Raw genomic sequence first — 44,767 nt, forward strand, 5'->3', positions numbered from 1 at the left:
CTCTTCTTGTTCTTGACATAATTCTGCTAATTTAAGGTTTTTAATCCTATCTTAATTTAAAGCAAAAAATTGTACGTTTTTTGGGGAGCAGCATATTCCTCAACTATACTCGAAATAGTTACATCATTATTTTGAAGTAATATTTTTATTTCTAAAATAATGGCCTCCTCAATAAATTGCTTTGCCGTTTTATTAGTGACCGCTTTAATTGTTTTTGTAAGGTACCCAGACGTTATACATAATACATCTGCATAAAATTTTACATCATGCTGCTTCCGGAAATTAATTTCTAAAATTTTAAAAAACTGCAAGACAAGTTTTTCTCTTCCGGTATGTCTTAGCGAGATTTGTTCATAACGTTTGTTATAAATTCCTGCTAGTTCATAAAGCAATAAATTAAAACTAAATAGCAGCGCCTCTTTTCTAAAAAGGTGTTTATTTGAACTTCTAGCAGTACTATCCATCAATTTGAACAAATCAATTATGCGCAAAGCCTCTTTATTTTTGAGAGAGATTTTTGGAGGGTATTGGGTAACAAAAAATTCAAAATATCCGATATGGGGTCTTTTTATACTATTTTCAAAAATAAACTCTGTAGTAAATGATAGTTGGCAAATTCGCAATTGCTCACTCATCATCAAAATTTTATATGTCGCCTTTTTTGGAATCACTATAAGATCATTTAAATACATACTAATGTTTCTACTATTTATCTCAACGTATAAATAACCCGAATTTACAATAAGGATAGAAAAACGGTCTACTATAAATAGCCCACTAAAAGCATTTTTAGAGGTGAAAATTTCAAATAAGTGCACTTGTAAACCTAAATGATGATATTTATAATTTTTGCTTACCAAAACAATTTTTTTTTACAGAGATATTATTACAATCCTTTATATAACCTTTGCTTATTATGTTTCACCACATTTGCATGGGCATTTAGAAAATACTCTAGCTATCAATGAAATTGAAACAAATAGTAAATTTGAAGTACAGCCAACAAAAAGTAGAAATGCCAGGTTTCGTGGATTATCACTTTTTATCTCGCCATTATTGAAATAGCCAATTATTTCATCATAGGATAATAGATCTACAATGAAATAAAGGCTAACTAGATTGAAGAGGATTGAAAACACATAAAAAACGTAAATTATTTCCTTTTCGATCAGGTGAATTCGGTGCATTATTAGTCTGCTACAATGTTATTAATCATAATCCCCATTACAAGTGACCTGCCTACCGCAGCAGGTGTATTATCTATAGCACCACTAACTCCACCAACACGGTTGCCGACAGAAGAGTCCCAATCTTTATCTTTACGCTCCTTTGCATAATAGAGTGAAAACCTAACTATAGAAGATGAAGTTAGAATAATTCTTTTATCCTCGTTGCTAAATTGTGTACTAGTCAGTACAGATGATTCATATGAAACTATGGATTGATAGATTGTTCCATAGTCATCATCCTCCCATAAAAGTACTGCGTTCATAAAACTGGCAAGGCTCAATTTTGCTATAGCTGTCATAGGAGAGTTTGCAATAACTTCATTTAGTTTTGCCTGAGGATTATCTAAAATCTCTTGTAACTTGTCAAGATTATTGGGCAGATTCATTTCTAAAGTTAAAACCCCCATATCGCTATTTACAGCTGCAATGGCTTCAACCTGTTGGCTTATTTGCACAATCGTATTGTACTGATAGTTACCTGACATATAAATATCGAGTAGATCATTATGTAACTTACCAGCAAGATCATAAACATTTGCCGAATTTTCAGGACCCAAGTTATGAACTTTTTGAGCCAATTTTTCTAATTTCTTATTACCAACTGTACTATCAAGACCTTTCGTATCATCAATAGTGTCAGTGGTACAAGAAACAATTAGTAATGGTAAAATTACTAACCACAATGAAGTATTTTTCATGATTAAAATGTGTTAAATGTGTCCGACTACTTTTTTAGTCAGTTCATTTCACCCGGGTCAGCAGAACTTTAATCTGGCACGATGCCAAATATTTTTGCTTTTGAATTCAAAGCAAATCTAGAGGTAGAATTTAGTCTTTCCAACTCGGTATGTATGGATTTCCGAGAATAACGGTATGGATTTTCTGGAAATCTATACCTCTTTTTTTTCATAAATACTCACTGATTAACAATTGTTTATTTTATATTTGATATAGTTTTTCATAAAATAATCCTAACGAATTCTTTTTAGACAGTAATCTGGTCAAATACTAATTTTACTGTGAAATTTGTGCTTCATTTTTAATTTAACTTATGATTAAAAAGTGTCTATTACAGTATCTCTTTGCTTAGTAAGTAAAGTTTTTGCACAGGAAAATGCATATAAATTTCCTGATACGCTCCGAAGTAAAAATTATGATTATCTGTTTGAACGGATAGAAGATTTAGAAAAAAACAGTAATAAACAGTCGCTGTATCTTCGGTATTTTTTATTTAAAGCCAAATCAGAAAAAAATCCGGAGGAGATTATAAACGGCTATAAAAATTATGTCTATTACTCCTCAGATAATTTGAAATTAATCTATGCTGACAGTATGGTTAATACTGCAAAAAAAACGAAGAATAATGCGTTGATTGGTTCCGCATATCTTTCTAAGGGAATTTTATGTTATTCTCAGAAAAAACATAATTATGCTTTAGATAATTATCTCCTAGCTAATACTTTTATTTCCAAAACCAATGACAAGTATTTAATTTACAAAGTGAAATACAATATTGCCAATATAAAATACTATCTAGGGTTTTATAATGAGGCGATTTCCTTATTTAGGGAATGCATTTCCTATTTTAAAGAAAACAATACAAGAGGATATTTAAATTCACTCCATTCGCTTGGGTTGTGCTACAACCACATTGGCAATTATGGTTTGTGCACCGAAACAAACGAGAAGGGCATTCTAGAGGGGGAAAAATTAGCCAATGCCGAAATGACTGCCTATTTTAATCATTCGGAAGGAATTAATCAGTTTTTTAAAAATAATTATGCTTCAGCCATTGAAAATATTACAAACGCACTCCCAGCTATACGTCGAAACAAGGACTTCGCAAATGAAGCCGTTGCCTACTTCTATATTGGAAAAAGCTATTGGAATCTAAAGAAACCTGAGATTGCTCTATCCTATTTCAAAAAAGTAGACACTATTTTTAATAATACAGGATACATTCGCCATGATCTTCTTGAGAATTATCAATTATTGGTCAATTATTATAAATCTAAAGATAATCTAAGAAGTCAGCTACATTATATTGAGAAATTGCTTATTGCAGATCGTGTGTTAGACAGCAAGTACTATTATCTTTCTGGTAAAATTCACAAAGATTTTGACACAAAAAAAATAGTACTTGAGAAGAGAAATATTCAAAAGTTGTTTGATAAAAGAAAGCATAATGATATCATTTTTACCAGTATAATTGCTCTTTTATTTTTATCTTTACTACTCATTGCTTATCTACATATTAGGAATAAGAAGATCTATCGAAAAAAGTTTGAGGAACTCATGAAGAAAAGTGAGGCGCCCTTTAAGAATGAAACTATACACATAACTAAGGGAATAGAAGATATTAATCAAGAAACTGTAGGCATTCTCTTGAAACAACTAGAGCGGTTTGAAAAAGATAAGAAGTTTCTAGAAAAAGATTTGACTGCTGCAAAACTTACAGTCGCTTTTGGTTCAAATGCAAAATATCTCTCCAAAATAATCTACCACGCCAGAGGCAAAAAATTTGTGGAATATATTAATGATCTCAAAATTGATTATTTGATTCAATTATTAAATGAAGATAAAATGTTGAGAAATTATAAGAATAAGGCATTGGCGGAAGAGGTGGGTTTTAGTAGTACGCAACGATTTGCCAATGCCTTTTTTGCCAGAACTGGGATGCCACCCACCTATTTTATTGAAGAACTCAAAAAAGGGCATTCGTAAAGTATTTATAGTTTGTAAAGATAATAATAGTATATTTGTTCAATTAATTATTATTGTTCACGTTTTCGTGAACAATGAAAATAAGTGAACAGATGAATGAAAAAGAAATCATACAGTATGCTATAAATAATATCCAAAAAGGTGGTGCGATCCATGTGGAGTGGAAAGAACTTAACGATGACAGTACTATTGATGGAGAACTTCTACTACACTTGAATAAGCATACTATAACATTATATGCAGAAATTAAAAAAGAACTTAGGAACATACATCTTGCTAAAATAGAAGAATTGGCTAATACAAAAAATCCTTTTATTATTGTTGCGCAACGCATATTTCCGAAGATAAAGGAAGAGCTACGCAAGCGAAATATTGCCTACTTAGAAGCTAATGGTAATATATTCCTGAATAAAGATGCAATCTATCTCTACATTGATGGTAATACCCCTATTGAATTAAAACATAAAACAACCAATAGAGCCTTTACTAAAACAGGATTAAAAGTAATTTATCAATTTCTCATTAAGGATTGTATCAACAGTACCTACCGCGAGATTGCTGAAGTAACAGATACCGGAATTGGTACTTTAAACACCATATTTAATGGCTTAAAAGAGGAAGGTTTTATACTTCAGTTAACCAAGAATGAACTCCAGATCGAGAACAAGAAAAAATTGTTAGATAAATGGGTACTGGAATATGAAAAGCGCCTCAAGCCAACCTTGGCGATAGGAACATTTCGCTTCCTCAATAGAGATGATTTTTATAACTGGAAAGATATTCCTCTCAAAAAAGGAAAAACAATGTGGGGCGGGGAACCAGCAGGTGATCTTCTCACCAATTATTTACGTCCGGAGGAACTTACATTATATACCAACGAAGAAACAAGCGAATTAATGAAAAATTACCGTCTCGTTCCGGACTTAGAAGGCAATATCAAAGTATTTAAACCATTTTGGGGAGACGAGCAAGAAAACACAAACACCGTACATCCGCTCCTAGCCTATGCCGATTTAATGAATAAAGGAGACCGCAGATGTACAGAAACCGCACAAAAGATATACGATGAGTATTTACAAGATCAGTTTTAAGCAATTGCAACAACAGCCTGTTATTTCAGAAATGCTTACCGCATTAGAAAATGGGTTGCACAAATACAATATAGACTTTTATCTAGTAGGTGCCGTGGCACGCGATGTTTGGATGACTGCCATAAACGATATACCACCCAGCAGAGTTACTGGAGATATCGATTTTGCCGTTTTTATAAATGACAAAAACACCTATGCGGATCTCAGAGAATATCTCATCAATGTGGAAGGATTTATCCCTTACAAAGGCAATGGTTTTGTCCTTAAATGGAAAAACTTCGTACAAATAGATTTAATGCCTTTTGGAGAAATAGAAGCCAAACCCTCAAATATAACGGTTGAAGGTACCGGCCTTACCAGCCTCAATATGCCAGGCTTCAAAGAAATATATGATTCCGGCTTTCCGGAAGCTGAGCTAGAAGAAAAACACCGCTTTAAATTTTGCACCTTACCCGGCATTGTACTGCTCAAATTAATTGCTTTTCAAGAACGTCCCGAAATAAGACGCGACGATATCAAAGACATCAGTAAAATCCTTAAACATTTTCTTGATATGTATGCCGATGAAATATATGAAAACCATAATGATCTTTTTGGAGATAAGGATATCAACTTAAATTGGATTGCTGCAAGAGTCTTAGGGAGAGACATGGGTAAAATTGCTCTTTTAAACGAAGCCCTTTTTCTAAGAATAAAAAAGTTATTAAAGAAAAATACAGCTGATATTCATTCCAGTGATGTCGCCAAAATTATGGCAGAGTTTTTTCAGAATACGATTGCAGAAAATGTAAAACTGCTGGAACAGGTAAAAATAGGATATTTAGAAAATGATGCCTTATAAAATTAAAATCGAGCAATCACACTTACATCACTTGTAATCAATCACCATCTGTCTTTATTGCCTTATATCTCACAATCAGGGTATAAATTTAACATCAAATTATTTCTGTCTCAGGAGCAAAATTCTATTTTTGCGCCCTAATTTAATATATACTACAATGAAAGATTTAATCGAACAAATTAACGCAGAATTCGAAACATTTAAAACAGAATCTGAATCACTAATTGAGAAAGGTGTCAAAGCAGCCGGACCAAGAGCTCGTAAATCAACTTTGGAACTAGAGAAACTTTTAAAAGAGTTTAGAAAAGTTTCTGTAGAAGAATCAAAAAAATAAAATTCATTTTCAATTCTCAGCCCTTTGGAATTTCCGAAGGGCTTTTTTTTTTATCCTTATCCTGGTCCAAAATTTGAAACAAATTTTAAAATGAGACGCCTCCTTTTTTCAAATATTTCATATCATTACAAAACAGATTTATTTTGAGAAACTAGAATAACCCTCTATTAAAAATGGTGTGTAATTCCGGAATTGAATACTTTAATTTCAACGATACTAATTCTTACATCTACTGCTTTTCCTACCATTTATCTTTTTTTCTAAAAAGCAAATTGCAATGTGTGTAATTCGCGAATTGAATACTTAAAATTCATGGAAACTGCACCTTAAATCCTTTACTGTTCCTAGCATTTATCTTTTTTTGTAAAAAACAAATTTCAGAGTGTGTAATTCGCGAATTGAGCACTTTAAATTCACAGTAATTACACCCTAAATCCATTGCTGTCCCTAAAACAAACATATATCACTTTTTATAAAAATTAAATAATGAAGTGTGTAATTCTCGAATTGAATACTTAAAATTCACCGAACTGCATCTTAAATCTACTGCTATTCCTACTATTTATCTTTTTTTTCTAAAAAGCAAATAGCAATGTGTGTAATTCGGGAATTGAATACATAAAATTTACGGTAATTATACCTTAAATCCTTTACTGTTCCTAGCATTTATCTTTTTTTGTAAAAAACAAATTTCAGAGTGTGTAATTCGCGAATTGAATACTTAAAATTCATGGAAAATGCAGCTTAAATCCTGTGCTGTTCCTAGCATTTATCTTTTTTTATAAAAAACAGATAGCAAAGTATGTAATTCGCGAATTACACACTTTGCTATCTAAACAAACTTAAATCAATTGAAAAAAATATGAATAATACGACTGTCGTGCTACGATATGGTTTCTTTTCTGTACTTGACTCAAATGAATAACTCTTATGAGCTTCTGGAACTACTCCCACTTACTTTTTCTTGTCTTCGTTAACAATTAATTTCAAAGAATTGATGTAATCTGTATCAAATTCTATCACTCTTATTTTGTTTGGCTTAAAACTCATTTCACCTTCAAATTTCCCTTCGGTTCCCAAAAAATCTATTATCAATTCTTCTTCATTCAACTCTAAAAGTTTACCGAGATAAACCGCTTTATCTGATTTAGTTGCAATTTGAAAAATTTCATATTTACTTGCTAAAAAATGTATAATGGTCGACACATCTTTAAGCGGAATTATTTCGGCGGCGCCTGTTTTTAAACCTTTCAGTTTAATTACTCTTTCTGTGAATTCGTGATCCTTGTCTTGGATAATTACCTTTACATTTTTATTTTTTAATATCGTATAGCCTTCCATAATAAAATCAAATGGATTATTTTTAAGTAAAATCCAATCTTCAATCCAATCAATAAGAAAACCACTAAAGATTTCTTTTTTGTCGTCAAATTTTATTGTAATTAATTGTCGTACTTATTTTTCCATTATGTTTTTTTTTTTTAAGTTTCGAGCGCACTTTTTCTCTACTATCCGTTTTTCGAAGCTTCCTAATAAAAAACTTCACACAGCCTGTGTTTAATTATTTTAAAGTAAATATAGGGATTTAAATTTCTATTTTTTATTTAAGAAACCGCAACTGGATTCACTCAACATCCAAAGATTTCAAAATGATAATGGTGTAAAATAGATCATATACCATTTCATTTTTTGATCAACTCATGCACCCGTTAGTTTCTTTTCTATGTCTGATTCTAGGGCTTGTTCGTTGGTTTGACTACTCATCTTATTCTATTTTTGTTTTTAATAGCTGCCCTTTTTGAGTTAGGCGGTATTTTTGGTTGGTGCTATTCGGTTTGTCAGGTATAGTCATTTCAATAAAACCTTCTTCCATTGCTGGATTTAAATAATTATCTCTGAAATTTGGATTGTGTTTTAGTTGCAAGATATTCATTAATTCCTGTCGTGAATAGGCTTCATCTGTAATCAAAATCAATCTTTTTATCAGCTCATTAACTTGGTCGGTGACTTGGTCGGTGACTTGATCGGTAGCTTGTCCAGTGGTCGCAATTGGGCGCCAAATGGTAACTTTGAATCCTTCTTCTAAATTAAATATAGGTTCTAGTAAACCATTTTCTTTTCCCCTACTCCAACTAAAATAATAATATTCTTTTTGCCAGTCCTGAAATTTAGCCATCAAATAACACTATATTAACCAGTTATAGCCCAATTAAAATAAGGATTAAAAATCCTCTTGATACACCCTAAATTATTTTAGAAACTCCATATGTTAGGAAGTATAACGGTTACGTCCAACCTTAGTTCGTTGTTGGCTTTTCAAATGTTCTTCGAAGCATTAGAAAGCTGGAAAAAGAGTGTGTTAGTACTATAGAGTTACAGTTGATTTCGTAGAGAATTGTCCCGAATTACCGTAGTCTAGCAGTTCTGATGAAAATAGTAATGAAATCGAAATATTAGATTTTATTGTTTTACAATTAAAAACTAACACACAACGACGGTAAAAACCAACACTACTTGCTCTTTTAAACAATTAAGACGGTATTTACCAACAAAAAAACACACCTTAATTGAACTTCAATCATTATTTTTTAATATATTTGTTGGTAAGTACCAACACTGAGCGTAATTTAAACCATTAAAAATGGGAAATACCAACACTAATTGGGTAGGAATGAGCGACACCGCGATCGTGAGTACCATTGGAGAATTCATTAAACAGCAGCGATTAAAGATTAATAAAACGCAAGCACAATTGTCTAATGAGGCAGGAATCAACCGATGGACGTTAGGCCAAATTGAAAACGGTGAAGCTATTACGATGATTTCACTAATTCAAATTATGAGAGCTTTAGATGTTTTGTACCTGTTCGAAGGATTTTCCATTAAACAGGAAATCAGCCCTATAGAACTCGCAAAACAAGACCAACAAAAAAGAAAACGTGCTAGAAATAGTGGTACTGATAACACAAAACAATCCGACTGGTAATGATAACAACAGCTTTTGTAAAAATATGGGGAGAAACAGTCGGTGCCGTAGTATGGAACACCGAAACAGGTGTGGCTAGTTTTGAATACGATCCAAAGTTTATAAGTACTAAATCGGATTTGGCACCACTAAAAATGCCTATAGTCAATAGTAACAAGCGTATTTTTTCTTTTCCAGAATTACGGGATGTAAAAACATTTAAAGGCTTGCCGGGTTTATTAGCTGATGTACTGCCCGATGACTACGGAAACCAATTAATTAACAGTTGGTTAGCACAAAACGGTCGCCCCGAAAACAGCATGAACCCCGTCGAACTCCTATGTTTCATTGGAACACGTGGTATGGGAGCTTTGGAGTTTGAACCTTCACAACTTAAAACAAATAAAAAAGCTTTTGATATTGAAATAGATAATTTGATTAGCCTTTCTCAAAAAATGCTTTCCAAAAGAGAAGGTTTTGAAACTAATTTGAGCGAGGACGAACAAAAAGCCATGTTAGATATTCTTAAGATCGGAACCTCAGCAGGTGGTGCTCGTCCAAAAGCTATTATCGCCTACAATGAAAAAACAGGGCAGGTAAAATCCGGACAAACAACAGCTCCAAAAGGATTTGAACACTGGTTAATCAAATTAGATACAGTAAGTGATGTACAATTTGGCGAAAGCACCGGCTATGGCAGAATTGAAATGGCCTACTATCTCATGGCAAAAGCTTGTGCTATTGACATGATGGAATGCCGATTAATGGAGGAGAATGGCAGAGCACATTTCATGACCAAGCGCTTTGACCGTGAAGGTGGAGAACAAAAACACCACATACAAAGCTTGTGTGCCATGCAGCATTATGATTTTAGTCAAATCACAAGTTTTAGCTACGAACAGCTCTTTCAAACCATGCGTTTGTTACGCCTTCCCTACCCTCAAGCAGAACAACTATTTAGAAGAATGGTATTTAATGTAATCGCTAGAAATTGTGATGACCATACCAAAAACTTTGCTTTTCGACTAAAAAAAGATGGAGAATGGGAATTAGCACCAGCCTACGATATTTGCTTTGCCTACCGTCCTGAGAGCGATTGGGTGAGCCAACACAATCTTAGTATCAATGGTAAAAGAAAAGACATTACAAAAACCGATCTTCTAGTTATTGCCAAGACAATGAATATAAAAAAGGCAAATGCTATTGTACAGCAAATTAGTAGCACCGTTACAAATTGGTATGAATTTGCCGAAAAGGCCAATGTAGAAGAGCGTTTTAAAACGATAATTGGCAACTCACATTTAATTTTATAAAAAGATTTGCAGACAAATTAATACAGACTCTTGCAAATAGCGATAAATCATAATATTCTTCGCTGATATCAATGGTTCAAACAAAGCAGAGTTGGCGCTAAGAATACAAAATTGTAAGCATGACGTTTGCAGCAGTGTGGGGTCGTTATTTTATTCGAGAGATTCGTGTTTAGCAATTGCACTACTAAATTGGGAATCACATTCATCAATAAATGATTTTTTATTATTTACAAAATCTAAGAATTTTTCATAAATACTTTTGTATACAATTTGATGAGCTTTATGTCCAATTTTCTCTTCTATATATTCATCCATCTCGAAATCAGTTGAAATAGCAGATTCTAGCAAACTCATTAAGTCTTCCTTTAAAATCTTATCAACTTCAATCCATTTGTCAACTTGTTCTTTTTCTTGTTTTAGAAAATACCCTTTGTTATTTTCAATTTTTAAGTATGTCATATGTTTCTTCTCTTCTTTTATTATATTCATCATTTCCTGCTTCTAAACAATTTAGCATAACATCATAATTATTGATAATTTCTCCAGTTACTGATTTTAAATGTATGTCAGCTGGATGTCCAGAAAAAGTTTTATAAATAATTTTACCATCATTAATTTCTCTTTTAGTACAAGCAATATAATTTGGTTTTATGGACGCACCAACTGTACTGTTATGTGTTACAATAATTACTGGTATTGATTTCGAAATATCTCGCAATAGTGCATTAACTTCGTTTTTTAGAAAAATATTATCGAAAGATGATTCAGGTTCATCTATTAATAGCATTTCATGTTTTAAAGCGTCATTAATTTCATGTAGCAAATTAAATTCAGAGCGTTCGCCACCTGAAACTTCAAAACCAAGTTTATTTAAGGTTTTATATTCAATGTCGATAAAGAATTTGTACAACTCTGTTTCCTCAATATCAAGACTTTGTAATGATTTTAAAAATTTAAAAGGCAAATTATAGTTTAAAAAAGCTCCAGTTAAAGAAATTTGTCTTTTACATACTTTTTTCAAGTGCGTAGCGCTTGTGAAATTTTTCGTAAAAGCAACAATTTTAAAACCTCTTATTTCTTTTCTGTCTATTTCGCTTTCTTTTTTTAAATCATTTACAATTTTAATAAATTTATTTACTTTATCTTTTTCAACCATCATCCTATAAAAATCAACATCTTCTGGAACAGTTGATGAAGTTCTAAAACGTAGTTCATCTTTAACTTTTGAAATTAGATTATTAACCCAGTCTTTTTTCAAGTTAATTACTTCAAGTCGAAGATATTCTTTCATTAGATCGATTTCCAACGCTTCTAATGATTGGTTAGTTATATGGTTATTGATTATACTTTTATAGTCTGAATTTTCTTTTAAAAGCTTAGTTGCTGAAATTAGATTTTTTAAACTAAATAAATCTTTTTTTGTAAATAAATTTTCACTAAATAGTTTTGTATTTGAAAAAGCGTCAGCTTTTTCGTTATCTGAAGCATACTTTAACAACGAGTCTAAATATTTTTCAATTTCAAGTTCGTTTTGTTTTTCATCAATATTCTTTACAGAATCAATAACTTGTTTAAATTCACTTAAAAATTCTTCAGAAACAGAGCTATGCCTTCTTGAAAGTAGTTCTTCAAATTTTTGTTTATCATTTTGTAATAAAGAAAATTGCTCTATATACTTAACATTGTCATGATTATGAAATATTTTTTCTAATGTTACTGTTTTTCCTGTTGAACGCTCTCCTAAGATAACATTTAAACCTGTTGATAACATAAGTCCATCATCTGTAGCTTGAAAAAAATTATTTCCTTCTTCTTTAGTTAGAAATACTTTTTGTTTATCTGTAAGACAAGATTTAATTCCATTTAATGTAATTTCTTCTAAATCAACAAAAGTTTGTTGAGTTGAAAAGTTTTTCATTGTAGAAAAATATCGCGTATCACTAAAAATTACAGGGACTAAACTCTCTTTATCCTTTATACAAGTTTTAAATTTTTTATAACTTGATACTTCGCCAGCACTTATTAAAGAATTAATTTGAGATATTATATCATTATTTATTATTGGATTTTTTTGATAATGAGGAATCAGTAAATATTTATCTAATACAGTGAAAATCTGATTAAATTCTTGCAGCGTTATATAATCATCTTTTGTATTAATCAAAGAAGTAACTCTTTCGCATTTTTTTGCAAAATCGTTAATTTCTGACAAATCTTTATTATCAGCTATTAATAATAAATGCCCTCTTTCTAAATCAATTTCAATTCCTGGGAAAATAATTATGTCAAGTTCTTTAACAATTTCATTGTATTGTTTAAAATCAAATACATTATGATTTGTAATAGCTATTGCATCAATATCAAGTTTTTCAGTGTACTCTTTTAATTTCGATAAGTCGAATTCAAAAGCTTTATCACTAACTGTAGCAATTGTATGAATATGTAGGTCGATTTTCTTCATATGAACTCGATTATATTGGGATAATTACCGCCAACGGAAGGCCGCTTATCTTAGTTGGGAAATTACATGTGTAGGATCTTTCTTTAAAGCTTTACCATAACTCATGCAATATTTCTAGGACTGTAAATAAAAGCTATTAAAATTATTAATACAATACCCACTTTTAGTGATTTCGTGATAAATTCATCAATGCTTAAAAGTAATCCCAGATAAGTTTTTCCCTTTCCCTATTTATTTGCAAAAGAACATCTCTTTCAATAGGATTCGGTATGATATTTAAAGACATTTGTGGTAGAGCACTGCTTGTTGTATCTACTAATATGAATTTAAGAATAGAACTCCACAACGACTTAAACTTTTGGAACTACTAAATGTTTATATTCTTTACCGGTATACTTATTCTAAAGACTCTATCTTCACCACCTCTGAACTTAAAGCCTTAGTACCACTTTCGTTCATAGTTTGTTTTACAGTAACTTTAATTTTATCATATTGAGGAGTAGGGAACTTCATCAGGTCTGAAATGTTTTTAAAACCAAAAGCCTTTGCCAATAAAGCAATGTGACGCGTAGAATATTTGTGTCGTTGAGTAAATGATTCTACATTACTTACAAAACTTCTAGCTACTCCCATCTTTAGACTTAGCTCATCTTTAGTAAAATCCTTCTCCTTACGTATTGCTTTTATATGATTTATAAAGTCCAAATCATATTGTGTTGTCTCAAAGCAAATTAATTTTTCCATAAATGATAAAATATTTACCCTATATGTTGGGTATTTAATTAATTTTATTATATTTGTTCTAGCGAATTGACAATTAGCCTTTTTGGCATAATTAAAACGATGTTATCTCGACTCAAAACGACCAAGTTTACCTTCGAGAGTATCGTGAAGTCGCTCCATGTCATAAAGTTTCTTACTTTTGCAAAGGCATGCGAGCGGTTCTCACGTAAGCTTTAGGTGGTAACTTTATAATCGAAAGATTTTAAAGATGGGTTTGGTCGCCCTTGAGTCTAAAGTGTGAGGCCGCTCCTTGCTTTTTCTGCAAGCACTCTTCATACCCGAAATACATCGTTCCATAACCATAAACCTATAAATTATGAGAACGAATTTTTTATGTATTACTCGTAGTAAACCACCTTAATTAACTACTAATTATAGGTTCCTTTTGTCGCCCTCTACTGAAACAAACAATGAGTTAGGTTAGGAAACGCTGTGAAGCACTCTTACAAGAGCAACTTCTACCATCAGTATAATTACATACTGATGTGTGAAACCCTATCCTGATATATAAAATGAGATTTATTACAAACAACATTTGTATAGTTATATCCCACCGCAAACCTAAGCTGCTTTTGGCACTTAGATTTCAGCCTTTCTATTTTAAACTCGCACTTTAAAAGTATTGTCTTTATTTCTATTTTCCAAATGGTATGCTTAAGTTTTTAGAATATGTTTTGCGAGGGGGAGCAAAAGGAGTTTTTGAACCAAAATAAAAAATGGATATTCATCTAAAAAATATTGGTGGAATTCATGCTATTATACTTAAAGTCAACTATAAAATTGACAAAACCATTTATGGCTTTATAATCTATTAAACCTAAATACCTGCACCAAAAAACCTTTTGAATAAAATGGACATAATTTAATTTGAGTTAGTTATCACAAGGTGCAGGTTATTTAGTAATCCTATAAAACCAAAAAAAATAGCTTGCTAATGATAGAATGGTAATAATGAATCAAAGAGATCAAAGAGAACCTATCCCCTGTCGTCGTACAGATTAGAGAGTCATAACAAAACATATGTTTAATCTAACCAACAACCAATATTATGAAATACTACAAACAAATACAAGCTGCTTTAATAGTGGCATTAATAGCACTTATATGCTTTTGGCTTTATGGTTGTAGCAGAATTTCCTAAACGAGTCGTCCAGATCTAAAACGGATCTAAAATGCCGTTTTTAAAGATACTAAGTTCAATTAATAAACGGTGCAGCTTATTGAGAAGCTACAGTAACTAATAACCTTTAACGCACAACCATCAAACTTTTAAAGCCTATGACTAAATAAAATTAACCTTAATGCCTTAGCGCCTTTGTGGCTCATCACATAAAAAAAGACTCTCTACCCCTGTCGTCAAACAAAATAGAGAGTCACAGTAAAACAAAACGCATGTTTCATCTAACCAATAACCAAAATTATGAAAAATAGTTCATTAATCAACGGGAGTAGGACAATAGTGTATTTCCTTATTTTAGGGTTGTACTTGTTCCTTAACCCTGTCCTAGCTTACAATGGTAGCAATTTTATAAAGCTCAACCTTCAAACCCATCAAGTAAGCGGTACCGTTACAGATTTTAATGGCCCATTACCAGGCGTAACGGTTACTATTAAAGGAACAAATACGGCTGTCATTACAGACTTTGATGGGAAATATCAAATAGCGGCTTCCCCTAGCGCTACGCTCGTCTATTCCTTTATGGGGTATAAGACGGTCTCTATGCCAATCAATGCGCTTAAAACGATTGATATCGTTTTGCAAGAAGATGCCACAACGCTTCAAGAAGTACGCGTCAATGCGGGATACTATTCCGTCAAGGAAAGCGAACGTACTGGTAGCATTGCTAGAATTACAGCAAAAGACATAGAAAAACAACCCGTCACCAATGTGCTGGCAGCTATGCAGGGAAGAATGGCTGGGGTCAATATTACACAAAACACTGGAGTGTCTGGCGGTAGTTTTGATATCCAGATTAGAGGACAAAATAGTTTGCGCTCTGATGGAAACAAGCCTCTTTACATCATTGACGGTGTTCCTTATGCTTCAGAAGCGCTAGGTTCTGATTTAACTGGCACTGTCCTGCCTGGCGGAATCAGTCCACTAAACAGTATCAACCCCGGAGATATCGAGAGCATTGAAGTACTTAAAGATGCTGATGCAACAGCCATTTATGGATCCCGTGGTGCTAATGGTGTGGTACTCATAACTACTAAAAAAGGCAAAGAAGGCAAAACAAAATTCACTACGAATGTTTCTACTGGTTTTGGGAAAGTCACCCGACTGATGGATTTGATGAATACCTCGCAATACTTGCAAATGCGAAAAGAAGCATTTGTTAATGATGGTATTCCTTATGGTTTTTCTGATTATGATGTTAACGGTACTTGGGATCAAAACCGATATACGAACTGGCAAAAGGAATTTATAGGAGGAACTGCTGAGTTTACTGATTTGCAATCATCCGTCTCAGGCGGATCGTCACAAACGCAATTCATAGTCAATGGAAACTTTCACAAAGAAACAACCGTTTTCCCTGGTGCTTCTAATTATAAAAAAGGAAATATACACTCTCAACTGAATCACGAATCAGAAAATAAAAAATTTAGACTCAATTTTTCGATGGGTTATACCGCACAGGAAAACAACCAACCAGGGATTGATATTACGCAACAAGCCATTCTTCTTCCGCCTAATGCACCAGCTTTGTATGATGCGCAGGGAAATTTAAACTGGGAAAACAGTACCTGGAATAATCCTCTTGCTAACCTAAATGGAAAATATATATCCCGAACCAATGACTTATTCGTCAACAGCTTGTTGTCTTACAACATCCTCCCCCATTTAATTGCTAAAACAAGTATTGGTTTTACAGATACTCGGTTTGATGATAGCCGCACACAACCTTCTACTTTGTATGATCCTGCCTATGAAGTAGGAAGTGAATATTCCTCTATTTATGTCAATACCACGAACAGAAAATCATGGATCATCGAACCCCAAATATCATGGACAAAAGAATTTGGCAAAGGGAAAACAGAAGTGCTATTGGGAAGTACTTTCCAACAGCAGAAAACCCTTCAACTAGTGCAAGAGGCAAACGGATTTAGTAGTAATAGTCTGCTTTATAATCTTTCCTCCGCCTTTAACGTATATGATCTTTTGCATGAGGAATCCGTGTATAAATACCAAGCGTTTTTTGGGCGGGTTAACTTCTCTTGGGTGAACCAATACATCCTCAATTTTACAGCTAGAAGGGACGGTTCAAGTAGATTTGGTGCACAGAAACAGTTTTCCACCTTTGGAGCGATTGGAAGTGCCTGGTTGTTTTCCAATGCCAATTTTATAAAAGATAATCTTCCTTTTTTAAGTTTTGGAAAACTTAGGGCTAGTTATGGTACTACAGGAAATGACCAAATTGGGGATTATCAGTTTTTAGATGCTTACGGCTCTTCTGGAAACAATTATGGGGGAGTTGTCGGACTGGAACCAACACGCTTGTTTAATCCCAATTTTGGATGGGAGACCAATAAAAAATTAGAATTCGCATTAGAAACCGGTTTTATACAAGACCGAATTTTTTTAACAGCAGGCTGGTATAACAATCAATCTTCAAATCAATTAGTGGGAATTCCACTCCCTGCCACAACTGGGTTCAATTCCTTACAAGCAAACTTAGATGCAACAGTACAAAACAGAGGAATCGAGTTAACATTACGAACAATAAATTTTCAAAAACAGTCCTTTAACTGGACCAGCAGTTTTAATTTGACAATCTCGCGTAATAAACTGTTGTCTTTCCCTAATCTTAAAGGGTCAACATACGAAAATCAGTTCGTAATTGGTCAGCCTTTAAATATTAAGAAAGTGTACCATTATACGGGTATTGATCCGGCAACGGGTATCTATCAATTTGAGGATTTTAATAACGATGGGGTACTTACGGCGGCAGAGGACAAACAGTCCATCCGTGATTTGAATCCAAAATATTTTGGAGGATTTCAAAATACAATTACCTATAAAAACTGGCAATTGGATTTTTTGTTTCAGGGGGTAAAGCAACTAAATTATAGTGGATCTTATACTACGGGAATTCCAGGAACAATGACAAATCAGCCAGCAACAGTTGTTGATCGTTGGCAAAATTCAGGAGACAGTGCGCTTTATCAACAATATACTACAGGAGTAAATGGTGCAGCAGTGTCCGCATTTTACAATTTTTACTCCAGTGACGCCATGATTGTGGACGCATCCTATATTCGTCTCAAAAATTTGTCCTTGTCCTATACTGTTTCGCAACAATGGCTCAAAGGTATCAATTGCCGATTCGTATTTCAAGGTCAAAACTTGCTTACCATTACCTCGTATCGCGGAGCAGACCCCGAGTCCAGATTTAGTTCAAGTCTCCCGCCTTTAAAAGTATTTACGACGGGAATCCAGCTTACTTTTTAACCCTTTAATTTCAAACATTATGAAACAAATATCATTTTTCCGATTTATCCAGCAAGGTAAATCTGGAATAGTAACCAATAGATTGCTTATCCCATTCCTTGCATTTAGTCTGCTTCTGAGTAGCTGTGATAATTTTGTCGATGTTGATCTCCCGACATCGCAACTTACGGCAAGCGCCGTTTTTCAGGACAAGGCTACAGCCAATGCGGCTATGGTGAGTATTTATGCCAAAATGAGAGACACGGGCATTTTAAGCGGGAATGTTTCAGGACTATCCAATGAACTTGGGAACTATGCAGATGAACTTGATTATTACGGCGGAATTTCTGGAACGACCCGAAATTTTTACAACAACAGCATCCTTGCTTCTAATACCGAAATTTTTAGTTGGTGGAGCAGCAGCTACAGCCAAATTTATGCTGCGAATGCAATTATCGAAGGGGTTAGCGCTTCTACTGTATTGGCTAAAGTGGACAAAGATGAACTTACAGGCGAAGCATTATTTGTAAGATCCTTACTTACTTTTTATCTTTTAAATCTATACGGTGACGTGCCCTACATTACGACAACTAATTATCAGCAAAATAAAGTGGCACACAGAATGCCTTCTTCGGAGCTGTATTCCCATATCATCAGTGATTTACAACTTTCTGCTTCATTGCTATCGGACAACTATATTTCTAGCGATCGGGTACGTCCTAATAAGTCTGTGGCCATGGCACTATTAGCAAGGGTCTATCTTTATAATAGCTCATGGGCAGAAGCAGCCGATACCGCTTCGTACCTCATCAATAATACCGGAGTATATCCTTGGGAAAATAATCTGGAGGCCATCTTCTTAAAAGAAAGTAGTACCACTATTTGGCAATTTATGCCTCGTACCGATGGGCAAAATACGCAGGAAGGAGAAACTTTCATCTTTACCTCAGGACCACCACCCACTGTTGCTTTGAGTAATCAACTCCTAAATGATTTTGAAATTGGGGATCAACGGAAGATTCATTGGGTAAAAACAATAACAGACGGAAGTGATAGCTGGTATCACGTCAATAAGTATCGTCAAAAATCAAATACTTTGGGAGCAATGGAATACTCTGTCGTATTTCGTTTAGCAGAGCAATACTTGATTCGTGGTGAAGCACGAGCGCAGCAAGGGGATCTTATTGGAGCGAAAGAAGATTTGAACAAAATTAGAAATACTGCAGGCCTAGTGAACACTACAGCTCTGAGTAAATCGGATATTCTTACTGCTTTATTGCAGGAGAGAAAGGTGGAACTTTTTACCGAAATGGGGCATCGCTTTTTTGACCTTAAAAGAACAAACCAACTCGATGCGGCATTAACAGTCGTAAAACCTGGTTGGAATACTACGGATAGGTTGTTCCCCTTACCTGAATCTGAGATTTCATTAAATCCCAATCTGAATCCACAAAATAATGGGTACTAAAAATAGTGCCTGAGCAGTAAAGACATGAAAAATAAAAAAAACAGAACCTCTTTGGTAAGCAAAAGGATATTGGTATACCTAAGTATAATGGCTTCTCTACTAATCTCGTTGAACGGTTTTAGCCAAAATAAGGATAAAAAAGAGCTGACAGCTAATGATTACCATTTGTGGAGTTCCCCTAGAGCTGGGCAACTGTCTGAAAGTGGAAAATGGATGAGCTTTGCTCTCTACTACGATAGTGGAAATGATACCTTGTTTGTCAAAAGCACTATTGCCACTACCCTTTATAATTTTCCTGGGGCAAGTAAAGGGGCATTTATTGGTGACAAATGGTTTTCTGCAATGTCCCGCAAGGGGGAGCTTCTAATTACAGATTTAGCAACGTCAAAACAACAGACTGTTGAGCAGGTAGTCAGCTACGATTTGAGAGTGGGCACCACAGATATCATCTTTATGAAAAAGCAGTACGATGGAAAAAAACTGCTGGAGATAAAAAACGTAGAAAGCGGCAATTCTCTTGTTTTAGATAATGTTGAAAATTATTGGTACAACTCCAACGTAGATGCGTTAGTCTATACCACAAAATCTGAAAAAAGTACTACCATCGCTCTACTTAATTTATGCAATAAAACGACAACTTTAATAGCAAGTACGACGGAAGAGTTTAACTATTTGGATACGGTATGGCAAGAAAACGGAAATTCCATAGCATTTTTACAGCAGCCTCTGGATGATGAGAAAAAGACAGCCCGTACTTCAGTGGCATACTATAGTATAGACGGACATAAATTGTATACTTTTAATCCAGAACAGTACGATGATTTTCCGACTGATATGGAAGTTATCTCGTCCTCTTTTGCAAATCTTAGCATTTCAAAAGATGGTAAGCGACTGTTCTTTGGATTACAGAAAACTACTGTTCCTATTGATCCCACAAAGGTGCAAGTTTGGAATACATCAGATCCGTTTATTTATCCATCTAAAGTGCAAATTGACCACTGGGATAGATTAGCAAAAGTAGCCGTCTGGTGGCCTAAAGAACACTTTTTTAAACGTATAACGGACAATGAATTTCCGAAAATGATGTTGAATGGAGACCAAAAAAAAGCGCTCCTCTTTAATCCGCAACGCTATGAACCACAAGCCAACTTAGCCCCTGCTGTGGATCTTTATTTAATGGATTTGGCGACTGGCGATCGAAAATTAGTTCTGCAAAATCAAATAGGTATTGATGGAGGAACTGCTGTCTCTATCTATAAGAATCATGTTGTTTACTTTAAAAACAGCCATTGGTGGGTTTATGACATTTTAAGTGGACTTCATAAAAATCTCACCAAAGAGTTGGGCGTATCCTTTTCTGATACGAATTCCGACTGGCCTGAGGAAGCCTCCCCTTATGGCAATCCAGGATGGATCGGAGAAGATAAAACACTTTTTGTTTATGACCAATATGATATCTGGAGTATTGCAATAGATGGATCAAGTGCGCTTCGATTGACTAATGGGCGAGAAAATCAAACAACCTATAGAATCGTTACCCAATCTAAAGAGCAGTCCCTAAAAATGAATTACGACAGTACTTATAAAGGACTATTTGCTCCCAAAGACAGATTGCTAATTAAGACCGAAGCACTCGAACATACTGGCTATTGTTTTTGGGATTCGAAAAACGGGCTGCAACCCTTGCTGGACAAGAAAATGCAAACGAGTCAATTCATAGCTTCTAAAAAAAATGATAGCTATGTTTATCTTGAAGAAAATTATGACACACCACCAAGAATAATTAGTAAAGAAAACCCAAGCTCGAAAGAAAAAATATTTTTTCAAAGTAACCCGCAGCATAACAAATACAACTGGGGACAATCTAAATTGATTCGATACACCAATTCCAAAGGCATAGTATTAAATGGTGTTTTATTCTATCCTTCCAATTATAATGCTGATTTAAAATACCCTATGGTGGTACATGTTTATGAAAAGCAATTTAAAGAACTGTATAAATATGTCAACCCATCTGACAACAATCCGACAGGATTTAATATTAGCAATTTTACTTCAAAAGGATACTTCGTTTTCTTGCCTGATATCATTTATGAGATTGGAAACCCAGGACCATCCGCAGTAGATTGCGTTGTTTCTGGCACAGAAAAAGCAGTTGACCTCGCGGCGATTGACAGCACTAAAATAGGGCTTATTGGTCACTCTTACGGTGGATATGAAACAGACTATATAATTACCCAAAGTAATCTGTTTGCAGCAGCGGTGGCTGGTGCAGCTATTACCGATTATATAAGTGGTTATTTGTATGTAGCATGGGATATGCAAAAACCTAATTTTTGGCACTATGAATTTGGGCAATTGAGAATAGGTAAATCATTGTACGAAGACTATGCGGCATACCTACAAAATTCTCCGATATATTATGCGGACAAAGTGAACACGCCACTACTATCATGGGCTGGTGAAGAGGACTATCATGTGCATTATTATCAGAGTATTGAATTTCATTTGGCGCTCCGACGTCTTGGCAAAATTAATACGATGCTACTCTATCCCGGAGAAGGTCATGTACTAATGCAAAAAAAATACCAGAAGGACTTGACTCAGCGGATTGAACAGTGGTTCGATTATTATTTAAAGGACAAAAATGAGTCTGTGTCGTCCTTGAAAAGAGGTAACATTACCTATTAAAAAAACAATGCAGTTCCTTTGCTGGAACTGCATTGCCCTTTTCTACTAACAATAAACACTAGGGTCTATAAACCGTTACTGTACATTGATTTGCCGAATTTTTAGCAAACAATGGCGTACCACCTGGTATTAATCCTACGGTACAAATGTTTCCATTGTTGATAGTTGAACACATATCACGTTGTTCACATGACGTTCCTTGTGGATTCAGTTTAACATAACCTTGAACTGTTGCTACTGTTTTAGAACGCACATTCATAGCATTGGTTGTAAATGCCCCTGCTATCGCAAGAGCAAATACGGCAACAGGAATAACCTGTTTGATAAAATTTGCTTTCATAATTAATAAAATTAAAATTATTTTTGATCTACTCTTTGACAGGTTTTCGATCGTTCCCCCGACACTGGCCAGTATATTTTAAAGACATTATTCTTTTCTACTTTTGATCGTTATTTACATTAGTTGATAGTAATCCTTTGTTTAACTTATATTGAACTAAATGACTTCCTATAAATCCATAAAAATTATCATCCAGCACAAAAAAGTTCTTCAACTTTTCATCATCATAATCATAAATGTAAAAGCTCCCTACATAGGTATTCGTGTTTAGATTGTATACATCAATGATACTTGCTTCCTCCCACATTTCTAGAGGTTCATATTGTCCAATTAATGCTGAATTGACAAACAGTAAATTGTTAGAAACCGCACTAGACTTATTAACCAATAAAGGGGGCGCTGCCAGTTTGCGCTCTTTTCTACTTGTTACATCAACAACTTTAATCTGAGACTTACTAATAGTGTCTATTGTCTTACCTCGATAGTTAATATTCAGTGCCTGATCTGCAACAATGAATTGGTTGCGATACAAATAGATGTACACTAACCGATTAAGGGCTTTGTCAAAATGAAGATAGCCGTCTACATCAAAAATTCCATCAATCTGTTTCTGTAAAAGATTGGCATTAAAATTCGTTTTTGGAGAACTTCCAAAATATAAGGTTCCAAGAATACTTTCCCCTTTTATATTGTAGTTGGATCGAAATACTAAATTAAGGGAATCAATAAGCTGATAGTGAGAAAAAGTAATTGCTCCGTTCCATTGTAAATTAGCATTCCAATCTGCTATTTTTCCTTTAAAGATTACTGGTACAGTTCCATCTACTAGGTAAAAATTTGGAGGTAGAATGCGAACTTGAACAGATTGAAATTTAAAATCAGTTCGATTAGGATGAATCTTAAATTCATTCTTTTTAAGTAAAGACTTATCCATCGTGGTCACTAGAAGAGGAGCTGTAAAATTCCCCAAATATATTTTGCCCTCACCAGCCCCTGCAAAATAATAAGAATTAAAATCGAGATCAATTTCTCCAACTTTTGTAGCATCACCTGGGAAGCGACGAACAAAATTATTTCGATGATGCATAATATCTTCTGATACAATAAAAAATAAGACCACGATACCGGTACTTAAAACTGCCGTGCTAATCAGTGAGAGATAAATCGCATATGGCTTTGCACTAAATTGGGATATTTTTTTTTTGGAAAGAATACAGATTCCTACAACGGATAAAGCGACAAAGAAAACATTAAATATTAAGTGAGTTGACCAACCCATTTTTTCAAGAATTCCTCCGCATGAACAAGGTACAAAAGAACTAAAATTTAAAATAACTACTATATAAGTGGTAAACATAATCATAAGACTAAAGGCAGCAAAAAGACCTATGATTCTCCATCTATTAAAAATAATCAGTAGAGAAATAAGTAATTCCAAAACAGGAACAGTCCATGCCACCCAACCTGCAAAACTACTTAATAAGGGAGACTGTCCCAGTTGCACTTGGAAGTTCTCGAAATCCAGCAATTTGCTAACTGCTGCATAGACAAATAGAAGAACAAATAGCAGGCAAATTGTCTCTAGAACTATATTCTTAATTCTTTCATTAAATTTCATGTTTTCTGTAGTTTTAGTTTAAACCATTGCATTTATGAAATAGTATAATTCAATCCTTTGCAATTAGAACGAAAACAAAATTACAATACGCTATTTAATAGGCTGTTATCGAAAACGTGCCAACATTTTTCAAAAACAGGCTTTTTTTAGTTAAAATTTTAAAATGTTGGTAATACTCAGAAATTAGCCAATTAAAAACTTTTCAAGACATGTAATACTAAAAATTACTTATCCTTATCTTAATTTCTGCTTTTCAAAAGTGAATGTTAAAAAATATTTATTTAATTCTTATCAAAACTCATCTATCTTTTCAAAGAAAAATGCCCTTTCAAAATCCGACCGTCTTCTAATTGTATAGAATACCAGTAATCACTAGCAGGCATCTGTTGCCCGTTGAATGTCCCATCCCAGCCCTGATTTAATGGACTAATTTGTTTTATTAATTTTCCATATCGATCAAAAATATGAATTATAATTTTTGTGTTAAAAGCAGTATTGGTTCCTTTAATATTCCAATAATCATTGAAACCATCCTCATTTGGCGTGAAGTAATTCGGAATTCCTAATACCGCTACTTCTTTTGCAACGATACCACAACCATTCAAATCCTTGACAAAAACAGTGTGGATTCCAGCACTAACATTGTTAAAAACATTTTCTTCCTGGTAGTTTCCAAATTCGTCATCAAGTCCATACACATAATCGCCGGCACCTGTTACCGAAATGGTAATACTATTGAACGAGGCCAAATCCACTATGTTTACATCCGTGATTTTAGCAATATCTGAAGCGGAAACGATAATGGTTCGCGTGCTTGAACAGCCTTGCATATTAATTACATCAACAGTATAAAGACCCGCTTTATTTACGGTTAAAGCATAATTTGTTTCTCCTGGAATAACTATTTTATTAAAAGCCCATACGTAGTTGTAGTTCCCCATTAATGAAACGTCTAGTAAACCTGTATTGATAATTTTGGTAAAAGTGCTTAAGTTACTGCACACCAGTTCGTCCCCTGTTAAATTAATAATAGGCACAGGATTTATTACAAAAGGAAGTGTCACTGTTACAGCACAAGCAAGATTATCTGGATTAATAACTTCCACTCGTACATTTTGAGTAGCTGTAACAAACGGATTGGGTAAGGGACTTGGAAGCAAATTATTATTTTGATCAAAATACTTAACAATCATAGCTGTTTGTCCTCCTAAAATAATGTTTTGAAAAGTTGAAGTATCAAAAGCAAATTTTCCATCCTGTGTACTTGTTTCCGCCTCGTCATCACAAACTGTAGTTAACGTCATTGGCACCGAAAATGCTTCTGGCAAATCTGAAACGATAAACTCGACCGTAGTGTCATAAGAACAGGCTGTTGGCGTATTGTTTGTTACTCTCACTTTTAAAACTTGTGAAGCGGTTGTAAATGGATTAGGTAATGGACTTGACAAAGCATTGTTATTTTGATCGAAATAAGTCACGCTAACATTGCTCAATCCATTTAGTAAACGGGAGTGAATTGTAGCAGTATCAAAAGAAAACATGCCGTCTTGATCATCATCACAATGCGTTTCTGTAATCGGGATTGCAATGGGAACTGTTTCTACATTTAAGGTAATATGACTTCCTAAACCCAAACAATCGTTATTGAGTTTACTATCTACACGAATGTATATTTTTTGTGAGTTTGGATACCCAATGTTTCTATAATTAGAAATATTAGCAATTGTATTTTTTTCAGCTAAGGCATCATTTAGATTTCTGTAATACGTGATATCAAGTAATTGTCCAGCAGGAAAGATTGATTGAATTTGATTGGTGACTGTGCTGAAGTCAAATGAAGCAATCCCATCACTATTTGTACCTAAAAGGGTATCATCACATTGAGTAAAAGTTTTACTAAAATTTAGAGGAATTTGTGTGGTGGAAACAATAAGATTCAATTTTGCGATTCTAAAACAATTATTCATATTTTCAACACGCACATAAACCACATCATTACTGACCGTTTGATTGGTATGTGCGGTAGTATTGGTTATTGGATTGACGTTGATTTGCGCATCGGCTATTGTTTTAAAAAAAGAAATAGTTTCGGTTGAGGCATTATTGGATATTTTAGGAATTGCTTCCTCCAAATTAAAAATACTAAAGCCATCGATATCGTCGTCACATTGTTTTAAATCGACAACAGCAGTAATCACAGGCAAAGCAAACACTTGTAGCACAAAAGAAGTAATAGCGAAACAAGCAATATTGTCAATATTCACCATTTTTACATAAATCGTTTCGGTGGGATTTGTGTTTTGATAGGCTGTTGGCGATGTAATAACCTGTGCTAAAGCTGCATCCCTATAATAGGATAGAAAAAATTGAGTAGCCAACTGACCGTTTAAAACTAAATTTGCTCTTTGTGTCAAATCGAAAACTACCTTCCCATCAGTTTCTGTCCCCACGCTGGTATTGTCACAACTACTAAGATTAGGAATGTTAGTAGGAAGATTAGGCAATGGACTATCAAAAACATCAATAGTAAAGGAAGTGGTGGTTTTGCATGCAGGATTTGCATTATTAGAAATTTCTGCTAGTATGGTTTCTTGTTGGTATGCTGTAACATTAGTATAACTAGTAGGTGTAGGAATTGCTAAATTATTGGTATAATCAACTGCGTTGGCAAAATATTTTATGGTGCATAAACTCGGAGCTTGCCCGTTGAGAATAGCTACATTTTGAGCAGTCAAATCAAAATTGTAGAAACCATCATTATTATCATCGCAAATCAACAAGTTTTGTGGGGTAGTTGCGGTGGGAACTTTCGATATGACAATCTCTTTGGTTTTTGTAGTAGAACCTGTTAAACCTGCAGCAGTAACAGTTACTATAAATGTACCTGCGGTCGCATAGCTATGTGATGGATTAATTGCATTTGATATCGTACCGTCTCCAAAATCCCAAACCGCAGAAGTTACCGTTTGTGCTGAATTTAAGGCGAATTGAGTGGTTGAACCTAAACATAGATTATTAGCGTCAAAAAAAGCATCAAAAAAAGAAGTGATAAAAGGTGGTAAACCTAAAATACGTTTTGTATTTGGAGCGAGTTGCTGCCCCTCTTTATCATAATTACATCCTAAACCTAAAACATCGGGATTATTTATAACTGCCAAAGAATTAAGCCCATAAGTGCAAAAATAAATTTTATTATTTGGTGCTAATTGCAGTGCTCCAATACCATAATTCCCACCAAAAATTCGAATTTTTGAATTAGGAATGTTGGCACTCATTAAATCAAATTGAACCAACTGATAGGAACCCACGGCAGCATCGAAACTTGCATAAAGAATTTTTGAATTACTTGAAAATTCTACACCATAAGCAACAACATCTTTGATTAATAATTGAGAGTTACTGATAACGCCCGTTAAATTGTCAAAATCAAATGTATAAACCGCTCCTTTATAATTGTTAAACGGGCTAGTCGCTGTATCAATCTGATCATAAGCAGCTGCTAATTTTTTTCCATCGGGAGATGCCTTTAGATATCCTATTGCATTTCTACGAAACCCAAAAGTAGGAACACTTGGCACAAATGCTGACTTTACTGGGGTGGTTACTACTCCAGTTGCTGTTACTTTGAATGCGTAAACATTATCTGTAAACTGTGTAATAACCCAAAAACCATTTCCTGAGGCATCTTTTACAGCGGTTAACTTTTCTGAGCATTTATATTTAATTTCTTCACCAGCAGGATTAGTATCATAAGTGATCAGGTGGTTGTTCCTGCTTATTATATCTCCTACACTACCATTAGTTCCCACAATACTTAAATCTACAATTGAATAGTTCAAACCATTGTTTAAACCATCATCATCATCAGGGGTTTTACCGCTATCCATCTCATTATAATTTCCGGAAAAAGCATTGGGATATTTGGCGGCATTTTCATGATGAGGCTCATCCAAGGTGAAAATATAATAAATATTTACATTTCCTGGCTTAGGTACTATTATGGCAGACTGCGTACTGGACATATCTCCCAACAAACCTGTTCCTCCAGCATAATCACCATTCGGCATAATGACATGATTTTTATCCCAAACTGTTCTACCATCAGTATAAAATAATAAATCTCCATTGCTGTTTGCTATTGAAGCACATCCTTCATTCGTTTTAAGCTTACCATCACTCAAAGCGGTAACAGAACCATCAGGCAAAAATTTGAGTCCTGCATTCATCCCAAAGTACCATACACTGGCTTCTTGTTGAGCGAAAGATGCTAACGTAAAAAAGTAAAATAATAGTAGTAATTTAAGTCTCACAGAATGTTTTTAGGAAAAATAACTAATTAGACCATTCCACCGACAGAATAAATTGCAAATTTATTTCTGGGAAAGAATAGGTTATGGTTTTGGGTTTAGAAACAAGATAATCAGCAAATGAAATATCTCTAAAATCTGGCGGACCATTTAGTAAATCTTGACCTAAAGGAGGAGCATCTTGATCTACCAAACCAAATCTTAGAATGCCATTTGGTTTAATATATAATTCGTTAGTAGTTAGATTCCATGTTAGGTCCCCTTGATTTTCTTTAACGCTTGAAACAAACCATTTACGAATACTGTATTTACTGTCAAAATAATTATTTAGACTTGACTTACTATAGCCGAAATAAACATCTGCAAGGCGATTTGGATCTGTAGCCACATATTCAGGATCCCAGGTTTGATTGATGTTATAAAACGATAGTACTTTCATACCAGTAATTTTAATGGCATTGCCCCGGGTTACATTAACAACAACTTTCTTCTCTGATAGCTCATTTCGACTGTTTTGTGCTCTCACAAGGATCGTTTTTTGTCCTAGAGTATCAAAATTAAAATGCAGTACATAAGAATTTCCAAAACCCAAATCAGCTAAACCTCCTGTTGCAAAGTTGTCTAATGATGCGCCCATAAATGCCATTTTTTCGTTTGCATTTACGGTAATGGTAAAGGGTTCATCAACGGTTACATTGACTGTAGAGGGAGCAAGCTCAATATTAAAAGTGCTAATCTTAGCTGTTGGGTTGTCAGTACTACAGCCCAACATACAAAGGCATGCAAATGTGATGATTACTAGTTTATTCATTATTGTTTATATGTTAATACAGTTATTATTTTTATCGAATACAAACTAAATATTTTCTTCTGCTTTTTCTTTAGAAAGGACAAAATTTTCATTTTTACTATTTAAAATTTTCAATTTCAAAGTCACAGACTTTTGCTCGTTGCAACTTTACTACTTTAAGAACACTTCAGAGAGCGGGATTTATAGCTTTTTTTTAATCATATTTAAAATTTCTTTTTCAAATTTTTCCTTCTCTTCTTTATTTTCTGACCAACTAAAATCTTTGTTGATCTCTTTATAATTACTTAAATCCATCCCATCTCCAATACCCACAAATGCTATTTTATTATCCCTTATCCAAGATTTTACAATCTTATTTTCATCAGGATAATAAAACCAAATATGATACCAATGGTCATTTTTATTCCTTCTGCCATCTATAAATCTTTCTTGATTTGATAATACATATTTAGGATTATTACTTTTAAAGTCTTCAACTGCTTTTATCAAAACTTTTTCGGAAACATCAAATTCATATACTTCTGCATACGGATAACTTCCAGGAGCAAAATCACAAGAAGTAAAAACAAACAATATAAATAGAGAAATCATTTTTTTCATAAGGCAAATATTTATTTTCCAGGCTTATTAGTAACACCAACACTACTATAGTAATACCACATCATTATTTCAGCAAAGCCGGTTGGTTTTGTTATTTGATATATTGTTTTTGGTATTGCAAATGCCCCAAGTCCTACACCAAGTATTAAAGCGTTTGATTTGGTAACTTGATCTGGCATAATAACAGCAAGTTGAAATTGTTCTGATACAAATTTCCAATCCGCACCTATAGCCCTTGTATCAAAGAATAAACCTCTTTTTCCTGTAATTCCTAAATTATCATAACGTCTATCGTGACCTATTGCAGGATAATCAGTTATCATTGTTGGAACATAAGAATAAGTATAATCTTTATTATAAGTCTTAGGGTTATCTCCTCCAGCATAGGTAGAGCGTCCACCCAAAAGAGGCAAATTTTGTCCAACTGTTGAAGGGTTTAGTTCCTCTCCTTTATGTCCTTTAACTTCCTCTACCGTTTTAGGTTTTACAACTGATTCATTTTGAATAACTCCATTTTTACTAGGTTTGCTATCTCCCCAACCTGTTTTAATATTTATTGTAGGCGATTGTATACCTATATAATTCGAAGCAGCATCCCAGTTTTTATACCCATTGTTAGCATACATAGCAAATGTACCTAAAAAATGTGCGGCTCCAGCTCCAATAAGGTACTGCGCCACAGGTGTCAAAGTACCAGCTGAAGCAATTACCACAATAACACCTGCAACAATTGCAGCAGCTGCAAATAAATCACTCCAAGTAAACTCTCCGCTAGGATCCGAATATTTCAAGGGATTATTCCAACAATACCCATAGCGATTATAGTTCTGCGTATTGCTAGGATCCTGTATATAATTATCAGGTTGCAGGAATCGATGCAACTTAGGATCGTATAAACGCCCATTCATGTGTATGAGTCCCACACTTTGCAAATGCTCGTGTCCAGTGTACCCTCTATCCAGTATAGTAAGACCGTTTAACGTGTTACCGGCTCCGTCTTGCACTTTAGCAATATTTCCCCAAGCATCAAACAATCGTTTTTCTACTACTTGCCCTAAGGAATTCGTTATTGCTAGAATACTTCCTTGATAATCGCGATGTAAATATAAATAATTTTGGGTTGTGCCGTCACTTTTTACTACTAAAGGTGCGGTGTAGCCATCGCCACCTATATAGGTAACAAATTCTACAGCCCCTGTTACCATATTCTGTTTTATCTCCATACTGCCATCGGCACTGTAATATTTTCGGTATTGACGGGTTTCTTTAAGTCCGGTTCCACCATAAAACATGGTGCTACGACTGTTATCGTCATTATAAGTAAAACTAATTATATCGACTCCTGTCTCTTCTATTTCTGACGGACTCTTAAATGTGTTATAGGTTACTCTTAGCTCTCTATCAGCAGTAACGGGATTATCCGTTTTTCGTATTTTTACATCATCAAACCATACATTACCTAAACCGTTATTATCTAAACGAAGGTTTAGTTTTTTAATATTGGCTGGAACTAAAAAGTTGTTTTCAATAAGTACCCAATCGTTTATTACATCAGTTACCTTTTGACTAACTAAAGTGTAATACCCTGCTTCTGTGTTCGTTTTCATAAATAGAAACAACTCTGCTTGTGGGCCGCTACTTTTTACCCAAGCCGAATACGTATATTCTGTAGCTACAGCATTGTCAATTGGTATCCAAACACTTGAGTGAACCACTTTTTCGCCCGAAGTATTATTATTTATTTTTAAAGATACAGTTCCTGTTTTACTTGCTGTACTATCATAAGTGAATACTGACGGTTCATATATATCCCAATTCTTTTGTTGTTCAAAATCATCATTAAAAATTCCTTCCCTATTTTTATAAAATGCATTAGATTGAGGACTTAGCGCTACCGAAGTGTTTTGATACGCTTTGGCATTATTGGTGTAAGCGTAAGTTCCTACTGCATTTTCTGTTATTCGACCTCTATCATCATAGGTTTGTGTTTCTTGTAACCCCTGCGCGTTAGTATAGGTGGTTAACCTATCTAAACTGTCATATTGAAAATTTTCGTTCCAATTGAACAAACTATTGGTACGACTACTTAGATTCCCTTTGAGTGGGTCAAATACCGTATTGAGAGTCATCACATTTCCAGGCGTAATTCCAACTCTATCATGCTTAAATTGTGTTCCAAAACCATACTGGTCGTACGTATTTGTAATCGCAATATTTCCGTTACCCATCGTGGCAGCTGTAAGTTGCCCTCTCGCATTCGTCGTATTAGTTTGCCATAATACTTGAGAATTAGCCGTATCAATAATTTGCCAAGCTTGCCCATTTTTATAAGTGTGTTGCACCGTTTTAGCACTAGATTTACCAGTTGCACTTGCTATTGACGTTACAGTATTCAACCTTCCAAAAGCATCGTACGTAAGTTGTTTTGTAAATGTTGCATAAGGTGTTGTTTCAGTACTGCTCACTACCCTTTTAGTACTGTCGTAAGTGTACACTGTCGTTGTTGTTGCATTATTTTCCCGAGCATCTACAAAACTACTGGAATTTAGTAGCTTACTAGCACTATCATAGTTATAGGTTGTGGCGGTATTTGTATTTGTACCTACTATTGTTTTGTTTATCAATTTTCCTGTAGCTGGATCCAGTGTATAGGTTGTAGAACCGTTTGGAGTCGTTTCACTTAGGGTTTCGCCAAATATATTATAAGCATAAGTATATGGGCCTGCCGAAGGATCAGTAAGTTTGGTTTTTCGTCCCCAACCATTTTGTTCAATCGTGGTTACAACTCCATCATAATCTGAGGATTTAAGATTCCCATTGGCAAAATAGGTGTAATTAATTGTGCCGCCTGGCGTGTCTTTCATAGTGACCACATTACCAATGGTATTTTTAGTTGACTCCTTGATCTTGGTTCCATCATCTACTTTAGTCACAAGTCCTGTGTAGGTCATGTTTACAGTTTTTCCTGTAAAAGCGATGCTTTTAAGTAACCTACCGTAAGTGTCATACTGAGTTTCGTTCCATTGTGTAGGGCTAGTGCCAAAATAAGGTTCGCTAACCTTAGTATTTCTATCGTAATTATCATAGCCATAAGACACATAGGAGAAATTTCCGGAGATATCTTTTGCTCCTGATTTTATTTTTCTACCCAAATCGTCAAAAAATTCTTCGGTAGCACTGCCGTCATCGCTTGTAGTTACAATACTGCTATCACCCCCATTTTTAGAATAAGTAACAATAACACTTTTACCAAGATAATCAGTTGCTTTTGTCTTCTTAAATAAGAAATCATAGGTATAACTTGTTGTTAAACCATAAGGATTGGTCTCTGAGTTGAGTAATCCGTTAGCCGTATTATAGACGAATGTTGTTGATAATCCTTCTATATCAGTACTTTTTGTCAGGAACCGTCCTGATCCTTCATACTCATAATTTGTGACCCTAGAAGAGAGTCCAGGTGCTGATATTGTTTTCTTGGTTATATTACCAAAAGTGTCATACACATTATCCTCAGTAATAAAGTTAGTATTATGCCCTTGCTTCATTATTTTAGTCAATAAACCACCCGTATTGTAAGTATATTGCTCTTCAGAAGTCATTGTGTCTCCGGTTACTACTGCGCTTTGGGTTTTATTTGTTGGTCTACCTACTACGTAATAGGGCGTAGTTGTTGGGGTAGCATAAGTAAGGTTAGTAGTGGTAGTTTGTTGGGTCACTCCTGCTTGTTTTAAAAGTGTAGTTGACTGCGTTAGGTTATTATATTCATCATATATCGCACTATTCTCATTACTAGTGTTATCCAACCCATTGAACTGTTGTGAAAAAGTGTTCTTAATTTTATAAACTTTATTTGGCAACAGTTCACTTTCATAGGTCACTAACGATTTTGTAATAAAATTAGAAGGCGTTGTACTACTAGAAGGCGACGCCAAATAAAGAACTGAATAATTCTCAATATTTGCACCTCTTAAACTAATGTCATTTTTAGATATGCTAGAGGTAGGAGTTGTTGCGTCATCATGCCAATTAGTTCGCATAGTTCCACGAAAACCAAGAAAACCAATACCTTCTACATTAGAGACCGCCCCATAATACGAAAACAACTGTTTTTTGTAAACGTTACTACTTTGTTTTTCTAGTTTAGTCACCACTTGAAAAGTTGGTGCCACTACAATATCCACATTAGGATATACTTCTGTATAGCCGCTATGAGTATAGATGGAGTTATAGCCTTCATTAGAATGGGAGTCTAATGGCTGATAAGTTATAGATTCGGTAACACCATTACCAGTAGTGATTGTACGAAGTAGGCGCTCTTTATTAAAGTCCTTCTGTGATTGGAAATAATGAATTTTCTTATCCGAGATAAATGCAATTTCAAGATTTCTATTAGGTTTATCTGCAGTAAGAACAATAGGTAATGGATAAGCTAAGATATTACTTTGAAGCCCTGTATCAGTATAAATATCTGAAACAAAATTACTATCCATATTCCTGAATAAGCGCATACTTACAAAGCCTTTTTGGTACGAATTTACACCTCCAATTGTAGCTGTTTGACCGGTATTGTTTCTGTAAGTTCTAGATAAAATCAAATCAGTTTTACCATCATTATTTAAGTCTTGAGGAATAATTTGAAAGGTATCAGCCGAATTATTTTGTTGATAAGGTATGCTGTATGATACATCTGATTTTATGTATGAATTACCCGTTGATGTATATTTTGCATAATTATTACCATATGCTTTAGGAATTATAAAATCTATCTTACCATCACCATTGTAATCGCCCATCAAAATAGGTTTATCGAGAACTATATGGGCGTCAGATGTTGGTTTCTGATAAAGCAAAACAAAATAATTGTTATCATTTAGAGTATATACATTTACATAGCCTGCATCAAAAACTAGTATGTCCGATTTCCCGTCTCCATTAAAATCCGCGACCTTAAACACACTATTATCTTTAGATGTAATGTAACCAGCTTGATTGACAAAATTATCATTCATTCTACGATCAAGATTAACAAAATAGGCTGTTCCTCCCGGTCGTGTTCTATTATAACCATAGCAACCTGCATTGTTATAATAGGATATTGATTTTTCAATTATTACTACATCTGTTAAACCGTCTCCGTTAAAATCACCGTCATAGGACGATTTAGGTACAATAATTTCCACAGGAACTGGCTGTGGTGGCGCTTCTTCCATTGTATCATATGGACTTCCAGAACCACTTGAAATATATGGCTGAGGATCATTCGGATTACCACCACAGTTATAATCGTCATAGTAGGTGAATTTTGGAAACTGATACGATTTTTCATTCTGAAAATAAATAGGATTTGCCGTTCCTGTAGAATAGGTTGTAAATGTGGTAGCATCAGTTGAAAGTCCTTTAAGAACAGTCCATCCCTGTATCGGCATTAATTTATTGTTGAAATTTAACCATGAAACAGTAAAAATATCATCAAATTTACCCACTGGGTGCTCATAGCCTAAGTTAAGGCTCGTCTGAGAGCTGATATCTGTAAAAAGCCAATATTTTGCTTTGCTAGCGGTGCCCGTGGTAGGATATAGTAAAAAATCCATTTTACCATCACCGTCGAAATCTCCAGTCAAAGTTGCTGAATTTTGACTATTAATATTTCCCGCTGATAAATCAGCACCAACTCCACCGTAACTAATCGTTTCTGCCGTATTTTCATAACTAAATACAGTAGGATTATAGCTTTTAGTATTATCGCCACTTTTTTCAGTTATACTAGTTAAACGTTCATAGCCAAGAGAAGTTACGTCATAAGCTAAAGTATAATTCCTGAAACCAATTCCATTCCCAATAACTTTTACATCATTCAATATTGAATTTGTTAAAAAACTCTGTCCTCCAATGTAGGACTGTTCAGGTCGTTGTCTGCTTTTATATGTAAATTGAATTTTATTTATCGCCGTGGCACCCAGCAATGAACCATAATTTATACTGGCAATACTTAAACTATTGTTTGCGTTGTTATAGGCATAACTAATCCTTACCCCTTGTGGATTTTCCCAATACGTAATTGCCCAATCATTAATAGAAAGAGAATCACTCGAATTACCGTAATAGGCTTTCGATCCATCTGGATACTCTACTATAAAATAGGCAGGGCCATAATTAGCTCCATTAGGATGCACTCCGTAAGAGGTAATTTTAACCGTGGAAAAACTTTCGGTTTCATATACCGTTGCGGTAGCACCATAACTTCCACTTGTTCCGGTTTTTACAACCAATCGTTGCCCATCAAATGCAAAACGATCTAAATCATTAAAATCTACCCCGTCAATAATCCCATCATGAAATTTAGTAGAAGGAATACGAGTTATAACCGAAACTCCTGCAATATTCCACCCATAACCAGCCAGTCCATTGCCTCCTTGACTATTATAAACTAAACCAATTTGTGGTACGACTCCATTAATTCCAGGGGGAACAGCAATAGGAATAGCATAACTTGCGCCACCAGTAAGTGAAACAGCTAATTCACCTTCAGTTATTCCAACTTCTGCAGAATTTCCTGTGGGTGTTATTGCAGCTGCAGAAAGCATCTTAGCCGCTCCATTAATTCGAGTAGTCGTACTCGATGTTTTATCTATAAAACTAGATGTAGTCCTTTTAATTGGAATTAAACCTTGAACTGGAGTTCCTCCTATTTCTTGAGCTGAAATGAATAAGCTATAGCTTACAAATAAAAGCGTTAAGTAAAAATGCTTCATATACTATTGTTTGATGATTTTAATTGCTTTTTGTTCACCGGTATTATAAAACAGAACAATTGCATATGTGCCGGCAGGATAGCTATGGAAAGGAATATTTTGCGCATTATATTTCTCTTGTCCAACAAATGATTTCAGCAACTGACCGCTCAACCCATAAACATGAATCGAATTGACCAGATTATCATCTTTAAGGTCCCATTTAATAAAAAGCTCCTCTTTAACTGGATTCGGGTAATAAGAGATCACATCTTCAGGAAAAAATTTGACTAAATCTTCTTCTTTCAATGCACTTATTTCTTTTGGGATATCATTCATCATTTTAGAAGTTGTACAACCAAAACATAGTTTGCGCACTACTTGATTTCCTGCATCATCATACGAAAAAGTAATTCGATCTGCTTGGGCTCTGATTGAAGTAACAGTCAAAAGTAGCAACACATAGATAATTTTTTTCATTACAAGTTGTTTTTCGTGATTTTATTCTATAAAATTTTAAGAATATTTAAACGAAAGTAACAACTTGAAATAAAATAAGAACAGATCAGTTAACTACTTTAACAATTGAGGTAGTTTTCACGTAAATTATGTTAAATTTAATAATTAAACTTAGAGCACCCTTCCGCATATTCTGACAGACTAACATTTCAAATAAATAAAAGTGTTTATGCATGTTCTACGGGATAAAATTCACCAAGAAAATTTGAATTTAGTTTCCTGTGAAAAAGTAGTATAGAGCAAATTACCGATTAAAAACATCCCTAAACTGATATAACAAACGTTCTATTAATCGTAAATCTTCGGTAACAATATCGGCGCTTCCAGTCATTTCTTGCTGAAAGGGAATTATTTTATTATAATTGGTTCTCAGGTTTTCAGGTAGCGAAATATCCAACAATAAATTCCCGTCGGTATCTGGTATTAACGATATGTTTTTTACTTTTCCAGTTAACGTACCAAACTCTCTGTCAGGAAAATTTGCCAAGCGTATGTTAACTTGTTGGCCAATTTTAATTTTTCCTGAATTTTGAGCCGGCGCCTTAACCTTTCCTATATATCTATTTTCTTTTGTAGGAATTATAGAGAACGCATTGTCACCCGCTTTTATGGTTTGATTGGCTGTCCAAATTTGCAAAAAAGACACTTTTCCTGCGATCGATGATTTCAATACATAAGCCAACTCCCAATCTTTAATTACCTTCTTCAGTTGATAAAATGACTGAATACGATTTCCTTCTAAATTAACTTCCTCTATTTTTCCGCTAATTCTTGTGCCTTCACTATTTTTTTGATTGCTGATCAACGAAGATTTTAATTGTGAAATACTACTTAGTAAACTTTTATAATTTTTCTGAGCTTGGAGGTATCCCAATTTCTTATTATCAAAATCTTGAGCAGAAACAACCCCTTTATTAAAAAGGGTTTCAAATCGGTTAACATCATTTTTCTGCAGTTGCAATTCAGATTCATTGATATCTTTTTGCTGTTGCAAAAGATTTAACCGCTCTTTAATCTGAATATTTTCGGAGCTATTCGCATTATTTTCAATTTGAAAAGGATGTAAATTCGAATTGAGGTCATAAGCTACAACATCTTTTTTAAATATGGAAAACGCACTTTCCACATCACCTAATTGGACATTTCTTAATAACTCAAATGGAAATTTACTTTCGCTACTGTTTATTTTTAATGTATCCAGGATACTTTTTAGCAAAAACACATCTTTAAAATTGGCCGGATTTTCAATTATTGCCAAAGGAGTATTTGCAACCACAATAGATTTATCAGCAATCAAAATAGATTGGATTCTACCAGAAGTTTTAGCGACTAACTTTTCAGGAGGAATGTTTGTTGTAATAATAACTTGTGTTGTAATAACATCCGGGTACTTAACGAACCAAGACACGAAGAAAAGCATTATAATAATTCCAAAAACTACAACTGTTCCCCAACGGATCATCCAGTGTGGCACACGAGTAAGTATGTCTTGAACTTCTTCGCTACGTAATTCAAATGCTGTATTATCCTCTACCATGACACTAATTTCCTAATTGTAATTGATTCCTAACTAATTCAAAATAATTCCCTTTTTGTTCCACTAATGCAGAGTGACTCCCTATTTCTATGATCTTACCTTTGTCTAAAACCACAATCTGATCTGCATTCATGACCGTACTTAAACGGTGTGCGATTACTACTACGGTTTTATTTTTAAAGAAAGTGTCCAGTTTACCCATAATTTCCTTTTCGTTATTGGCGTCTAATGCCGAGGTAGCCTCATCAAAAAAGAGCATTTCAGGATTTTTATACACCGCTCTAGCAATCAATAAACGTTGCTTTTGTCCCGTACTCATTCCCGTTCCTTCAGAGCCGATTTTAGTATTATAACCCAACGGTAAACCTGCAATATATTCTTTTATATTAGCCACATCTGCGGCATAAACGAGCCTTTCTTTGTCAATAATATCAACCCCAATAGCGATATTATTGGCAATAGTATCATTAAAAATAAATCCTTCCTGCATGACGGCTCCAATATTAGACCTCCAGGATTTTTGTGATATATTTTTTAATTGGCTATTCCCTAAATTGATTTCGCCTTTGTCTGGCTCGTAAAATTTAAGCAATAATTTCATCAAGGTTGTTTTTCCGCTGCCACTTACCCCTACAATTGCCATAACCTTGTGAGCAGGAATTATTAAGTTTAAATTTTGCAATACCGGAATATCAGAACCTAAATAGCGATACGAAAGGTCTTTAATTATAATATCAGCATCTTTTGGGATAATATGAGTTTGATGTGCTTCTTGTTGCGTCTCATCTTCTTTGTCATGAATTTCAGATAAACGCGCCAAAGATATTTTAGCATCCTGCACTTCACGAACAAACTCAATCAATTGCGCAATAGGACCGTTCAAACTACCCACTATAGAACTTATTGCAAGCATCATCCCTAAGGTAATGGAACCATCAATAACTAGTTTTGCAGAAAGAAAAATGATGAAAATATTTTTCAACTCATTAATTACTGATGAGCCAATAGTTTGCGTTTGTTCTAAAACCAATCCTTTTATTGATACTCTAAATAATCTCGCTTGCGCATACTCCCATCCCCAGCGTTTTTGCTTTTCGGCATTATGCAGTTTTATCTCTTGCATTCCGTTAATGAGCTCCATGACTTTACTTTGTTCTTGGGAAACTTCAGAGAATCGTTTGTAATCCAATACTTCTCTTCGTTTTAAAAACAAAGTGATCCAACCAAAATAAAGTATACTTCCAGCAAAAAAAACAAAGAATATTTGAAGGTTATAATACGCTAAAACGCCTCCCATTACAAACATATTAATCACTGAGAACAATACATTTAATGACGAAGTAGTCAGGATTCGTTCAATCCGATGATGATCATTAATACGCTGCATGATATCACCCGTCATTCTCACATCAAAAAAGGAGATAGGCAGATTCATTAACTTAATAAAGAAATCTGAAATCATGGATATATTGATACGGGTAGAGAGATGTAATAAAATCCAACTTCTAATCAGTTCTAAACCCGTTCTTCCGGCAAAAAGAAACAATTGCGCAAACAGGATTAAATAGATAAAATGAATATTCTGATTTTGAATCCCAACATCGACAATGCTTTGGGTAAGAAATGGAAAGATAAGCTGCAACAAACTACTTGCCAGTAACCCAATACTCAACTGTATTAGGAACGACTTGTACCTTAAGACGTATTGAGCCAATAGACCAAATCCTAAACCCTTTTTGTCTTCTTTATCAAAATCTGATTGGAAGAATTTTGGCGTAGGCTCCAGCAATAGAGCAATTCCCTCCACGGTAGTATCACTGGCATTGTGACCAATCCAGAATTTAATGAAATCCCGTTGATTGTATTCTATAAATCCAAATGCGGGATCTGAAATGAAATAGCTTCCTTTTTTTATTTTGTAAAGCACCACATAATGCTCCCTGTTCCAGTGCAACACACAAGGCAAAGGCGCTTCTTCTAACCTTTTCACATTCAATTTCACGCCTAATGTTCTAAACCCTATTTTTTCTGCAGCATCACTTAAAAATAAAAGATTACTACCTTCTCTAGTAGTTTCGCTAAAATCTCGTAACTCTTGAATGTTTATATTTTTGCCGTAATGCTTGGAAATGATCTTTAAGCAGGTGGGGCCGCAGTCTTTAAAGTCTGCTTGTATGTAGTTGGGGAATTTTTTGATCATTTTCTTCTTAAATAGAGCTCCTTATTAATGAGCAACATAATTTTTGATCGATTGATGTGAATTTTTCTATTCTTTTTTAATGAAAAAAATTTTATCTGTTTGAAAGACCTTAATTATATCTTCTCCAACAAATTTAAGCTATTTATACATGCTAGGCACCGCGTAATAATACCAAATAAAGACTTTTTACAAAAAATTACAGTTAAAATCTTTTGATAATTCGTGTTTGAGTGTATAAATTGTAATAGTCTAATTATTTTGCAATCATTTTACTTATGATTTCTAAAGAAATTGTGTTTCCTGCACCAACAAATTTAATTTCACCTTTTTTATCTAGCAAAACGATTGTTGGATATGCTATTATATTTAGTTGCTCTATAAAATTATTTCTGCTACTTAATTTCATAAATGCTTGTTGCCATTTGACATTATTTTTTTTCACATATTCTACTACCTTTTTATTTGATTCATCAACGGCAAGGCCAAGGATACTTATTTTTTTTTCGTTTGTTTCATAAAATTTTCTAATTAGTGGATAGAATTTAATACAAGGTCCGCACCAAGTACCCCAAAATTCTAAAAGTAAAAAATCCTTATTTTTTAAAACATCTTTTAGAATAAAATTACTGTTGTCTAAATCTTTAAAAGAATAGTTTAGTGGTATTTTATTCTCAATTGTAAACCGTTTGATAGACCTTTTTTTAATTGGATTTAGATACAATGAATCCATTTTTAACCGTCTTTTAATTGTATAATTTAAATTATTAATAGTGATTGTATCTTTAAAGGAATGTTTGTACATATTATTAAAAATAAAATCTTTTGAAAAATTGGTATTTTTATCTTTAACATAAAACTGGCTTTTAGCATAAAAATCAGAAAAATAAAATTCATAACCATCTACTTTCCCTACCCAGGCATCTACAAATTTAATAAAGGATAAATAAGGAATATCTTCTTTACTAATCTTTTGGGATATTACATTGTTTCTATCAGGTCGTAAAACAAACTTTCTTTCAAAATTTTTTATTTGATTATTTTCAAAATACTCAAATTTATAAACTGAAGGTAAATAACTATTTACCAAAGCCTGCTCATCACCATTTTGAATTATTTCATATTCATATTTAATTTCATCACTAAAATTCTTATTCTTATTGGTATCTGCAATTAGTATTTGTTTGTTCTTTTTAAACCCTATTAGTATTATTAGTTCTTGATCAATAGTCTTTTGCGATAAGCTTAGCGTATCTATTTTTAATTTTTTAAAATATTCAAGCGCTCTTTTCCTTTCGATTTTATTATTTTTTAGCAGATCGAAAGTATTTTGAACATAATCAATTGCAACGAAATGAAACCTTAAAGAATCCAGCAAAGGGATTCCTGTGAAATTATCAGTATAGGACAAAGGTCTTAAATCCAACTCGTATTGATTTAAGTTAAAGGTATCAGTATTACTTGTTAACTTTAATTTTATTTGCTTTGTTTGAGAAATGGAGACTTGTGCTAACAGACAAACTAAAATTATTGCAATTCTCTTCAAGATCTTTTTCATTGTAACTGTTTTTACGTAAAAGGAGAGGGAAAAACGCTCTTCCCTCTCTAAATTAAAAAATTATACTCTTGATGAATAACACTGATTATAAGTTTTATCCTTATCACATGAAAATGCTTCACACGTGGCATGAGGAGCTGTACACTCTGAACTACTTGTACATTGCGACTGAGGACACATACTTCCATCGCTCAAATAGTTTATTCCACCATTGATACTTTTTTGTTGCACTTTATTTAAAACTGCAACACCTTCTAAATTTAAAATGTTTTTTAACATAAAATAAAAAATTTGTAATTAATTTTGCTCAATAATTTAAAGACACTTAAGTTTATGTCTACTCTTGCAAGAATGCTTTTGCTACCACACTTTAGGGTACGTTTTTTTTTTATATCGTTTCTAAAATGAGTTCTTTTTGTTCCAATAACATATCGTCCACGAACAGCAACAAATCATTTATATTATATGCCTTTGGATAATAGTAGTTATCTACCATGGTTGCCGGTGTATGGTACACATGGTTAACATTCAACCAATTTTGATGTGCTTTTAAAATCGTAACAATACGATTATCAAAATTTACTGGCATTTTATATTTAATTTGCCATTTACTTATTGTTCTTTCTTGAAACCAATCATTCAAAGCCCCAAAAGCTTTTTCTTTACTCTCATTCAAATAAATGTGAAGAATAGACTTAACAATCTGCGTGGCAGGATTATTATTACCTTCAACAGGAACACTAAAAATAAAATTAATCTGAATGTCTTTCTGGGTTTTCAACAACTTATAATATGTTTGGAATGATTCCACACAAAAACCACACAATGGATTGGTTATCGCATTTATAATGATTAAAGGGTTTCTAGAACCAAAAATAATTTTATTTTCTTTTGCAATTAAATTGTTATTAATTAGTTCTTGCTTTATTAGCAAATTATCAAACAACTCTTTATTGCGTTTGAACTTTAAAAATTCCATTTCTACCGAAGCTAATTTTGAGTTTTTGACCCATAGTAATTTTAGATTGCGCCAAACTAAAACAACCAAAAATGTAGTAAATAAGTATTTCAATGAGAAAGCAATGTCGAAATCCAATCCTTCAAAATTTACCGACAAAACAAGAAATTGTAAAACCAAAACAGTTGAAACACCTAAACATAAAGCGCACCATTGTTTTAAAATAAATGCCTGATAATAAAGTGTAATTAAAACAATTGGAATACTAAAAACTGAGATACAGAAGAGCACACTAAAACTAAATCCAGTACCAATGAGCGTTAAAAGATTAATTATGAAATAAACAATCGAAGCATCACTTAAAGAAATTGTATTGAATAATTTACCCTTTTTATGATTGATAACACCGCTACAACCATTGGCTTTTGAAACGGTCTCGCAAACTTTAGCTACAGTTTTATTGTGAATACCAAATGCTTCTTCAATAATAAAATAACTGATGAAAAGTCCAACTAATGAAAGGGTATTGTAAATAAACACTTCAATCTTATCAAAGTTAAATAAATTGGTTAACGTAATAATGCCAAAAACTAAGAAACCTATTTTTTTAAAATTAAATAAACTCGATATATCACTCTCCAGTTTATTATCTTCAATGGCTATAATTGTTCCGTCCCAACTTTCTTTAAAATCATCAAAATTCAATGTTTGCTTATTTAAATTTTCGTCAGTTACTGTCATCCTGTTTTTCTTTTTTTCAGCTAAAAACAGTTTTAAATCACGATCTTTTTTTAATAGTGCAATAAAATATTTAGGCAATTTTTCTAACGCCTCCTTAGGCACTTTTGCAACTAAATTTTCAATATTAAAATAATCAAAAGTGTCTGTAATAGACTTAATACTTGGGTAATCCGGGTGTGTTTGGAGTTGCAATTCAAAATTTTCTATATCAATGGTATAGTTTGATAATTTTAAATATTTATTGGTAATTTGTGATTTCAAAATATGCTAATTGTTTTTTCTTTTAATTCATAATCTAGTTTTTACTTATCTATGCAATTGTTTCTATTAAAAGCAAAAGTATTTCGAAAGCGAATTTATGTATAAATGATAATGCAAAATAGAAATATATTAATCTTTAACAAAAGGTGCTCTTTTTAAGTAAACTCACTGCTATCCGAAAGTCAGAAATTAAAAGTGCCTGAGAATCCCTTATTTTTGTTTTGCAAAAAATAAAATAATTTAATGGGACTCTTCAGACG

The 44,767-nt window shown here is 33.8% G+C and carries 28 protein-coding genes; 9 read left to right on the forward strand and 19 right to left on the reverse strand.

Going from position 1 to position 44,767, the window contains the following annotated elements; all coding sequences use genetic code 11:
- Positions 1-56: 56 nt before the first annotated feature.
- A complete protein-coding gene (locus IWX83_RS14345; protein ID WP_196830623.1) occupies positions 57-860 on the reverse strand; it encodes a hypothetical protein in 804 nt (267 codons plus the stop codon).
- A gap of 329 nt (positions 861-1,189) precedes the next feature.
- Positions 1,190-1,927 (reverse strand): hypothetical protein, encoded by a 738-nt coding sequence (locus IWX83_RS14350; RefSeq protein ID WP_196830625.1) that lies wholly within the window; start codon positions 1,925-1,927, stop codon positions 1,190-1,192.
- A gap of 364 nt (positions 1,928-2,291) precedes the next feature.
- On the opposite strand from IWX83_RS14350, the gene IWX83_RS17490 reads away from it, so the two are divergent.
- The 4 genes from IWX83_RS17490 to IWX83_RS14370 all read left to right on the forward strand — a co-directional run bounded on the left by IWX83_RS17490 (position 2,292) and on the right by IWX83_RS14370 (position 6,219).
- Positions 2,292-3,953, forward strand: coding sequence for an AraC family transcriptional regulator (locus IWX83_RS17490; RefSeq protein WP_196830627.1), 1,662 nt, complete (start codon positions 2,292-2,294; stop codon positions 3,951-3,953).
- 92 nt (positions 3,954-4,045) lie between these two features.
- On the forward strand, positions 4,046-5,044 hold the full coding sequence (locus IWX83_RS14360) for a type IV toxin-antitoxin system AbiEi family antitoxin (protein ID WP_196830629.1): 999 nt from the start codon (positions 4,046-4,048) through the stop codon (positions 5,042-5,044).
- Positions 5,019-5,885, forward strand: a complete 867-nt coding sequence (locus tag IWX83_RS14365; protein ID WP_196830631.1) for a hypothetical protein — start codon at positions 5,019-5,021, stop codon at positions 5,883-5,885. The genes IWX83_RS14360 and IWX83_RS14365 overlap by 26 nt, the downstream gene beginning before the upstream one ends.
- Positions 5,886-6,042: 157 nt before the next feature.
- The gene (locus tag IWX83_RS14370; protein ID WP_196830633.1) at positions 6,043-6,219 is read left to right on the forward strand and encodes a histone H1; all 177 of its coding nucleotides are present in this window, start codon (positions 6,043-6,045) and stop codon (positions 6,217-6,219) included.
- A 954-nt stretch (positions 6,220-7,173) separates the two neighbouring features.
- On the opposite strand, the gene IWX83_RS14375 is transcribed toward IWX83_RS14370, so the two are convergent.
- Both IWX83_RS14375 and IWX83_RS14380 read right to left on the reverse strand, forming a co-directional pair.
- Positions 7,174-7,560, reverse strand: a complete 387-nt coding sequence (locus tag IWX83_RS14375) for a hypothetical protein (RefSeq protein ID WP_231380041.1) — start codon at positions 7,558-7,560, stop codon at positions 7,174-7,176.
- 424 nt (positions 7,561-7,984) lie between these two features.
- Positions 7,985-8,395, reverse strand: a complete 411-nt coding sequence (locus tag IWX83_RS14380; protein ID WP_196830635.1) for a Fic family protein — start codon at positions 8,393-8,395, stop codon at positions 7,985-7,987.
- A gap of 465 nt (positions 8,396-8,860) precedes the next feature.
- Here IWX83_RS14380 and IWX83_RS14385 point away from each other — a divergent pair, with 465 nt between their 5' ends.
- On the forward strand, positions 8,861-9,205 hold the full coding sequence (locus IWX83_RS14385) for a helix-turn-helix domain-containing protein (protein WP_196830636.1): 345 nt from the start codon (positions 8,861-8,863) through the stop codon (positions 9,203-9,205).
- On the forward strand, positions 9,205-10,497 hold the full coding sequence (locus IWX83_RS14390) for a type II toxin-antitoxin system HipA family toxin (protein WP_196830638.1): 1,293 nt from the start codon (positions 9,205-9,207) through the stop codon (positions 10,495-10,497). Before IWX83_RS14385 ends, IWX83_RS14390 begins: the two co-directional genes overlap by 1 nt.
- 150 nt (positions 10,498-10,647) lie before the next feature.
- On the opposite strand, the gene IWX83_RS14395 is transcribed toward IWX83_RS14390, so the two are convergent.
- The 3 genes from IWX83_RS14395 to IWX83_RS14405 all read right to left on the reverse strand — a co-directional run bounded on the left by IWX83_RS14395 (position 10,648) and on the right by IWX83_RS14405 (position 13,702).
- On the reverse strand, positions 10,648-10,956 hold the full coding sequence (locus IWX83_RS14395; RefSeq protein ID WP_196830640.1) for a hypothetical protein: 309 nt from the start codon (positions 10,954-10,956) through the stop codon (positions 10,648-10,650).
- Positions 10,937-12,958 (reverse strand): PHP domain-containing protein, encoded by a 2,022-nt coding sequence (locus IWX83_RS14400; RefSeq protein WP_196830642.1) that lies wholly within the window; start codon positions 12,956-12,958, stop codon positions 10,937-10,939. Before IWX83_RS14400 ends, IWX83_RS14395 begins: the two co-directional genes overlap by 20 nt.
- A gap of 396 nt (positions 12,959-13,354) precedes the next feature.
- Entirely contained in the window at positions 13,355-13,702 is a 348-nt protein-coding gene (locus IWX83_RS14405) for a helix-turn-helix domain-containing protein (protein ID WP_196830644.1), read from the reverse strand.
- A gap of 1,459 nt (positions 13,703-15,161) precedes the next feature.
- Between IWX83_RS14405 and IWX83_RS14410 the strand changes: the two genes are divergently transcribed.
- Genes IWX83_RS14410 through IWX83_RS14420 form a run of 3 tightly spaced genes read left to right on the forward strand, consistent with a single transcriptional unit; the run spans position 15,162 to position 22,329 of the window.
- Positions 15,162-18,191 carry a SusC/RagA family TonB-linked outer membrane protein gene (locus IWX83_RS14410; RefSeq protein WP_196830646.1) on the forward strand — a complete coding sequence of 1,010 codons (3,030 nt, stop codon included), beginning with the start codon at positions 15,162-15,164 and terminating at the stop codon, positions 18,189-18,191.
- A gap of 19 nt (positions 18,192-18,210) precedes the next feature.
- Positions 18,211-19,638 (forward strand): RagB/SusD family nutrient uptake outer membrane protein, encoded by a 1,428-nt coding sequence (locus IWX83_RS14415; RefSeq protein ID WP_196830647.1) that lies wholly within the window; start codon positions 18,211-18,213, stop codon positions 19,636-19,638.
- A 24-nt stretch (positions 19,639-19,662) separates the two neighbouring features.
- Positions 19,663-22,329, forward strand: coding sequence for a prolyl oligopeptidase family serine peptidase (locus IWX83_RS14420; RefSeq protein ID WP_196830649.1), 2,667 nt, complete (start codon positions 19,663-19,665; stop codon positions 22,327-22,329).
- Positions 22,330-22,387: 58 nt separating this feature from the next.
- Here the strand turns inward: IWX83_RS14420 and IWX83_RS14425 are convergent, their stop codons facing one another.
- From IWX83_RS14425 to IWX83_RS14480, 12 genes are all read right to left on the reverse strand, one after another.
- Positions 22,388-22,669, reverse strand: a complete 282-nt coding sequence (locus tag IWX83_RS14425) for a DUF6520 family protein (protein WP_196830651.1) — start codon at positions 22,667-22,669, stop codon at positions 22,388-22,390.
- Positions 22,670-22,766: 97 nt separating this feature from the next.
- A complete protein-coding gene (locus IWX83_RS14430; RefSeq protein WP_196830653.1) occupies positions 22,767-24,287 on the reverse strand; it encodes a MauE/DoxX family redox-associated membrane protein in 1,521 nt (506 codons plus the stop codon).
- Between the two features lie 302 nt (positions 24,288-24,589).
- Positions 24,590-28,597, reverse strand: a complete 4,008-nt coding sequence (locus IWX83_RS14435) for a T9SS type B sorting domain-containing protein (RefSeq protein WP_196830660.1) — start codon at positions 28,595-28,597, stop codon at positions 24,590-24,592.
- A 22-nt stretch (positions 28,598-28,619) separates the two neighbouring features.
- Positions 28,620-29,405 carry a hypothetical protein gene (locus IWX83_RS14440; RefSeq protein ID WP_196830662.1) on the reverse strand — a complete coding sequence of 262 codons (786 nt, stop codon included), beginning with the start codon at positions 29,403-29,405 and terminating at the stop codon, positions 28,620-28,622.
- 180 nt (positions 29,406-29,585) lie between these two features.
- Positions 29,586-30,005 carry a hypothetical protein gene (locus tag IWX83_RS14445; protein ID WP_196830663.1) on the reverse strand — a complete coding sequence of 140 codons (420 nt, stop codon included), beginning with the start codon at positions 30,003-30,005 and terminating at the stop codon, positions 29,586-29,588.
- 11 nt (positions 30,006-30,016) lie between these two features.
- The gene (locus tag IWX83_RS14450) at positions 30,017-36,757 is read right to left on the reverse strand and encodes an RHS repeat-associated core domain-containing protein (RefSeq protein WP_196830665.1); all 6,741 of its coding nucleotides are present in this window, start codon (positions 36,755-36,757) and stop codon (positions 30,017-30,019) included.
- Between the two features lie 3 nt (positions 36,758-36,760).
- Positions 36,761-37,216 (reverse strand): T9SS type A sorting domain-containing protein, encoded by a 456-nt coding sequence (locus IWX83_RS14455; protein WP_196830667.1) that lies wholly within the window; start codon positions 37,214-37,216, stop codon positions 36,761-36,763.
- Between the two features lie 283 nt (positions 37,217-37,499).
- A complete protein-coding gene (locus tag IWX83_RS14460; protein WP_196830669.1) occupies positions 37,500-38,792 on the reverse strand; it encodes an HlyD family secretion protein in 1,293 nt (430 codons plus the stop codon).
- 4 nt (positions 38,793-38,796) lie between these two features.
- Positions 38,797-40,989 carry a peptidase domain-containing ABC transporter gene (locus tag IWX83_RS14465; RefSeq protein WP_196830675.1) on the reverse strand — a complete coding sequence of 731 codons (2,193 nt, stop codon included), beginning with the start codon at positions 40,987-40,989 and terminating at the stop codon, positions 38,797-38,799.
- Positions 40,990-41,245: 256 nt separating this feature from the next.
- Positions 41,246-42,547 (reverse strand): TlpA disulfide reductase family protein, encoded by a 1,302-nt coding sequence (locus tag IWX83_RS14470; protein ID WP_196830670.1) that lies wholly within the window; start codon positions 42,545-42,547, stop codon positions 41,246-41,248.
- A 60-nt stretch (positions 42,548-42,607) separates the two neighbouring features.
- Positions 42,608-42,826 (reverse strand): hypothetical protein, encoded by a 219-nt coding sequence (locus tag IWX83_RS14475; protein WP_196830672.1) that lies wholly within the window; start codon positions 42,824-42,826, stop codon positions 42,608-42,610.
- 109 nt (positions 42,827-42,935) lie between these two features.
- Positions 42,936-44,507, reverse strand: a complete 1,572-nt coding sequence (locus IWX83_RS14480) for a vitamin K epoxide reductase family protein (RefSeq protein ID WP_196830674.1) — start codon at positions 44,505-44,507, stop codon at positions 42,936-42,938.
- Positions 44,508-44,767 lie beyond the last annotated feature (260 nt).

This window comes from Flavobacterium sp. CG_9.1, assembly GCF_015751645.1.
Taxonomy (GTDB): Bacteria; Bacteroidota; Bacteroidia; order Flavobacteriales; family Flavobacteriaceae; genus Flavobacterium; species Flavobacterium xanthum.

Bases quoted from the DNA above. Each gene is read 5' to 3' on its own strand.
- IWX83_RS14350 (WP_196830625.1), bottom strand. From the start codon at position 1,927: ATGAAAAATACTTCATTGTGGTTAGTAATTTTACCATTACTAATTGTT.
- IWX83_RS14360 (WP_196830629.1), top strand. From the start codon at position 4,046: ATGAATGAAAAAGAAATCATACAGTATGCTATAAATAATATCCAAAAA.
- IWX83_RS14365 (WP_196830631.1), top strand. From the start codon at position 5,019: ATGAGTATTTACAAGATCAGTTTTAAGCAATTGCAACAACAGCCTGTT.
- IWX83_RS14370 (WP_196830633.1), top strand. From the start codon at position 6,043: ATGAAAGATTTAATCGAACAAATTAACGCAGAATTCGAAACATTTAAA.
- IWX83_RS14375 (WP_231380041.1), bottom strand. From the start codon at position 7,560: ATGGAAGGCTATACGATATTAAAAAATAAAAATGTAAAGGTAATTATC.
- IWX83_RS14380 (WP_196830635.1), bottom strand. From the start codon at position 8,395: ATGGCTAAATTTCAGGACTGGCAAAAAGAATATTATTATTTTAGTTGG.
- IWX83_RS14385 (WP_196830636.1), top strand. From the start codon at position 8,861: ATGGGAAATACCAACACTAATTGGGTAGGAATGAGCGACACCGCGATC.
- IWX83_RS14390 (WP_196830638.1), top strand. From the start codon at position 9,205: ATGATAACAACAGCTTTTGTAAAAATATGGGGAGAAACAGTCGGTGCC.
- IWX83_RS14395 (WP_196830640.1), bottom strand. From the start codon at position 10,956: ATGACATACTTAAAAATTGAAAATAACAAAGGGTATTTTCTAAAACAA.
- IWX83_RS14400 (WP_196830642.1), bottom strand. From the start codon at position 12,958: ATGAAGAAAATCGACCTACATATTCATACAATTGCTACAGTTAGTGAT.
- IWX83_RS14405 (WP_196830644.1), bottom strand. From the start codon at position 13,702: ATGGAAAAATTAATTTGCTTTGAGACAACACAATATGATTTGGACTTT.
- IWX83_RS14410 (WP_196830646.1), top strand. From the start codon at position 15,162: ATGAAAAATAGTTCATTAATCAACGGGAGTAGGACAATAGTGTATTTC.
- IWX83_RS14415 (WP_196830647.1), top strand. From the start codon at position 18,211: ATGAAACAAATATCATTTTTCCGATTTATCCAGCAAGGTAAATCTGGA.
- IWX83_RS14420 (WP_196830649.1), top strand. From the start codon at position 19,663: ATGAAAAATAAAAAAAACAGAACCTCTTTGGTAAGCAAAAGGATATTG.
- IWX83_RS14425 (WP_196830651.1), bottom strand. From the start codon at position 22,669: ATGAAAGCAAATTTTATCAAACAGGTTATTCCTGTTGCCGTATTTGCT.
- IWX83_RS14430 (WP_196830653.1), bottom strand. From the start codon at position 24,287: ATGAAATTTAATGAAAGAATTAAGAATATAGTTCTAGAGACAATTTGC.
- IWX83_RS14440 (WP_196830662.1), bottom strand. From the start codon at position 29,405: ATGAATAAACTAGTAATCATCACATTTGCATGCCTTTGTATGTTGGGC.
- IWX83_RS14445 (WP_196830663.1), bottom strand. From the start codon at position 30,005: ATGAAAAAAATGATTTCTCTATTTATATTGTTTGTTTTTACTTCTTGT.
- IWX83_RS14450 (WP_196830665.1), bottom strand. From the start codon at position 36,757: ATGAAGCATTTTTACTTAACGCTTTTATTTGTAAGCTATAGCTTATTC.
- IWX83_RS14455 (WP_196830667.1), bottom strand. From the start codon at position 37,216: ATGAAAAAAATTATCTATGTGTTGCTACTTTTGACTGTTACTTCAATC.
- IWX83_RS14460 (WP_196830669.1), bottom strand. From the start codon at position 38,792: ATGGTAGAGGATAATACAGCATTTGAATTACGTAGCGAAGAAGTTCAA.
- IWX83_RS14470 (WP_196830670.1), bottom strand. From the start codon at position 42,547: ATGAAAAAGATCTTGAAGAGAATTGCAATAATTTTAGTTTGTCTGTTA.
- IWX83_RS14475 (WP_196830672.1), bottom strand. From the start codon at position 42,826: ATGTTAAAAAACATTTTAAATTTAGAAGGTGTTGCAGTTTTAAATAAA.